General features: G+C 70.9%; 60 protein-coding genes and 1 pseudogene (1 of these 61 only partly in view). 26 read left to right on the top strand and 35 right to left on the bottom strand.

The window, feature by feature from the left end; all coding sequences use genetic code 11:
• The 3 genes from ACWEF6_RS29065 to ACWEF6_RS29055 form a co-directional block, all read left to right on the top strand.
• Positions 1-216: the end of an MFS transporter gene (locus ACWEF6_RS29065; RefSeq protein ID WP_449685843.1), read on the top strand. Its footprint begins 1,050 nt before the window's first position; 216 of the gene's 1,266 nt are visible here — the last part of the coding sequence; its start codon lies off the left edge, out of view; it ends in the stop codon at positions 214-216.
• 13 nt (positions 217-229) lie between these two features.
• Entirely contained in the window at positions 230-784 is a 555-nt protein-coding gene (locus ACWEF6_RS29060) for a DUF3558 family protein (RefSeq protein WP_449685842.1), read from the top strand.
• 114 nt (positions 785-898) lie between these two features.
• Positions 899-1,024 (top strand): hypothetical protein, encoded by a 126-nt coding sequence (locus ACWEF6_RS29055; RefSeq protein WP_449685841.1) that lies wholly within the window; start codon positions 899-901, stop codon positions 1,022-1,024.
• A 49-nt stretch (positions 1,025-1,073) separates the two neighbouring features.
• Here ACWEF6_RS29055 and ACWEF6_RS29050 read toward each other — a convergent pair whose 3' ends face one another.
• From ACWEF6_RS29050 to ACWEF6_RS29040, 3 genes are read right to left on the bottom strand one after another with little or no spacing between them, the layout of a single operon-like run.
• The gene (locus ACWEF6_RS29050) at positions 1,074-1,898 is read right to left on the bottom strand and encodes an MBL fold metallo-hydrolase (protein ID WP_449685840.1); all 825 of its coding nucleotides are present in this window, start codon (positions 1,896-1,898) and stop codon (positions 1,074-1,076) included.
• A complete protein-coding gene (locus ACWEF6_RS29045; RefSeq protein WP_449685839.1) occupies positions 1,895-2,725 on the bottom strand; it encodes an MBL fold metallo-hydrolase in 831 nt (276 codons plus the stop codon). Before ACWEF6_RS29045 ends, ACWEF6_RS29050 begins: the two co-directional genes overlap by 4 nt.
• A complete protein-coding gene (locus tag ACWEF6_RS29040) occupies positions 2,725-3,303 on the bottom strand; it encodes a TetR/AcrR family transcriptional regulator (protein ID WP_449685838.1) in 579 nt (192 codons plus the stop codon). Before ACWEF6_RS29040 ends, ACWEF6_RS29045 begins: the two co-directional genes overlap by 1 nt.
• A 66-nt stretch (positions 3,304-3,369) precedes the next feature.
• Between ACWEF6_RS29040 and ACWEF6_RS29035 the strand changes: the two genes are divergently transcribed.
• The 4 genes from ACWEF6_RS29035 (at position 3,370) to ACWEF6_RS29020 (ending at position 6,710) form a co-directional block, all read left to right on the top strand.
• Entirely contained in the window at positions 3,370-4,275 is a 906-nt protein-coding gene (locus ACWEF6_RS29035) for an aldose 1-epimerase family protein (protein WP_449685837.1), read from the top strand.
• Positions 4,242-4,727, top strand: a complete 486-nt coding sequence (locus tag ACWEF6_RS29030; protein ID WP_449685836.1) for a GNAT family N-acetyltransferase — start codon at positions 4,242-4,244, stop codon at positions 4,725-4,727. The genes ACWEF6_RS29035 and ACWEF6_RS29030 overlap by 34 nt, the downstream gene beginning before the upstream one ends.
• A gap of 91 nt (positions 4,728-4,818) precedes the next feature.
• A complete protein-coding gene (locus ACWEF6_RS29025) occupies positions 4,819-5,472 on the top strand; it encodes a TetR/AcrR family transcriptional regulator (protein WP_449685835.1) in 654 nt (217 codons plus the stop codon).
• Positions 5,473-5,492: 20 nt separating this feature from the next.
• Positions 5,493-6,710, top strand: a complete 1,218-nt coding sequence (locus tag ACWEF6_RS29020; protein WP_449685834.1) for an amidohydrolase — start codon at positions 5,493-5,495, stop codon at positions 6,708-6,710.
• Between the two features lie 48 nt (positions 6,711-6,758).
• Here the strand turns inward: ACWEF6_RS29020 and ACWEF6_RS29015 are convergent, their stop codons facing one another.
• The 3 genes from ACWEF6_RS29015 to ACWEF6_RS29005 form a co-directional block, all read right to left on the bottom strand.
• Positions 6,759-7,364, bottom strand: a complete 606-nt coding sequence (locus ACWEF6_RS29015; RefSeq protein WP_449685833.1) for a Uma2 family endonuclease — start codon at positions 7,362-7,364, stop codon at positions 6,759-6,761.
• Positions 7,365-7,475: 111 nt separating this feature from the next.
• Positions 7,476-8,009 carry a Uma2 family endonuclease gene (locus tag ACWEF6_RS29010; RefSeq protein ID WP_449685832.1) on the bottom strand — a complete coding sequence of 178 codons (534 nt, stop codon included), beginning with the start codon at positions 8,007-8,009 and terminating at the stop codon, positions 7,476-7,478.
• A 49-nt stretch (positions 8,010-8,058) separates the two neighbouring features.
• Entirely contained in the window at positions 8,059-9,195 is a 1,137-nt protein-coding gene (locus ACWEF6_RS29005; RefSeq protein ID WP_449685831.1) for an acyl-CoA dehydrogenase family protein, read from the bottom strand.
• Positions 9,196-9,296: 101 nt separating this feature from the next.
• On the opposite strand from ACWEF6_RS29005, the gene ACWEF6_RS29000 reads away from it, so the two are divergent.
• The 4 genes from ACWEF6_RS29000 (at position 9,297) to ACWEF6_RS28985 (ending at position 13,783) form a co-directional block, all read left to right on the top strand.
• Positions 9,297-9,878: a TetR/AcrR family transcriptional regulator gene (locus ACWEF6_RS29000; RefSeq protein ID WP_449685830.1), complete on the top strand. Its 582-nt coding sequence runs from the start codon at positions 9,297-9,299 to the stop codon at positions 9,876-9,878.
• Positions 9,879-9,919: 41 nt separating this feature from the next.
• Positions 9,920-10,861, top strand: coding sequence for a carbohydrate kinase family protein (locus ACWEF6_RS28995; protein ID WP_449685829.1), 942 nt, complete (start codon positions 9,920-9,922; stop codon positions 10,859-10,861).
• Positions 10,862-11,058: 197 nt separating this feature from the next.
• Complete coding sequence (locus tag ACWEF6_RS28990; protein WP_310968644.1) at positions 11,059-12,375, top strand: citrate synthase; 1,317 nt, start codon at positions 11,059-11,061, stop codon at positions 12,373-12,375.
• Between the two features lie 61 nt (positions 12,376-12,436).
• A complete protein-coding gene (locus tag ACWEF6_RS28985; RefSeq protein WP_449685828.1) occupies positions 12,437-13,783 on the top strand; it encodes a cryptochrome/photolyase family protein in 1,347 nt (448 codons plus the stop codon).
• Here the strand turns inward: ACWEF6_RS28985 and ACWEF6_RS28980 are convergent.
• The 6 genes and pseudogenes from ACWEF6_RS28980 to ACWEF6_RS28955 form a co-directional block, all read right to left on the bottom strand.
• Positions 13,784-14,975: pseudogene (locus ACWEF6_RS28980) on the bottom strand (ABC transporter permease). It lies immediately after the preceding gene.
• Positions 14,972-15,886, bottom strand: coding sequence for an ABC transporter ATP-binding protein (locus ACWEF6_RS28975; RefSeq protein ID WP_449685827.1), 915 nt, complete (start codon positions 15,884-15,886; stop codon positions 14,972-14,974). Before ACWEF6_RS28975 ends, ACWEF6_RS28980 begins: the two are co-directional and overlap by 4 nt.
• Positions 15,879-16,418 carry a hypothetical protein gene (locus ACWEF6_RS28970; RefSeq protein ID WP_449685826.1) on the bottom strand — a complete coding sequence of 180 codons (540 nt, stop codon included), beginning with the start codon at positions 16,416-16,418 and terminating at the stop codon, positions 15,879-15,881. Before ACWEF6_RS28970 ends, ACWEF6_RS28975 begins: the two co-directional genes overlap by 8 nt.
• Positions 16,415-16,684: a helix-turn-helix transcriptional regulator gene (locus tag ACWEF6_RS28965; RefSeq protein WP_449685825.1), complete on the bottom strand. Its 270-nt coding sequence runs from the start codon at positions 16,682-16,684 to the stop codon at positions 16,415-16,417. Before ACWEF6_RS28965 ends, ACWEF6_RS28970 begins: the two co-directional genes overlap by 4 nt.
• Positions 16,685-16,751: 67 nt before the next feature.
• Positions 16,752-18,293 carry a glycerol-3-phosphate dehydrogenase/oxidase gene (locus tag ACWEF6_RS28960; protein WP_449685824.1) on the bottom strand — a complete coding sequence of 514 codons (1,542 nt, stop codon included), beginning with the start codon at positions 18,291-18,293 and terminating at the stop codon, positions 16,752-16,754.
• Positions 18,290-18,853, bottom strand: a complete 564-nt coding sequence (locus tag ACWEF6_RS28955) for a TetR/AcrR family transcriptional regulator (protein ID WP_310969655.1) — start codon at positions 18,851-18,853, stop codon at positions 18,290-18,292. The genes ACWEF6_RS28960 and ACWEF6_RS28955 overlap by 4 nt, the downstream gene beginning before the upstream one ends.
• A 97-nt stretch (positions 18,854-18,950) precedes the next feature.
• Between ACWEF6_RS28955 and ACWEF6_RS28950 the strand changes: the two genes are divergently transcribed.
• A complete protein-coding gene (locus tag ACWEF6_RS28950; protein ID WP_449685823.1) occupies positions 18,951-20,570 on the top strand; it encodes an FAD-binding oxidoreductase in 1,620 nt (539 codons plus the stop codon).
• Here ACWEF6_RS28950 and ACWEF6_RS28945 read toward each other — a convergent pair.
• Positions 20,567-21,664 (bottom strand): S-(hydroxymethyl)mycothiol dehydrogenase, encoded by a 1,098-nt coding sequence (locus tag ACWEF6_RS28945; protein ID WP_449685822.1) that lies wholly within the window; start codon positions 21,662-21,664, stop codon positions 20,567-20,569. The genes ACWEF6_RS28950 and ACWEF6_RS28945 overlap by 4 nt on opposite strands.
• Before the next feature lie 623 nt (positions 21,665-22,287).
• Positions 22,288-23,142 (bottom strand): sigma-70 family RNA polymerase sigma factor, encoded by an 855-nt coding sequence (locus ACWEF6_RS28940; protein WP_449685821.1) that lies wholly within the window; start codon positions 23,140-23,142, stop codon positions 22,288-22,290.
• A 78-nt stretch (positions 23,143-23,220) separates the two neighbouring features.
• Here ACWEF6_RS28940 and ACWEF6_RS28935 point away from each other — a divergent pair, with 78 nt between their 5' ends.
• Positions 23,221-23,670 carry a carboxymuconolactone decarboxylase family protein gene (locus ACWEF6_RS28935; RefSeq protein WP_449685820.1) on the top strand — a complete coding sequence of 150 codons (450 nt, stop codon included), beginning with the start codon at positions 23,221-23,223 and terminating at the stop codon, positions 23,668-23,670.
• Positions 23,671-23,716: 46 nt separating this feature from the next.
• Here the strand turns inward: ACWEF6_RS28935 and ACWEF6_RS28930 are convergent, their stop codons facing one another.
• The 7 genes from ACWEF6_RS28930 to ACWEF6_RS28900 all read right to left on the bottom strand — a co-directional run bounded on the left by ACWEF6_RS28930 (position 23,717) and on the right by ACWEF6_RS28900 (position 32,064).
• Positions 23,717-24,979, bottom strand: a complete 1,263-nt coding sequence (locus ACWEF6_RS28930; RefSeq protein WP_449685819.1) for a peptidase C39 family protein — start codon at positions 24,977-24,979, stop codon at positions 23,717-23,719.
• 71 nt (positions 24,980-25,050) lie between these two features.
• Positions 25,051-25,452 (bottom strand): PaaI family thioesterase, encoded by a 402-nt coding sequence (locus ACWEF6_RS28925; protein WP_191306884.1) that lies wholly within the window; start codon positions 25,450-25,452, stop codon positions 25,051-25,053.
• 19 nt (positions 25,453-25,471) lie between these two features.
• Positions 25,472-27,196 carry a TIGR03767 family metallophosphoesterase gene (locus tag ACWEF6_RS28920; RefSeq protein ID WP_449685818.1) on the bottom strand — a complete coding sequence of 575 codons (1,725 nt, stop codon included), beginning with the start codon at positions 27,194-27,196 and terminating at the stop codon, positions 25,472-25,474.
• A 145-nt stretch (positions 27,197-27,341) separates the two neighbouring features.
• Positions 27,342-28,157 (bottom strand): carbohydrate ABC transporter permease, encoded by an 816-nt coding sequence (locus ACWEF6_RS28915; RefSeq protein ID WP_449685817.1) that lies wholly within the window; start codon positions 28,155-28,157, stop codon positions 27,342-27,344.
• On the bottom strand, positions 28,154-29,050 hold the full coding sequence (locus ACWEF6_RS28910; RefSeq protein WP_449685816.1) for a carbohydrate ABC transporter permease: 897 nt from the start codon (positions 29,048-29,050) through the stop codon (positions 28,154-28,156). Before ACWEF6_RS28910 ends, ACWEF6_RS28915 begins: the two co-directional genes overlap by 4 nt.
• Positions 29,047-30,336: an ABC transporter substrate-binding protein gene (locus ACWEF6_RS28905; protein WP_449685815.1), complete on the bottom strand. Its 1,290-nt coding sequence runs from the start codon at positions 30,334-30,336 to the stop codon at positions 29,047-29,049. The genes ACWEF6_RS28910 and ACWEF6_RS28905 overlap by 4 nt, the downstream gene beginning before the upstream one ends.
• Before the next feature lie 99 nt (positions 30,337-30,435).
• Positions 30,436-32,064: a long-chain fatty acid--CoA ligase gene (locus ACWEF6_RS28900; protein WP_449685814.1), complete on the bottom strand. Its 1,629-nt coding sequence runs from the start codon at positions 32,062-32,064 to the stop codon at positions 30,436-30,438.
• A 444-nt stretch (positions 32,065-32,508) separates the two neighbouring features.
• On the opposite strand from ACWEF6_RS28900, the gene mihF reads away from it, so the two are divergent.
• Together mihF and ACWEF6_RS28890 are read left to right on the top strand one after the other, a co-directional pair.
• Complete coding sequence (gene mihF, locus ACWEF6_RS28895) at positions 32,509-32,820, top strand: integration host factor, actinobacterial type (RefSeq protein WP_051767699.1); 312 nt, start codon at positions 32,509-32,511, stop codon at positions 32,818-32,820.
• An 84-nt stretch (positions 32,821-32,904) separates the two neighbouring features.
• Entirely contained in the window at positions 32,905-34,056 is a 1,152-nt protein-coding gene (locus tag ACWEF6_RS28890) for an isochorismate synthase (RefSeq protein ID WP_449685813.1), read from the top strand.
• A 141-nt stretch (positions 34,057-34,197) separates the two neighbouring features.
• On the opposite strand, the gene ACWEF6_RS28885 is transcribed toward ACWEF6_RS28890, so the two are convergent.
• From ACWEF6_RS28885 to ACWEF6_RS28875, 3 genes are all read right to left on the bottom strand, one after another.
• The gene (locus tag ACWEF6_RS28885) at positions 34,198-34,407 is read right to left on the bottom strand and encodes a DUF6247 family protein (protein ID WP_449685812.1); all 210 of its coding nucleotides are present in this window, start codon (positions 34,405-34,407) and stop codon (positions 34,198-34,200) included.
• Between the two features lie 29 nt (positions 34,408-34,436).
• Positions 34,437-35,129 (bottom strand): 4'-phosphopantetheinyl transferase family protein, encoded by a 693-nt coding sequence (locus ACWEF6_RS28880; protein ID WP_449685811.1) that lies wholly within the window; start codon positions 35,127-35,129, stop codon positions 34,437-34,439.
• Between the two features lie 63 nt (positions 35,130-35,192).
• Complete coding sequence (locus ACWEF6_RS28875; protein WP_449685810.1) at positions 35,193-36,113, bottom strand: M91 family zinc metallopeptidase; 921 nt, start codon at positions 36,111-36,113, stop codon at positions 35,193-35,195.
• A 166-nt stretch (positions 36,114-36,279) separates the two neighbouring features.
• On the opposite strand from ACWEF6_RS28875, the gene ACWEF6_RS28870 reads away from it, so the two are divergent.
• On the top strand, positions 36,280-37,449 hold the full coding sequence (locus tag ACWEF6_RS28870) for an acyl-CoA dehydrogenase family protein (protein ID WP_091318329.1): 1,170 nt from the start codon (positions 36,280-36,282) through the stop codon (positions 37,447-37,449).
• A gap of 57 nt (positions 37,450-37,506) precedes the next feature.
• On the opposite strand, the gene ACWEF6_RS28865 is transcribed toward ACWEF6_RS28870, so the two are convergent.
• The 4 genes from ACWEF6_RS28865 to ACWEF6_RS28850 are packed head-to-tail and all read right to left on the bottom strand — an operon-like array spanning position 37,507 to position 40,775.
• Positions 37,507-37,827 carry a hypothetical protein gene (locus ACWEF6_RS28865; protein WP_004561305.1) on the bottom strand — a complete coding sequence of 107 codons (321 nt, stop codon included), beginning with the start codon at positions 37,825-37,827 and terminating at the stop codon, positions 37,507-37,509.
• A gap of 58 nt (positions 37,828-37,885) precedes the next feature.
• Complete coding sequence (locus tag ACWEF6_RS28860) at positions 37,886-38,527, bottom strand: TetR/AcrR family transcriptional regulator (protein ID WP_242545469.1); 642 nt, start codon at positions 38,525-38,527, stop codon at positions 37,886-37,888.
• Entirely contained in the window at positions 38,518-40,041 is a 1,524-nt protein-coding gene (locus ACWEF6_RS28855; protein ID WP_449685809.1) for an ATP-dependent acyl-CoA ligase, read from the bottom strand. The genes ACWEF6_RS28860 and ACWEF6_RS28855 overlap by 10 nt, the downstream gene beginning before the upstream one ends.
• Positions 40,038-40,775 carry an enoyl-CoA hydratase/isomerase family protein gene (locus tag ACWEF6_RS28850; RefSeq protein WP_449685808.1) on the bottom strand — a complete coding sequence of 246 codons (738 nt, stop codon included), beginning with the start codon at positions 40,773-40,775 and terminating at the stop codon, positions 40,038-40,040. The genes ACWEF6_RS28855 and ACWEF6_RS28850 overlap by 4 nt, the downstream gene beginning before the upstream one ends.
• A gap of 47 nt (positions 40,776-40,822) precedes the next feature.
• Here ACWEF6_RS28850 and ACWEF6_RS28845 point away from each other — a divergent pair, with 47 nt between their 5' ends.
• Positions 40,823-42,409: an amidohydrolase gene (locus ACWEF6_RS28845; RefSeq protein WP_449685807.1), complete on the top strand. Its 1,587-nt coding sequence runs from the start codon at positions 40,823-40,825 to the stop codon at positions 42,407-42,409.
• A gap of 4 nt (positions 42,410-42,413) precedes the next feature.
• Here the strand turns inward: ACWEF6_RS28845 and ACWEF6_RS28840 are convergent, their stop codons facing one another.
• Complete coding sequence (locus tag ACWEF6_RS28840) at positions 42,414-42,734, bottom strand: hypothetical protein (RefSeq protein ID WP_310968621.1); 321 nt, start codon at positions 42,732-42,734, stop codon at positions 42,414-42,416.
• A gap of 64 nt (positions 42,735-42,798) precedes the next feature.
• Here ACWEF6_RS28840 and ACWEF6_RS28835 point away from each other — a divergent pair, with 64 nt between their 5' ends.
• The 6 genes from ACWEF6_RS28835 to ACWEF6_RS28810 all read left to right on the top strand — a co-directional run bounded on the left by ACWEF6_RS28835 (position 42,799) and on the right by ACWEF6_RS28810 (position 47,207).
• On the top strand, positions 42,799-43,239 hold the full coding sequence (locus ACWEF6_RS28835) for an N-acetyltransferase family protein (RefSeq protein WP_449685806.1): 441 nt from the start codon (positions 42,799-42,801) through the stop codon (positions 43,237-43,239).
• Positions 43,240-43,279: 40 nt separating this feature from the next.
• A complete protein-coding gene (locus ACWEF6_RS28830; RefSeq protein WP_086839591.1) occupies positions 43,280-43,963 on the top strand; it encodes a metal-dependent transcriptional regulator in 684 nt (227 codons plus the stop codon).
• A 68-nt stretch (positions 43,964-44,031) separates the two neighbouring features.
• Positions 44,032-44,850: an LLM class flavin-dependent oxidoreductase gene (locus ACWEF6_RS28825; RefSeq protein WP_449685805.1), complete on the top strand. Its 819-nt coding sequence runs from the start codon at positions 44,032-44,034 to the stop codon at positions 44,848-44,850.
• A gap of 73 nt (positions 44,851-44,923) precedes the next feature.
• Positions 44,924-45,256 carry a transcriptional regulator gene (locus tag ACWEF6_RS28820; protein WP_167384931.1) on the top strand — a complete coding sequence of 111 codons (333 nt, stop codon included), beginning with the start codon at positions 44,924-44,926 and terminating at the stop codon, positions 45,254-45,256.
• A gap of 20 nt (positions 45,257-45,276) precedes the next feature.
• Positions 45,277-46,335 carry a zinc-binding dehydrogenase gene (locus ACWEF6_RS28815; RefSeq protein WP_449685804.1) on the top strand — a complete coding sequence of 353 codons (1,059 nt, stop codon included), beginning with the start codon at positions 45,277-45,279 and terminating at the stop codon, positions 46,333-46,335.
• A 248-nt stretch (positions 46,336-46,583) separates the two neighbouring features.
• On the top strand, positions 46,584-47,207 hold the full coding sequence (locus ACWEF6_RS28810; RefSeq protein ID WP_449685803.1) for an alpha-ketoglutarate-dependent dioxygenase AlkB family protein: 624 nt from the start codon (positions 46,584-46,586) through the stop codon (positions 47,205-47,207).
• Here the strand turns inward: ACWEF6_RS28810 and ACWEF6_RS28805 are convergent.
• Positions 47,204-47,782: an ArsR/SmtB family transcription factor gene (locus tag ACWEF6_RS28805; RefSeq protein ID WP_449685802.1), complete on the bottom strand. Its 579-nt coding sequence runs from the start codon at positions 47,780-47,782 to the stop codon at positions 47,204-47,206. The two genes, ACWEF6_RS28810 and ACWEF6_RS28805, sit on opposite strands and share 4 nt — an antisense overlap.
• 81 nt (positions 47,783-47,863) lie before the next feature.
• On the opposite strand from ACWEF6_RS28805, the gene ACWEF6_RS28800 reads away from it, so the two are divergent.
• Together ACWEF6_RS28800 and ACWEF6_RS28795 are read left to right on the top strand one after the other, a co-directional pair.
• Positions 47,864-48,217 carry a hypothetical protein gene (locus tag ACWEF6_RS28800; protein WP_449685801.1) on the top strand — a complete coding sequence of 118 codons (354 nt, stop codon included), beginning with the start codon at positions 47,864-47,866 and terminating at the stop codon, positions 48,215-48,217.
• On the top strand, positions 48,210-48,449 hold the full coding sequence (locus ACWEF6_RS28795) for a hypothetical protein (protein ID WP_449685800.1): 240 nt from the start codon (positions 48,210-48,212) through the stop codon (positions 48,447-48,449). Before ACWEF6_RS28800 ends, ACWEF6_RS28795 begins: the two co-directional genes overlap by 8 nt.
• Positions 48,450-48,508: 59 nt before the next feature.
• Here ACWEF6_RS28795 and ACWEF6_RS28790 read toward each other — a convergent pair whose 3' ends face one another.
• From ACWEF6_RS28790 to ACWEF6_RS28770, 5 genes are read right to left on the bottom strand one after another with little or no spacing between them, the layout of a single operon-like run.
• A complete protein-coding gene (locus ACWEF6_RS28790; protein WP_449685799.1) occupies positions 48,509-49,342 on the bottom strand; it encodes a 5-oxoprolinase subunit C family protein in 834 nt (277 codons plus the stop codon).
• Positions 49,339-49,950 (bottom strand): 5-oxoprolinase subunit B family protein, encoded by a 612-nt coding sequence (locus ACWEF6_RS28785; protein WP_449685798.1) that lies wholly within the window; start codon positions 49,948-49,950, stop codon positions 49,339-49,341. The genes ACWEF6_RS28790 and ACWEF6_RS28785 overlap by 4 nt, the downstream gene beginning before the upstream one ends.
• A complete protein-coding gene (locus tag ACWEF6_RS28780) occupies positions 49,947-50,696 on the bottom strand; it encodes a LamB/YcsF family protein (protein WP_449685797.1) in 750 nt (249 codons plus the stop codon). Before ACWEF6_RS28780 ends, ACWEF6_RS28785 begins: the two co-directional genes overlap by 4 nt.
• Position 50,697: 1 nt before the next feature.
• Complete coding sequence (locus ACWEF6_RS28775) at positions 50,698-51,492, bottom strand: putative hydro-lyase (protein ID WP_449685796.1); 795 nt, start codon at positions 51,490-51,492, stop codon at positions 50,698-50,700.
• A gap of 10 nt (positions 51,493-51,502) precedes the next feature.
• The gene (locus tag ACWEF6_RS28770; RefSeq protein ID WP_449685795.1) at positions 51,503-52,744 is read right to left on the bottom strand and encodes an MFS transporter; all 1,242 of its coding nucleotides are present in this window, start codon (positions 52,742-52,744) and stop codon (positions 51,503-51,505) included.
• A 117-nt stretch (positions 52,745-52,861) separates the two neighbouring features.
• Here ACWEF6_RS28770 and ACWEF6_RS28765 point away from each other — a divergent pair, with 117 nt between their 5' ends.
• Positions 52,862-53,584 (top strand): GntR family transcriptional regulator, encoded by a 723-nt coding sequence (locus ACWEF6_RS28765; protein ID WP_310968610.1) that lies wholly within the window; start codon positions 52,862-52,864, stop codon positions 53,582-53,584.
• Positions 53,585-53,673 lie beyond the last annotated feature (89 nt).

Below are 53,673 nucleotides of genomic sequence, written 5' to 3'. Positions count from 1 at the left end.
GCGACCACCGACGAGATGCGCGGACGGCTCCAGGGCGTCTTCACGGTCGTCGTCGCCGGCGGGCCGCGGATCGCCGACCTCACCCACGGCTGGGGTGCGGCCGCGTTCGGCACTACGGCCGCGGCGACCGGCGGTGGGCTGCTGGTGATCGTGCTCGTCTGCGCGTCGATGCTCGTGCTCCCGGCCTTCTGGCGATACCGGGCGCCGACGGCCTAGGTAGGGTGCGAACATGCGTACCCTAGTTGTCGCTTTTGTCGCTTTGGCCGCCGCGTTGACCGCCTGCTCCTCCGGCGACGAACCGTCGAAGACGCCCTCGCCGTCCGCCGCCCCGAAGCCCGCGCCGAGCACGAACGCCGCCGCGGCGTCGCTCGACCCGTGCAAGCTGCTGCCCGCCGAGGCCGTCTCGAAGGCGCTGTTCCTCGACAACCTCAAGGCGGTGCCGGGCCCGGTCCGGGACAACGCGGCCAACGGCGGCAAGGCCCGCAGCTGCGAGTACCAGAACGGCGGCAAGGCCGCGGGCGCGCTCGCGGTGACCCGCTACGAGGGCAAAACGGGCAAGCCCGCCGAGATGCTCGCGGCGATCAAGAAGGCGAAGCCGGGCGCGCAGGACGTCCCGGGCTTCCCCGACGGCGCCGTCTACTACGTCGACGGCCAGCAGGCCGCGACGCTCGTCTCGGGCGAGCTGGTCGGGGGCACGCCGGTGCTGGTCAATTACACCGGCCCGGCGAAGATGACGCCGGAGCAGCTCACCCCGCTCGTCAAGCAGGCCCTGGCCGCCGGCTGATCACAACCGGCCGGCGAGCTGCCGCTCCGGCAACGTCTCGGCGGGCGGCAACTGCGGCAAGCGGGGCCGCGCGACCGCGCCCGGCGACGAGAACCACTCGCCCGGCGCGGTCTGGTGGCCCGGTCCGGCGCGGCGGACGCCCTGGCGATCCGCGGCTCGGACCGTTCCACGAGCTTGCCCGGCTGCGCGGCGTCCGCCGTCGGCACGGCCGCGCTCCACGACGTCTTCGCCACCATCTGACCTCCCGTCGCCGGAGGGTCGGATGGGGCGAAAAATCGTCCGGTGGGAATCATCGGCGCAGTGCGGCCAGCTCGATCGGGCTGTGGGCCGAGAACACCGTGACCTCGTCCTGGTGGGTCCGCGCCAGCTCGTGCAGCCTCGCCAGGTTCTCCAGCCGGGGACCGCGCAGCGTCTGGACGATCGTCTGGAACGCCGTCAACCCCGGCGGGCAGTGCGGGGCCACCGGGTCGAGCTGGCCGTGGAAGAAGTACGCGTCGCCCGCGTGCAGGAGCCACCCGGTGCCCGTGTCGACCGCCACGCCCGTGTGGCCGCGCGTATGGCCGGTCAGCGGGACCAGCAGGATCTCCTCCGGCAGGCCCTTCAGCGACCGGACCGCCTCGAAGCCGAACCAGGGCTCGCCCGTCTCGTCGTAGGTGCTCCACAGCGGGCGGTGCGCGAACTGCGCCGCGCGGTACCGGTTCTTCTCCGCCGCGTTCGCCGGGACCGTCGCCGCGCGGTGCTCCTCGGACCGGACGTGGACGACTGCGTTCGGGAAGTCCGCCAGCCCGCCCGCGTGGTCGACGTCGAGGTGGGTCATCACGAGGTGGCGGACGTCGGCCGGGTCGAGGCCGAGGGCCTTGATCTGCGCGACCGCCGTCTCGGCGGCCGCCGGCTTCGCGCCGACCATCGCCAGGAACGGGCGGCCCAGCCACTCGCCCGGGCGTGCCACGGCCTGGCTGCCGAAGCCGGTGTCGACCAGTACCAGGCCGTCACCGGTTTCGATGAGCAGGCAGTGCGCGACCAGCTCCGCCCGCCGGAGCAGGCCGGGCTCGCCGTCGAGCAGCTTGCCACCCGCCGGGCGCATCGTTCCGCAGTTCAGGTGGTGCACCTTCATACGCTGCTCCTGGTGCTCAGCCGGAGGAATTCGGTCTCGTCGTGCGCGGCGAAGACGCTCACCTCGTCGCCGTGCTCCTGAACAAGCTGGCGCAGGCGGCGGTGATTGTCCAGCCGGGCACCCCGCACCGTCTCCATGTGGCCTTCGAACCACTTCAGCCCCGGCGGGCAGTGCGGGCCGGCGGCGACCTGGCCGTGGAAGAAGTACGAGTCGCCCGCGTTGAGCAGCCAGCCGTGCCCGGTGTCGACGGCGACCCCGGCGTGCCCGCGCGTGTGCCCGGACAGCGGGACCAGCAGGATCTCCGGCGGCAACCCGTCGAGCTGCCGGACGGCACCGAAACCGAACCACGGCTCACCGGTGTCCGCATAGGACGTCCACTGTGGACCATGGGCGAACTGGATCCGGCGGTACCGGCCGCGCTCGTCGGCGCGCGGGTCGGTGAACGCCCGCAGCTCCTCGGCGTAGACGTGCACCCGCGCCCACGGGAAGTCGATGAGCCCGCCCGCGTGGTCGAGGTCGAGGTGGGTCAGGACGATGTCGCGGACGTCCACCGGGTCGAAGCCGAGCGCGCGGATCTGCGCGATCGCCGTCTGCGCCGGGTCGGCGACCGGGTTGGACTGGCGGACGAACCCCGTGCCCAGCCAGGCGTTCCGGTCGACGGCGGCCGGCGTGCCCATGCCGGTCTCGACGAGCACGAGACCCGTGTCCGTCGCCAGCAGCAGGCAGTGGCAGACCATGGTGGCCCGCCGCAGCAGGCCCGGCCGTCCGTCGATCAGCCGGCCGCCGAGCGGGCGCAGGGTGCCGCAGTTCAGGTGGTGGACGCGCATCAGGAGAACTCCCGGTCGAGGGTCGTGTGCAGGTGGGCGGCGACGGCGCGCAACGGCGCGAGGTCGCGTCGGGTGCGGGCCAGCAGCAGCCCGCCTTCGATCGCGGCGAGCACGATGGTGGCGAGCTCGTCGGCGCGCTCGGCGGAGAGGTTCTGTGCTGCGAAGTAGCCGCTGAGGATGCCGTGCCAAGACTCGTAGCCGTCCGTGCAGGCTTCCCGGATGGGTTCGCTCGTCGCGGCGGCATCGAGGGCGACTGTCGCAATCGGACAGCCACGCTGGAAATCCGATTCGGTGAGGAAGTTCGCGAGCGCCTCGACCGCGCGGTCGATCCCGGTCGCTGCGTTGGGGGCGTCGTTCAGGATGGCTTCGAGGAGAGCGCCGGTGCGCCCGCTCGACAGCCGGACGGCTTCGGCGGCGAGCTGCTCCTTGCCGCCGGGGAAGTGGAAGTAGAGCGACCCCTTCGGCGCGCCGCCGGCCGTCGTCAGCTGGGTGAGGCCGGTGGCGTGGTAGCCCTGCGTCTGGAACAGGTCGGCGGCGGTGTCGAGCATCCGCTGCCGCGTGTCGGTGCGGCGAACCATGACCGAACCGTAGCGCAAACTATGACGACCGGTCTAGTGACTTCGCGGATCGGTAAGGTCGTGCGCATGGGCAACCCGACCGGTCAGCAGTTCGAGATCACCCGCGGCAACGCCCGCGCCGTCGTCACCGAAATCGGTGCCGGGCTGCGCGCGTTCGAAGTCGCCGGCGTGCCGTACGTCGAGGAGTTCCCCGAAGACGCGAAGCCGCCGATGGGCGCCGGGCAGGTGCTGCTGCCCTGGCCGAACCGCACCAAGGGCGGCCTGTGGACGTTCCAGGGGGAAACCCAGCAGCTCGAGGTCACCGAAGAGGCGCGCGGCAACGCCATCCACGGCCTCACCCGGCACCTCGAGTGGGAGCTGCTGGAGCACGCCGAGTCGTCGGTCACCCTGGCCGTCGATGTCGAGGTGCAGCCCGGCTGGCCGGTGCCGCTGCGCGCGACGGTGACGTACGAAGTCGCGCCGCGCGAACTGACCGTCACCCACGAGATCCGCAACGAGGGCGAGCAGCCGATCGGCGTCGGCGTCGGCACGCACCCGTACTTCCGGATCGGCGACGTCCCGACCGACGAGCTGACGCTGACGCTTCCGGCGAGCCGCGTCCGCCCGTCGCTTCCCGAGGAGCAGATGCCGTACGCCGAAGAGCAGGACGTCGAAGGCACGGAGTACGACTTCCGCGCCGGCCGCGTACTGGCCGGCGTCAACCTCGACACGGCGTTCGGCGGCCTCGCGGCGGCCGAGGACGGCCGGCACCACATCGTCCTGAGCCACGACGGCACGCACCTGCTCGTCTGGACCGGCCCCGACTTCCGCTGGGCCCAGGTGTTCACCCCGGACGACCTGATCGGCCGCGGCCGCGCGGTCGCGATCGAGCCGATGACCTGCCCGGCCGACGCGCTCAACACGGGCACCGACCTGATCGAGCTGGAGCCGTCGGCGTCGTGGACGGGCAGCTGGGGCATCCGGGTCCCGTGACGCCGCTTCGCCTGGGCGTCGCCGACGCGGGCGAAGTCTTCACGCTGCAACGGGCCGCGTACGTCACCGAGGCCCGGGCGCACGGGGACCTGGACCTGCCGCCGCTGCTGGAGACCCTGGAGGAGACGCGGGCGGCCCTGGCCGGCTTGTCCTGGGGGCTACGCGAGTCGGGGCGTCTCGTGGCGTCGGTGCGGCTGACGGTGACCGGGCCGGTCGCGGTGATCGGCCGCCTGGTCGTGGCGCCGGACCGGCAGGGGTCCGGGCTGGGCGGGTCGCTGCTGCGGTTCGCGGAATCGGCGGCGCCCGCGGAGGTGACGCTGTTTCGGCTGTTCACAGGCTCGAAAAGTGTCGGACCGTTGCATCTTTACGCCAAGCATGGGTACCAGGAGACGCATCGGACGCCCGAGAACAACCACGAGCTGGTGCACCTGGAGAAGACCAGGACTAACTAGGTTCGTCGTAAATTTAGTATTAACGTAAGTTTAGTCCAGGTTCACTCAAAAGAGTGTCAACATAAACTTGCTACGAGCGTAAAATTGCGTGATGGCTATCGAGACCACCGGGCTACGCGAGGCGAAGAAGCGGGAGACCCGGCAGCTCATCTCCGAACATGCCACCAGGCTATTCATCGCCCAGGGGTACGAACAGACGACCATCGTCGAGATCGCCGACGCTGCCCGGGTCGCCAAGAAGACCGTCACCAACTACTTCGCGCGCAAGGAAGACCTCGCCCTGGGTGACCAAGAGGAGTTCGTCGGCTCCCTGGCCGAGACCGTCGCCACGCGCTCGCCGGGCGAGTCGGTGCCGGCTGCGCTGCGGCGCACGTTCGCCGACGCCGTCGCCACCCGCAGTCCGGTCGCGGGCTTCTGCGGGCCGGAACTCGCCCGCGTGATCGCCGACAGCCCGACCCTGACGACGTGCCTGCGTGGCCTCCACGACCAGCGCGAACAGCGACTGGCCCAGACGCTGGCCGAGGCCGCCCGGGTCCGGCCGGACGACGTCGCCGTCGAGACGGCCGCCGGGATGCTGGGCGCCGTCCATCGCGTGCTCTTCGAGCGCGTCCGGGCGCTCACCCTTGCCGGGCAGGCCGACGACCGGATTGCCGACACCATCGGCGCCGAGGCGGCCCGGGCCTTCGAGCTGCTGGAGACCGGACTGGCCGGCTGGCCCTACACCCGCGTGCAGACGCCGGGGTGAGTTCGTTAGCGTGGCGAACTATGGCGAAGGCAATTGTCGGGGGCTATGTCGTCCCCATCGACGGTGATCCCATCGACGGCGGCACGGTCCTGATCGACGGCGGGAGGATCGTCGCAGTCGGCACCGAGGCCGACGTCGACATCCCGGAGGACGCCGAACTGGTCGACGCGGCCGGCACCTGGGTGCTGCCCGGCTTCATCGACGCCCACGCCCACCTCGGCGTCCACGAGGACGGCGAAGGCTGGGCCGGCAACGACACCAACGAGATGACCGACCCGAACGGCGCCCGCTTCCGGGCCGTCGACGGCATCGACCCCTACGAGCCCGGCTTCGACGACGCGCTGGCCGGCGGCGTGACGAGCGTCGTCATCAAGCCCGGGTCCGGCAACCCGATCGGCGGCCAGACGATCGGCGTCAAGACCTGGGGCCGCAGCGTCCTGGACATGACGTTCGCCGAGCACGTCAGCGTGAAGAGCGCGCTCGGCGAAAACCCGAAGCGCGTGTACGGCGACAAGAAGCAGACGCCGTCGACGCGGCTGGGGGTCGCGGCGATCCTGCGCGAGGCGTTCACCAAGGCCCGCAACTACCAGGCGAAGCGCGCGCACGCGGAGTCCGAGAGCAAGCCGCACGAGGTGGACCTGACCCTGGAGACGCTGTCGAAGGTCCTCGACGGCGAGCTGTACTGGGACCAGCACGTCCACCGCGCGGACGACATCGTGACGGCGATCCGGCTGGCCGACGAGTTCGGCTACAAGCTGGTGATCAACCACGGCACCGAAGGCCACCTGATCGCGGACCTGCTGGCCGAGCGCGAGGTGCCGGTGATCCTGGGGCCGCTGTTCACCACGAAGTCCAAGGTCGAGCTGCGCAACCGCACCCTGCGCTCGGCCGGCATCCTGGCGCGGGCCGGCGTGCGGATCGCGATCACGACGGACCACCCGGTGATCCCGATCAACTTCCTGGTCTACCAGGCGGCCCTCGCGGTGAAGGACGGCCTCGACCCGGCGACGGCGCTGCGTGCGCTGACCGTCAACCCGGCGGCGATGCTGGGGCTGGACGGGCAGATCGGCTCCCTCGCGCCGGGCCTGGACGCGGACGTGGTGCTGTGGAGCGGCGACCCGCTGGATGTGATGAACCGCGCGCTGCGCGTGTTCGTCCGGGGCGACGAGGTGTACCACTTCGACGAGTCACTGGGTGAGGGCGTGTCGAAGGACCGCCGCTACCGGGAGACGCGCTGAGTTTCGGGTGGCACGCCGGTGACCGGGCGGTACCGGCGTGCTGCCCGATCAGCCGAGCAGTGCGGTCAGGTCCAGCTTGACCGGGAACGGGACGTCGGTGGCGAAGGTCCCGGTGACCGCGGCGGCGTCCATATAGCCGAATTCGCCGGCTTGGTGACACGCGACCAGCGAGATGGGCTCGCTCATGTCGATGATCCAGTAGTGCGGGATTCCCGCATCGGCGTACTCGTCGTGCTTCACGTGGTAATCGGTGCGCTTCGACCCCGGGGACACGATCTCGATGACGACGGCGACGTCCTCCGCTCGGAGCATGGCACTGTCCTGCCGCACGCGGGCAATGGCCGCTCTCTCGACGATGAGCAGGTCCGGGCGCCGGGAAAAACCAGGTTTGCCCGGAGGCGCCAAGCCGAGGTTCACATCGGTTTCGGGCAGAACACGGAGGTGGCTCGGCAACTGCGGGGCAAGTTGCTGCCCGAGTTCGAACACTGCGATGTTGTGATCGGCGACAGGGCTGGGGGACATCACGACGCGGCCTTCCACGAGTTCGGTGAAACCTGTGTCGGTTTCACCGAGCGCCGCGTACTCCTCGATCGTCAGCAGGTGATCCGGGATCTCCCACCGTCGAGCAGCGCCCGGCTTGGGAAGTGCAATCACAGCGGCTCCTCACGTCGCCTGGCATTGTCTCACGGGCTCAAGTGCAACCACGAGTGACCGTATCTGTACGGAGCGTGTGACACTGCTACCTCGACGCGGTGAACCACGCGTTCAAGGGGCCAAGGCGTCGAGGTCGAGCCGCGCGCGGAACGGGACCTCCGCGCTGAACACGCCGGTGACCGCGGCGGCGGCCAGGTGGCCGTCGCAGGCGACCAGCGATACCGGCCCCGTGATGTCGACGATCCAGTAGTGCGGGATGCCGGCGTCGGCGTACTCGTCGCGTTTCACCCGGTAGTCCGTGCGCTTCGAACCCGGCACCACCACCTCGGCCACCAGGACCACGTCCTCCGCGCGCAGCAGGCCTTCCGCACGGCCGAACGCGGCACGGTCGAGGACCAGCAGGTCCGGACGGCGGACGAAGCCGGGCTCGCCGTCCGGGGACAACCCCAGGTCCACGTCGTTGGCGACGACGAACGCCAGCCCGCACGGCAGCTGCCGCTCGAGGGCGGCGGCCAGGAGGCAGACCGCGAGGTCGTGCCGGCGGCCGGAGCCGGGCGAGGGCACCACGCGGCCCTCCACCAGCTCCGTGAAACCGGTGGCGTCGAGCGCCGCGTACTCCTCGATGGTCAGCAGATGGCCGGGCATGCGAAAACGCTAGCCGTCCCCGAACGGTGACACCGATCGCTGGATCGAGCTACGCGTTCTTCAGCTCTCGAGCGATGACGACCCGCTGGATCTGGTTCGTCCCCTCGAAGATCTGCGGCACCTTCGCCTCCCGCATGTACCGCTCCACCGGGAAGTCCCGCGTGTACCCGGCCCCGCCGAGCACCTGGACCGCGTCCGTCGTCACCTTCATCGCGCCGTCCGTCGCCACCAGTTTGGCGATCGACGCCTGGCGCTTGAACGGCATCCCGCGGTCACGCCGCCGGGCCGCGTCCAGGTACAGCGCGCGGGACGCCTCCACCGTCGCCGCCATGTCCGCCAGCATGAACTCGACGCCCTGGAAATCGATGATCGGACGGCCGAACTGCGACCGGCCCTTCGCGTACGCCACCGCTTCGTCCAGCGCCGCCTGCGCCAGGCCCACCGCGCAGGCCGCGATGCCGAGCCGCCCCGAGCTCAGCGACGACAGCGCGATGCGGAGCCCGTCGCCGCGCGAGCCCAGCAGCCGCGTGGCCGGTACGCGGGCGTCTTCGAAGATCATCTGGGCCGTCGGCGAGCCGGTCAGGCCCATCTTGCGCTCCCGCGGAGCCGCCGACAGCCCCTCGGTGGCCCCGTCGACCAGCAGGCACGAGATTTCGTCCGAGCCCGTGCGGACCATCGTCGTGTAGAAGTCCGCCACGCCCGCGTGGGTGATCCACGCCTTGGTGCCAGTGACGACGTAGTCCGCGCCGTCGAGACGCGCGCGCGTCGACAGCGCCGCGGCGTCCGAGCCCGCGTTCGTCTCCGACAGCGCGTACGCACCCAGCAGCGAGCCTTCGAGCATGTCCGGCAGCCACTGGTCACGCTGCTCGTCGGTGCCGTACTCCGCGAGCGCGTAGCAGGACATCGTGTGCACCGACAGCCCGACGCCGACCGTCATCCACGCCGCCGCGATCTCCTCCAGGACCTGCAGGTAGACCTCGTACGAAACTTCGCCGCCGCCCCACCGCTCGTGGTAGGGCAGGCCCAGCAGGCCGGACTTGCCGAGCAGGCGGAACTGCTCGCGCGGGAACTGCTCGGCTTCCTCCGCCGCTGCCGCGCGGGGCGCAAGCTCATCGCGCGCGATTTCCCTGGTCAGCGCGACCAGTTCCGCCGCTTCCGACGAGGGCAGCAAGCGTTCGGCGGGCATCGTTGTCCTCCAAAGCGGTACTGAAAACAGTACTGTGGGCTAGTGCAGAGTACCGTACGGCACGTCTGGGGTGGCCGGAAGACGTAGGAGATAGTGAGCCGATGCGCCCCGCACCACGCCGCCGGCCGACCGCCCGCCAGCTGGCGCTGCTCGGCGACCTCGAGGCGCTCTTCCTGGCCGAGGGCTTCGCCGCCTTCACGCTGGACGACCTCGCCGGCCGGCTGCGCTGCTCGAAATCGACGCTCTACGCGCTCGCGCCCAGCAAGGAACAGCTCGCCGTCAAGGTCGTCACCCGGTTCTTCCGCGGCGCCGCGGAGCGGATCGAGGAGCGCATCGCCGGGATCGACGACGCCCGCAAGCTGATCGGGGAGTACCTGGCCGGCGTCGCCGAGCACCTCAACCGGGCGTCGCCCGCCTTCATGCACGACCTCGCCGCGTTCGGCCCGGCCCGGGAGGCCTACCAGCTCAACAGCCGGTTCGCCGCGAAACGGCTTCGGCAGTTCATCGACAAGGGCGTCGCCGACGGGGTGTTCCGCGACGTCCACGCCCGGCTGCTGGCCGAGATGACCGGGCTGATCATCGAGGGCATCCAGACCGGCGTGCTCGCCCAGCGGACCGAGGTGTCCGACGCCGAGGCGTTCACCGCTTTGGGCGAACTGCTGCTCGGTGGCTTGAACAAATAGCGGACAGGAATTGTCAGGCCCGCGTCAATTAAACTCCCGGCGTGATCGTCGTAGGCGGAGAAGCTCTGGTCGACCTGGTTCCCGGCGACCCCCTGGATTCCACTGTGGACGGTGGGCTGCGTGCGCTGCTGCCCCGGCTGGGCGGCGGCCCGTACAACGTCGCGCTGGCCGCCGGGCGGCTCGGCGTGCCGGCGGCGTTCTTCTCCCGCGTCTCCACCGACCGGTTCGGCGAGGCGATGATCGAGCGGCTGCACGCCTCCGCCGTCGACACCTCGCTGCTGCAGCGCGGCGACGAGCCGACGACGCTGGCCGTCGTGGCGCTCGACGCGAAGGGCGCCGCGCGCTACACGTTCTACGTCGAGGGCACCGCCGACCGGCTGGTCGCGGATCCCGGCCCGCTGGCCGACGCTGTGACAGCGCTCTCACTCGGCACGCTCGGCATGGTCCTCGAACCCGGCGCCTCCGCGTACGAGGCGATGCTGCGGCGCGAAGCGGCCCGCGGCGTGCTGACCGTGCTCGACCCCAACATCCGCGAGGCGCTCATCACCGACCCGGCCGCCTACCGCGCCCGGTTCGCTTCCTGGCTGCCGGACGTCCGGCTGCTGAAGATCTCCGACGACGACGCCGCGTGGCTCACCGGAGGCGCCGATCCGGTCGCCGCCGCGAAGACGTGGATCGAGTCCGGTGTGGACGCCGTGGTGCTCACCCGGGGCGCCGACGGGCTTTCGGTGATCACCGCCGCAGGTGAGCTGGCCCACGTGCCGTCGCGAAAAGTCACCGTGGTGGACACCATCGGCGCGGGCGACACCGTGCACGGCGCGCTGCTGGCCTGGCTGCACACCCGCGAGGCCACCGACCTGGCCTCCCTCGACGCCGGCGCGTGGCGCGAGGCCCTCACCTTCGCGGCGAAAGCGGCGTCGATCACGGTGTCCCGCAGCGGCGCCGAGCCGCCCACGTCCGCCGACCTGGCGGCCACCGTGTGAACCTGGTCCCAAATGGGCCCCCACGGGCAACGTCACCGCTGCGCGAAGGCGGGTTTCTCGACTAACGTTGAGGGGCATTCTTCATACCCCAGCGGGGCGGTGTGCAGCGAGGCGCCAGTGTTTCCTCGCGTGAACACGTGGCTACCTGTGGAACGTACAGGCGCCGCCGGCCCGTGCCCAACGTGAGAGGGACTTGCATGTCCGACGCGACGACTGCGGGGCAGTCCGGCGGAGAAACCGCGAAGCTGACCCTGCCGAGTGGCGAGCACGAGTTCAAGATCGTCCACCCGGTCGAGGGCGCGCCCGGGATCGAGCTGGGCAAGCTGCTGGCGCAGACGGGGTACATCACCTACGACCCCGGTTTCGTCAACACCGGTGCCGCGTCGTCCGCCATCGCCTACATCGACGGTGACGCCGGCATCCTCCGCTACCGCGGGTACCCGATCGAGCAGCTGGCCGAGAAGTCGACCTTCATCGAGGTCTCCTACCTGCTCATCTACGGCGAGCTGCCGACGCAGGCCCAGCTGGCCGACTTCACCGAGAAGATCCAGCGGCACACGCTGCTCCACGAGGACCTGAAGGCGTTCTTCAGCGGCTTCCCGCGCGACGCCCACCCGATGCCGGTCCTGTCGAGCGCGGTCTCGGCGCTGTCGACCTTCTACCAGGATTCGCTCAACCCGTTCGACGAGCCGAACGTGGAGCTGTCGACCATCCGCCTGCTCGCCAAGGTTCCGACGCTGGCGGCGTACGCGTACAAGAAGTCCGTCGGCCAGCCGCTGCTGTACCCGGACAACTCGCTGGGCCTGGTCGAGAACTTCCTGCGGATGACGTTCGGCTTCCCGGCCGAGCCGTACGACGTCGACCCGGACGTCGTCAAGGCGCTCGACCTGCTGTTCATCCTGCACGCCGACCACGAGCAGAACTGCTCGACCTCGACCGTGCGCCTAGTCGGCTCGTCCGAAGCGAACCTCTTCGCCTCGATCTCGGCCGGCATCAACGCCCTGTTCGGCCCGCTGCACGGCGGCGCGAACGCGGCGGTGCTCGACATGCTGGAGGGCATCCAGCAGGACGGCGGCGACGTCGCCAAGTTCGTCGAGCGCGTGAAGAACAAGGAAAAGGGCGTGAAGCTGATGGGCTTCGGGCACCGGGTCTACAAGAACTACGACCCGCGCGCGAAGATCATCAAGAACACCGCCGACGAGATCCTCGGCAAGCTGAAGGGCGGCGACCAGCTGCTCGACATCGCCAAGAAGCTCGAGGAAACCGCGCTTTCCGACGACTACTTCGTCGAGCGGAAGCTGTACCCGAACGTGGACTTCTACACCGGCCTGATCTACCGGGCGCTGGGCTTCCCGACGAAGTTCTTCACGGTGCTGTTCGCGCTCGGCCGCCTGCCGGGCTGGATCGCGCACTGGCGCGAGATGATCAACGACCCGGCCACCAAGATCGGCCGCCCGCGGCAGATCTACACCGGCCACGCGACCCGGGACTACATCCCGATGTCCGAGCGCTGATCAATTCCGCGAAAACGCCCCGTCGTGCACCCGCACGGCGGGGCGTTTATCGTTTACCGTCGTGACCCGAGAAGCGCCGGTTGTCCTGTGGTTCCGTCGTGACCTGCGGCTGGGCGACCACGCTGCCCTGCTGGAGGCGTCGAAGCACAGCAAGCACGTGCTCGCGCTGTACGTCCTCGACGAGGCGCTGCTGAAGCCCGGTGGCGCGCCGCGGGAAGCGTTCTTGTACGGCTGTCTCGAAAAGCTGAACGAGCAACTCGGCGGCCGCCTGATGCTGGTCCGCGGCGACCCGGCGGCCGAGGTCGTCCGCGCGGCGCGCAAGATCGGCGCGGCCGCGGTGCACGTCAGCGCGGACACCGGTCCCTACGGCCGTCGCCGGGACGAAGCGGTGGCGAAAGCGTTGGCGGAGCACAACATCGAGTGGGTCGAGACGGGTTCGCCCTACGCGGTGACGCCGAGGCGCGTCACCAAGCCGGACGGCAGCCCGTACCGCGTCTTCACGCCGTTCTTCCGCGCCTGGACCGGCCGTGGCTGGCATTCGCCCGCGGACACCGGACCGGCCCTTGTGGACTGGATCGAACCGGTGAAGTCGCTGAAGATCCCGCGTCCGCCCAAGGTTTCCGCGGCGCTGCCCGAGCCGGGCGAGCAGGCGGCGCTGGACGTCTGGCACGCCTTCCTCGACGACGGCATCGAGACCTACGACGAGGATCGCGACCGCCCGGACCGCGAAGGCACCACGCGGCTTTCGCCGTACCTGCGCTGGGGCTGCATCCACCCGCGCACGATCCTGGCCGACCTGTCCGGCGACGACCGGGTGGGCGCGAAGTCGTTGCGCAGCGAGATCTGCTGGCGCGAGTTCCACGCCGACGTCCTGTGGCACCGCCCGGAAACGGCCCGCGAGAACTACGACAAGCGGTTCGACGGCATGAAGCACGACGACGACCCCGAGGCCTTCGCGCGGTGGTGCGAGGGCCGGACGGGCTACCCGATCGTGGACGCCGGGATGCGGCAGCTGCTCGCCGAGGGCTGGATGCACAACCGGGTGCGGATGGTCGTGGCGAGCTTCCTGGTGAAGGACCTGCACCTGCCGTGGTGGCTGGGCGCCCGCCACTTCATGAAGCACCTGGTGGACGGCGACCTGGCGTCGAACCAGCTGAACTGGCAGTGGGTGGCGGGCTGCGGCACCGACGCGGCCCCGTACTTCCGCATCTTCAACCCGACGACCCAGGGGGAGAAGTTCGACCCGCAGGGGGACTACGTGCGCAAGTACGTGCCGGAGCTGCGTTCGGTGCCGGGCAAGGCGGTCCACAAGCTGAAGGAGCGCCCCGAGGAGTACCCGGAACCCATGGTCGACCACGGCCACGAGCGCCAGGTTTCCTTGGAGCGGTACGGCAAGATCACGTCGTGATCAGCCACGCAGGGCTTCCGTCAGCTTGATTCCGGCTGCCGATCCGCAGCACGCTGTTGCCGTAGATCTTCCCGCCGATCCAGGTCAGCAGCGCGACCAGCGCGACCGTCAGCGTCAGCGACAGCCCGATCTCCCAGCCCGCCGCCGCGCCCGTCGCAATGCGGGCCGGCATCAGGATCGGGGAGAGCAGGGGGATCAGCGAGACGATCCGCGTCGCCGAGCCCGCCGGGTTCTGGACCAGCAGGTTGAACCCCGCGATGAACCCGACGACCAGGATGATGTTCAGCGGCCCGACCACCGACTGGGTGTCCTCCTGCCGGGAGACCAGCGAGCCCAGCGCGCCGTAGATGGTGGCGTACAACAGGAAACCCAGCAGGTACCAGAGCAGGCCCCACAGCACCGCGCCCGTCGCGAAGCCGGACAGCGTGAACACGCCGGTCGCCGACGCCGCACCGAGGCCGACCACCGCGAGGATGACCAGCTGGGTCAGGCCGACCAGGCCGAGCCCGATCACCTTGCCCAGCAGCAGCTGCCACGGCCGCACGCTGGCGAGCAGGATCTCCACGACCCGGCTCGACTTCTCCTCGACCACGCCCTGGGCGACCATCATCCCGTAGGTGATGATGCTCATGTACAGCAGGAACGCCACGACCAGCCCGACGACCAGCCGCTGCGTCTGGTCCGCCGGCTGCGGCGAAAGCGCGTCGTCCTGGACGTGGGTGCCGTTGACCCTGGCCATCACCTCGGCCGGCTCCAGCTGCGCCGAGGACAGCACGCCGTCGAGCACCTGCTGCTGGGCGACCTGGTCGAGCACCCGGCGCAGCTGGTCGTCCAAAGAGGACTTGTAGGTGGCGGTCAGCTGCGCCGCGCTGCCCGAGACGAGCGCGTCGAGGTCGCCGTCTTCGACCTTCTCCCGGCCCTCCGCCGGATCGGTGACGACGACCGTGCTGATCTCACGGCCCGAAAGCGCCGCTTCGGTCTGCAGCTGGCGGGCGATGCCGATCGCCTGGCCGGTCAGCCCGACCGTGTTCTTGTCCGACGAACTGGCCAGCGACGTCTGGAAGAAGACGTACCCCAGCAGCAGCACCAGCAGGACGCCGGTGCCGACCACGAACGACCGCGTGCGCAGCCGCGTGTTCAGCTCGCGCTTCAGCACGAGCCAGACGGCGCGCCGGCCACTCAACGTCCTCATCGCGCTTCCCCCTTCTCGGACACCGCGTCGCGGAACAGCTCGGTGAGCGAACGGCGACGGCGGCTGAACTCGGTGACCGGCCCGGTCGCCAGCGCGGCGGCCAGCACGGCCTGGTCGTCCGCGCCCGGTTCGAGGTCGAGCACGGTGGTCCCGCCGTTCTGCTCCAGGACCCCGACCCCCGGCAGGCCCGCGGCCCAGCCGGGGGACGCGGCGGGCGCGGTGACGACGAGCTTGCTGCGCGCCCCCGCGGTCAGCTCGTCGACCGTGCCGACGGCGACCATCCGGCCGCCGCGGATGATCCCGACCCGGTCGCACAGCCGCTCGACGAGGTCGAGCTGGTGGCTGGAGAACACCACCGGCACCCCCGCGGCGGCCTTCTCCCGCAGGACGCCGCTCATCACGTCGACGGCGAGCGGGTCGAGACCGGAGAACGGTTCGTCGAGCACCAGCACGGCCGGGTCGTGCACCAGCGCGGCAGCGAGCTGGACGCGCTGCTGGTTGCCGAGGGACAGCTTCTGCACCTCGTCCTTGCGGCGCTCGGCCAGGCCGAGCCGGGTGATCCAGGTTTCCGCGTTGCGGTGGGCCTCGTTGGCGTTCAGGCCGTGCAGCTCGGCCAGGTAGACGAGCTGGTCGAGCACCTTCATCTTCGGGTACAGCCCGCGTTCTTCGGGCATGTAGCCGATGTGGGTACGAGTCTCGTGCGTGACCGGTTTGCCGTCGAAGCGCACCTCACCGCCGTCGGAGGCCAGCACGCCCAGCGCGATCCGCATGGTGGTGGTCTTGCCGGCGCCGTTGCTGCCGACGAAGCCGAACAGCTCGCCGGCGCGGACGTCGAACGAGACGCCGTCCAGCGCGACCTTGGCGCCGTAGCGCTTGGAGATCCGGTCGATCTCCAGGGTCCCCTCAGGCATTTCCGATCCCCTCTTCGAAGTCTTCGGGGTCGTCGTCCGGCAGCGACCAGCCCAGCACGATGGCCGGGATGGTGGTGCCGGTGACCAGCAGCGCGGACAGCATCATGGCGCCGCGTTCCGGGGTGCCGGCGGCGAACAGGCCGTACAGCATGGCGATCAGCATCAGGTAGCTGAGCGCCTGGTAACCGATGTAGGTGACGCGGTGGCGCCACTCGCGCTCGCGTTCGTCGAGCAGCCGCGAGAAGCTGCCGCACATCCGGCCGGTCAGGATGCGCAGCGTGAGGAACGCGCACCCGCCGACGACCAGCCCGGTCAGCCAGAAGGCCGGGAAGGCCCACTTGGGCTGGCTTTCGAACTGCGAGGCCCCGGCGACCAGGGCCAGGTCGGCGAGCACCAGGACGACGACGAGCGTCCGGCGGTGCTTCCGGGTGCGCCAGCCCGGCAGCTTCCGCGCTCGGTTCTGTTCGGCTTCTTCGAGTTTGTCGAGCTGGCGTTCCCAGTAGGCCGCGAGACGGCCCGGTTGCTCGGTCATGCTCCCCCCTCGCGGTAGACCTGGGTGGAAAGAGGCGTGAACGGCGCGCGGCTGAAGACCGCCTCGACGGGCAGGTCGAACACCGCGCAGATCCGGAACGCCAGGTCCAGGCTCGGATAGTGGTCACCGCGTTCGAGCGCGCCGATGGTCTGTGGATTGACTTCGACGGCGCTCGCCAGCGCGGCTCGGGTCATCCCGCGCTCGGCCCGGAGCACGGGAAGCCGGTTGTAGATCGGCAGCTCTTTGCCGCGTTTGACCGGGCTCATGCAGCCAACTGTTGCAAAAACCCAACGACTCGTCAACCTAAGAGAACATCAAGAAGGGTTGACGTGCTCAGGTCAACCCCGCTAGCGATTTGTCGACAAGTTCCGCCACCCGTGCCCGCGCGGCTTCGGCGTCCGACGGGATCAGCGACAGCCGCGTCCGGCGTTCCAGGACGTCCTCGACGTCCAGTGCTCCCTCGTTCCGGACCGCCCACACCACCTCGGCCGCCGTGATCTCCGTTCCCGGGCCCACCGGGGCCGCGAACTCCGCGTCCAGCTCGCCCAGCGCCGCCACCCGGGGTGCTTCGGTGCCGTACCGCTCCACCAGCCGCGGCGCAGCGTCCACAAACGACAACTCGGGCCGCGGAGCCGCCCCCAGCAACGGCAATCGCGCGGTGCGGCAGGGCGAAACCGGCAAGCCCGCCAGGCGGACGGCCGCGTCGACGGCGTCCTCGGCCATCCGGCGGTACGTCGTGAGCTTGCCGCCGACCACTGTCAGCAGCCCGTCGGAACCGGCCAGGACCGCGTGCTTGCGGGACAGGTCCGCCGACCGGCCGCCTGTTCCCTCGACCAGCGGCCGCAGCCCCGCGTAGGACCCGGCGACGTCGGCGCGCGTGAGCGGCCGCGACAGAACGGACGAAGCCAGCGACAACAGAAAGTCCACATCGGACTCCGGAACCACGGGCACGGACGGAATCGGCCCGGCGACGGGTTCGTCGGTCAGTCCCAAGTAGACCCGCCCGTCCGGCTGCGGGAGCAGGAAGACGAACCGGTTCGTCTCGCCGGGCACGCCGATGTTCACCGATGTCGTCCCCATCGGCACCTTCCCCGGCGCCAGCACCAGGTGCGAACCGAGCGACGGCCGCAGCCGCACCGCGCCCGTCAGCGTTCCGGCCCACACCCCCGTCGCGTTGATCACCTGCCGGGCGTGGATGTCCACTGTGGAGCCCGAAAGGCCGTCGCGCGCCTGGACCCGGTCCGCCGAAACCGCAGTGGCCGAGAGCCGGGTCAGGATCCGGGCGCCGAACGACGCCGCCGTGCGGGCGAGGGTGACCACCAACCGCGCGTCGTCGACCAAAGCGCCGTCGTAGGCCAGCAGTGCGCCGCGCAGGCCGTGGGAAGAAAGCCCCGGAGCCAGGGACAAGGCGAGTGCGGCGGGAATCGAGCGCGGCCGGGGCAGTACCGGCGACGGCGTGCGCGCCGCCCGGCGGAGCGCGTCCCCCGCGCGCAGGCCCGCCGCGACCAGGGCCTGCTGCGCCCGGGAGGTGCTGGGGTACAACGGGAACAGCTGCGGCATCGCCCGGGTCAGGTGCGGGGCCGTGCGCGTCATCAGGATCCCGCGCTCCACCGCGCTCTCGTGCGCCAGCCCGAGTTCGCCGTGCGCCAGGTACCGCAGGCCGCCGTGGACCAGCTTCGACGACCAGCGGGACGTCCCGAACGCCAGGTCGTGCGCCTCCACGAGGGCCACCGACAGGCCGCGCGAAGCCGCGTCCAGCGCGATGCCCGTGCCGGTGACGCCGCCGCCGACCACCGCGATGTCCACGCGCTCGCCCGACGCCAGCCGCGCGAGCTCGCGTTCGCGGCGCCGCGCGTTGAGCGAGCCGGACGTCATGGCCGCAGTGCCGCGTCGAGCACGTGGGTGAACTCCGCCATCAGCGCCGCCTCGTCGACGTCCGCGGTGGCCGGGCGCAGCGAAAACGCGAACGACTGCACCACCAGCAGCACCGACCGCGACTGCACCGCGACCGGCGCGCGCCGGATCGAGCCGTCCCGGTGGCCGGCCTCCAGGAGCCCGTGCAGTGCCTGCTCGGCGAACTTCTGCGTCGCGCCGAGCCGCTCCACGATGTACGGGAGGACGAGCTCCGGGTCGACGTCGAGCAGCGTGCGGAACAGCGGGTCGGTCGACAGCGCGCGGACGCCGGCCGCCGCGATGAGCACCAGGCGGTCGCGGCTGGTCGCCGCGTCGGCGCCGCTTTCGCTCGCCGTGCGCAGCAGCCCGCTGAACTCGCGGGTCATCAGCGCCGCGAGCACGCTGCGGACGTCGGGGAACCGGCGGTAGACCGTCATCCGGCTGACGCGCGCGGTGCGGGCGATCTCGGCGAGTGTGGTGCGGCGCACACCGACGGCCAGCACGCACGAGCGCGCGGCGTCGAGCAGCACGTCATCGGCCACTCGCGTCGCCGTTTGGCGGTTGCGGGTGTCCGCGAGCGCGGACGAACCCGCCGTCTGCGTGGTGTGACGTTTTACGTCCATGTGTCACACTGTAGTCGTGAACGCTCTCATTGACCACCGCCTCCGCCGGTCCTGGACCGCGGAAGCCGCCGGCGCCGCCCCGCTGCCCGCGCGGGCGGCCAAGTGGCTTGAACAGCGTATCGGTCCGGTGGCCCCCGATGCCGCCCCAACCGGCGACTTGCCGGTAAAAATACCGTCAACGAAACTCGCGAAATCTGCCGCGGAGGCGCTGGCCAAGGTCGTCGGCACGGAAAACGTGCAGGTCGACGACCCGGCGCGGCTCGCGCGGGCGACCGGGCTGTCCTACCTCGACCTCCTGCGCCGCCGTTCGCCTTCGGCGGACTTTCCGGTACCCGACGCCGTCGTGCTCCCGGCCGGCCCCGACGAGGTCCAGGAGGTCCTCGACGTCTGCGTGCAGCACGACATCGGCGTCGTGCCCTTCGGCGGCGGGACGTCGGTGGTCGGCGGGGTCGCCGCGCTGAGCGGGGAGAAGACGTCGGTGATCGCGCTGGACCTCGTCCGGCTCGACGCGCTGGTGTCGGTGGACGCCGAGTCGCGCATCGCCGTCCTGCAGGCGGGCGTCCGCGGCCCCGAGGCGGAGCGGCTGCTCGCCGGGCACGGCCTGACGCTCGGGCACATCCCGCAGTCGTTCGAGCGCGCGACGATCGGCGGCTTCGCGGCGACGCGCTCGGCCGGCCAGGCGTCGTCGGGCTACGGGCGCTTCGAGGACATGGTGACCGGCGTGCGGCTGGCCACCCCGCGTGGCGCGTGGAAGCTCGGCGTCGCCCCGGCGTCGGCGGCCGGGCCGGACCTGCGCCAGCTGGCGATCGGCAGCGAGGGGACGCTCGGCGTGATCACCGAGGTCGCGCTGCGGGTGCGGCCGGCGCCGGCGGTCCGGCGCTACGAGGGTTATGCGCTGCCGGGCTGGGCGGCCGGCGCGGAAGCGGTGCGGGACCTCGCGCAGCACCACGCGCTCGCCGACGTCACCCGGCTGTCCGATGTGGACGAGACCGAAGTGTCCCTCGCGCTGAACGCGGGATTGAAGACGGCGGCGCTGCGCCGTTATCTGGCCGCGCGGGGCGTGCGCCGGCCGTGTTTCCTCATCGTGGGCTGGGAAGGCACCGCGCACGACGTGGCGCTGCGGCGCCGGGAGACGGCCCGGCGGCTGAAGGCTTCGGGTGCCGTGCGCGTCGGCAAGGCGCTCGGCGAGTCGTGGCGGCACGGCCGGTTCTCCGGGCCCCGGCAGCGGGACACGTTGCTGGACCTGGGTGTCTGCGTCGAGACGCTGGAGACCGCCGCCTACTGGTCCAATGTGGACGAGCTGCGTGACGACGTCCGCGCGGCGTTGACGGCGGCCCTGGGTCGCTCGATCGTCATGTGCCACATTTCGCACGCGTACGAAACGGGGGCGTCGCTGTACTTCACGGTGCTGACGGCCCGCGACGAAGCGGACCCGGTCGGGCAGTGGCAGCGCGCGAAAGCCGCGGCGTGCGAAGCGATCGCCGGGCTCGGCACGATCTCGCACCACCACGCCGTCGGCGTCGACCACGCGCCGTACCTCCACGCGGAAATCGGCGCGCTGGGCGTGGAGGTGCTGCGCGCGGCGAAATCCGCCGTGGACCCGACCGGGATCCTCAACCCCGGGAAGCTGGTTTAGAAGGTCACCACGCTGCGCAGGACGTCGCCGTGGTGCATGCGCTCGAAGGCCTGCTCGACGCCGTCGACGCCGATCCGCTCGGTGACGAACTTGTCGAGCGGCAGCCGGCCCTGCAAGTAGAGGTCGACGAGCATCGGGAAGTCGCGGCTGGGCAGGCAGTCGCCGTACCAGGAGGACTTGAGCGAGCCGCCGCGCGAGAAGAAGTCGATCAACGGCAGGTCGTTCAGCCGCATTTCCGGCGTCGGCACGCCGACCAGCACGACCGTGCCGGCCAGGTCGCGCCCGTAGAAGGCCTGCCGCCAGGTCTCGGGACGGCCGACGGCGTCGATCACGACGTCGGGGCCGAAGCCGCTGGTGGCGTCCTGCATGGCCTCGACGACCTGCGCCTCGGACAGGCCCTTGCTGTTGAGCGTGTGGGTGGCGCCGAAGTCCTTCGCCCAGGTGAGCTTCCGGTCGTCCATGTCGATCGCGACGATCGTGGTGGCCCCGGCCAGCTTCGCCCCGGCGATGGCGGCGTCCCCGACCCCACCGCACCCGATGACGGCGACCGAGTCCCCGCGCGTGACGGCGCCGGTGTTGATGGCCGCACCGAGCCCGGCCATCACCCCGCACCCGAGCAGCCCGGCGACGGCGGGCTCGGCGGCCCGGTCGACCTTCGTGCACTGTCCGCTGTGGACAAGCGTCTTCTCGAGGAAGGCCCCGACCCCGAGGGCGGGCGACAGCTTGGTGCCGTCCTGCAGGGTCATCGGCTGGGTGGCGTTGAAGGTGGCGAAGCAGTACCACGGCTTGCCGCGCTTGCAGGCCCGGCAGGTGCCGCAGACGGCGCGCCAGTTGAGGATGACGTAGTCGCCGGGCTCGAGATCGGTGACGCCCTCGCCGACGGCCTCGACGACCCCGGCGGCCTCGTGGCCGAGCAGGAACGGGAAGTCGTCGTTGATCCCGCCCTCGCGGTAGTGCAGGTCGGTGTGGCAGACCCCGCAGGCCTGGACGTTCACGACGGCTTCGCCGGGACCGGGATCGGGCACGAGGACGGTCTCCAGCGAGACGGGCTCGCCCTTCGCCCGCGAAACGACCCCCTGGACCTCGTACGGCATTCGAACCACCTTCCGGCTGCGCTGCTGGTCGACCGCAGCTAATCACGGATCATGCGGAGATGGCGACATCCGCTTGAGTGAGGTTTTGCGCAACATGTTGCGTGTTACGCAACTGTGCGTCGCCGGTCGGCGATGGCGGCGAGGTCTTGGCCGGTGAGGCCGATGGCGTGGTCGACGGTGAGCAGGAGGGCCGGGCCTGGTCGGCGTCGGTGGTCTCGTCGTCGACCCAGGCGAAGGGGTGCCTCGCCGCCCACTCGACGATCGCTTTGGTAACGCAGCCGCGCGCCCGGGACGTCTCACGCAGCAACGGCCCGCCACGCCCGGGCAGGCGACCTCGCATGCGACCCGTGCCAAACCGCTGAAACCATGCCCCGCCCGCTGCTGGGCCTGCCGCCGCTCCCGGCGCTGGACTTCCCGGACGACAGCCTCTCCACGCTGCACTGGAAGAACACTGCCGCGCAACAGCCCCGGCATGGCGGACGGCCTTTACCGCGTGGGAATTCCGGCGCGGCGGCCACTGCCCGGGTGGCCACTGTCGCGCAAGGCCGCCGCGCCGGTGGTCGGCGCCGGAAACCGCGGCTCAGCGCAGGTCGCGCGTGGGCCTCCGGCCCCCGGTATCCAGCTTACCGGGCACCACCGACAGTTTCCGGCGGCTCCGGGAGCACCATCGACGCCAGCTTCGCCGGGTCGGCCACCGCCGCGATGTTCGTGATGCGGCCGTCCGTCACCGTGAATGCCACCACCGACAGCGGCGTTCCGTCCGGGCGCCATGCCACCACGCCCGGCAAGCCGCCCACCAACACCGCGCGGCCCCCTGCCGCCGCTCCGAAGCGGGCTCCCGTTGCCACGTTCGTCGCCCCCAGGACCACCACCACTCCGTCCGGGGTGTCCACCGTCAAGCGGACCTCCGGGTCCAGTACGCGCAGCAACTGCTCGAAGTCGCCGTCGCGGGCTGCCGTCAGGAATGCCTGGACCACCTCGTGCTGGGAAGGCCCTGTCGGGGGCGAGGGCGTCCGGACCTTGCGGCGGGCCCGGCTGGCCAGCATCTTGGCCGCCGCCGTCGACTTGCCCAGGATGCGGGCGATCTCCTCGAACGGCACCGCGAACAGGTCGTGCAGCACGAACGCCAGCCGCTCGCTCGGGCCGAGGGACTCCAGGACCACCAGCAGCGCCAGGCCCACCGAGTCGGCCAGCTCCGCGTCCTCCTCCGGGGAGGCCGCCACCGTGACGACGACCTCCTCGTACAGCCCCTCGGGTCGCGCTCGGCGCGCCCGCAGCACGTCCAGGCTGATCCGGCCGACCACCGTCGTCAGCCAGCCCTCGAGGTTCTCGATCGTCGCCTCGTCCTGGCGGGACAGGCGCAGCCAGGCCTCCTGGACCACGTCCTCGGCGTCGGCGTGGGAGCCCAGGACGCGGTGGGCCACCGCGCGCAGGCGGTCTCGCTGCGCTTCGAACGTCGAAGCCAACCTGTCGGACATGGTCGTTACCTTCCTCGCTTCCGCTCCGTCGTGGACATGACGGGCCCGGAGGGGCACAGGTAACCGATGGAGGAACCGATGGAACCACGGCTGAAGACCCAGAGCGATCCCGACGTGACCGGCGCGGTCCAGCAGCTCTACAAATCAGTGCACCGCGCCGGGGTCGATCCGCTGCTGCTCGAGCTGGTCCACCTGCGGGCCAGCCAGATCAACGGCTGTGCCCCCTGCACCTACGCCGGCGTCCGATCGGCGAAGCGGCAGGGCGAGACCGACGACCGCCTGCACAGCGTCGTCACCTGGCGCGAAACGCCGTTCTTCACCGAGCCGGAACGGGCCGCGCTCGCGCTCACCGAAGCCGCCACGCGGATCGAAGACGGCCAGCCCGGCGTGACCGACGAGATCTGGGCGGCCGCCGCCGGGCACTTCGACGACACGCAGCTGTCCGCGATCGTCACGCACATCGCGCTCACCGGCTTCTTCAACCGGATCAACCGGGCGATCCGGGAGCAGGCCGGCAAGACCTGGTGAGCCCGGCGGGGCGCCGGGAAGGCGCCCCGCCGGACCCGGCCGGTGGTCAGGCCGGCGTGATGATGTACGCGACGCCGCCCGGGCCGCTCGCCACGGTGCCGTCCGCGCGGTACCGCTTCGTCCGCTGCCAGATCTTCTCGAACTGATCGCGCTGGTAGATGTTTCGGACGCGGTCGTTGCTGCTCGACGCCGGGTCGTTCGCGATCACGTCGCCGTCCTTCGTGAAGCCGACGACGACCATGATGTGCCCCGACGTGCCGTAGCCGGCGCCGTCGAGTTCCGACGACAGGAACGACTGCGACGTGATCACCGGGATGCCCCGCGCGATGTAGTTCTCCAGCTCGTTCAGGGAGTGCAGCCGCGTGATGTGGCCGCGCAGCCCGCGCGAAGCCGCGTACGCCGTGTTGAACGGCCAGTTGCCGGTGCCGTCGTAGGCGTGGTCGTAGGTATAGCGCGCGGCGAAGGCCACCTGCGGGTCGACGTAGTCCGCCGGGATCCACGACATCTCCGCCGCCGACGGCTTCTTGCCCCAGTACTCGGCCACCATCTCGGTCGACGTCGGGCTGCACCAGGCCTCTCCGCCCCCGCCGTACTCCGGGAACTGTCCTTTGTGGAGGTTCTGCGCGTAGGCGGGCACCTTCAGCTCGATCCCGGTGGCGCGCCCGGGCTTCGTCGGCTGGACCTCGAAGCGGTCCGGGACGGCCGAGGTCATCGCGCCCAGCAGGCTCACCGACGGCGTCGCGCCCGACCCGGCTTCGCGGTAGAGGCTGACCCGCAGGTGGTAGGACTTCAGCGTCACGCCGGTCTTCATCACCAGCGTGTCCACGTCGACCAGCGCGTTCGCGTCGTCCTGGCCGTCGACGCTGGTGCGCAGGACGTCGGCGTCGCCGCTGGCCCACCGGCCCATCACGTACCACGCCGTTTCGGCACCCGCCGACGTCCGGCCCTGCGCCTCGACCTGCAGCCAGGTCTTCGCGGGCGTCTTCGCGTTCCAGGACGCGACCAGCTGCGTCGCGCCGAAACCCTGCCGGTACTCCGGCGACGTCCACTGGCCGTACTCGTACGTCCTGGTCGTGCCGAGTTCCGGCTCGGTGTGCTGGACCGTGCCGGCCGGGTGCGTGATGCGCAGGCCGTCCCGGGTGAGCGCGACCCCGGCGAAACGGCCTTCGTGGAAGCGGCCGCCGGTCCACTCGTGGTAGTCGATCGCCTCGTCGTCGTGCGGCCGGACGGGCGTGGCCTCCGCGACTTGCGTGGTTACGGCAGATAACACGACCACTGACAATAAGGTGAACAACTCACGTGCGCGCATCGCGGCTCCCTGATAGACCCACCCAGTTGCCAGGGATTTTCGCCGTTCCGGCCGGGTCTGTAAACAGGTACCTACAGGACGGCCTGCGTCTGTGTCACTTTCGCGACCAGCTTGCCGTCGTCGTCGTGGATTTCGGTCTCCACCACGACGAACTTGCGGCCCGCGTGCAATGGTCTGGACGACGCAACGGCGTAGCCCGAACGCACCGCGCGCAGGAAGTTCGTCTTCGATTCGACGGTCGTGGTGCCCTGGCCGCCCTCGGGCAGGTTGAGGAACGCGCACACGGCGCCGGTCGAGTCGGCCAGCGCCATGAGCGCGCCCCCGTGCAGCGCGCCGCCGAGCGTGCAGAGGCTCTCGTCCCACTTCAGCCGGCTGCGGACGAGCTCCCGCCCGTGCTCCAGCACCTCCACGCCGAGGCGTTCGGAAAACGGCATGGAGCGGTGGAAGAGCTGCGTGCCTTCAAGATCGGTCATGCGACCACTGTGCCGTACCTCAGCTCAGCGGGTTGACGAGCAGCAGCTCCGTGTTGTGGTCTTCGGCCGCGCCGACGCGGCCCAGGTCGGTGTGGATGTCGTTGTAGGACAGCTCGCGGTACAGCGACGCAAGCGCTTGCGGCGTCCGGGCGTCGTAGTCCACGGCGTACGGCGCTTCGGCCTCGATCAGCGTCGTGAACAGCGACAACGTGCCGTCGGCGTTGTCCGCGACCTCGACGATCCGCGCGTGCTGCGGAAAGTCGACGTGCGACGCCGTGTTGATCTCCCAGAAGCCCTGCTGCGGCGTGTTCCCGGCGTGCGGCGTGATCTTGTTGAGGTGCGTGTGGCCGTTCACCCAGGCCAGCACGTTCGGGAACCGCTTGAGCAGCGCGACGAAGGCGTTGCCGTCCAGCCGCGGGTCGAGCAGGTGGCGCGAATCCGGCAGCAGGTTGCCCATCGAACCGCTGGTGTGGTGGCTGAACAGCAGGAACAGCTCGTCGGTGACGGAGTGGGTGACCTTGCGGCCGAAGAAGTCGTAGTAGGTCGAGCTGTTGCGCTTGAGCGTCGACTCGACCCAGGAGTACTGCGCGAGCCCGATCGACCCGTCGGCGAACCCGGCGTCGGTGGTGGTGTCGAGGCTGATCCCGGTGATGCCGGGCGCGATCCGGAAGGTGTAGTAGACGTTCTGGCCGTCGGCGTTGGCGCTGGTGAAGCCGTGCCCGACCGGGCCGGGGCCGGTGTTGGCGCTGTCGAGGTGGGCCCGGACGAACTCGCCGGTGCTGAACGGACGGCGCCGCGCGTCCGGCGTCACCTCGCGGATGGTGCCGCTGCCGCCGAACAGCTCCGCGACCGGCACGCCGGAGCCCTTCTTGATGGCGTCGGCGAGCTTCTTGGCCGTGGTCTCGTCCTTGCCGATCACCTTGTACTTCCCGGTGTACCAGGCGTCGATCCCGGGGATCTGCGCCGGCAGCGAGCCGACGATGCTGTCGTCGTGGTTGCCGAAGGTGCAGAACCACGGGACGTCGAGGCCGGGCGCGGTGAAGGTCCGCAGGCCGGCTTCGAGCAGGCCGGGCAGCTGCGGGAAGCCCTTCGCCGAGTACTTGTCGCCCACACCGGGGATCGAGGGGTTCCAGTACTCGTCGTTGCCGGAGCTCTGGACGCCTTCGTAGGCGTTCTTGTCGCCGGAGTTCGGGGTGACCGTGCCGCCGTTGAGGACCTTGAGGAACCAGTCGAGCTCGATCAGCTCGTGGTTGTCGGTGTTGTCGCCGGTGGTGACCATCAGGTCGAACGGCCGCCCGGTGAACGGCCCCTGCCGCACGCTGTTGACGCGCTCGACGAGCGCGCTGGTGGCGACGGTGCCGAGCGCCTCCTGCGGCCGGTGCGCCGAGCCGATGAAGGGGTGCAGGTACTCGAACCGCGCGGGGCTCTCGGCGTCGGTGATGTGCAGGTCGGTGAACTGGACGAAGGCGGACAGCGCCCGGCGCCGGTCGTCGCGCCCGCTCTTCGCGGTGGCGAGATCGCTCCGGACGACCAGCGGCCACCCGGGGCCCGCGGAGAGGCGCGAGTAGGTGCTGGTGCCGCCGCCGGTGGCGACCTGCTCGAGCGTGGTGCCGGCGGTGCTGACCGAGCGCGTGCTGGTGAGCCGCAGGGCGCGGTCGAGGGCGTTCGCGGCAGGCGTGCAGTGCAGCAGCCCGACACCGGCGGCGCCCGCGGTGGTGAAGGTGCGCCGGGTGAGTTCGGCCATGAGTTCGCTCCCCAGTCTTCTCGGTTGACCGGCACCGTGCCGGACGCCGGTGACCGGACGGTGAACGTGACATTTCGAGCTACCTTGTCACAGGTGTCGGGATGGCTGTACCGCCGAAGGTCGTGGTCATTTCGGCGGACCCGCTTCAGCCCTTCAACCCGGACTCCGCCACGCCGCGCACCAGGTACCGCTGCAGGAACGCGAACAGCAGCACGATCGGCAGGATCGACACCGCGGCCGCCAGGAACAGCAGGTTCAGCTGCGGGTTCTGGGCCGTCAGCAGCCCCGACAGCGCCACCTGGACCGTCCACGAATCCGGTGATTGCGCGATGATCAGCGGCCACAGGAACGCGTTCCAGCTGCCGATCACCGTGATCACCGCGATCGCCGCGAAGAAGCCCTTCGAATTGGGTACGACGATCCGCCAGAACACGCCCCAGCGGGACAGGCCGTCCACCCGGCCGGCCTCCTCCAGTTCGCGGGGGAAGTCCAGGAAGTACTGCCGGAAGAGGAAGACGCTGAACGCGCTGAACAGCCCGGGGATCACCAGGCCGCGGAAGTCCGACAGCCAGCCCAGCGACGAGACGACCACGAAGCTCGGCACGAACGTCACCGACGTAGGGATCATCAGCGTCGCCAGCACCGCGTAGAACACGATCTTGGCGTGCCGGTACGGGATCCGCGCCAGCCCGTAACCGGCCAGCGAACAGATCACCAGCAGGCCGACCGTCTGCAGGGTCGCGACCAGCGCCGAGTTCAGCAGGCTGCGGGCGAACGGGACGTCCGACAGCGAGAACAGCCGCGAGAAGTTCTCCCAGTGCACTGTGGACGGGAAGAACGTCCACTGTGGAGAGGTGATATCCGATCGCGAAGCCAGGCCGTTGCGCAGCAGCAGGTAGAACGGCAGCAGGAACAACACCGCCGCCACCACCAGGCAAATCCACCGCAGGAACGCCCTCATGAGGCACGCCCGAACCGCAGCACCCGGCCCTGCAACAGCGTCACCAGGGCGATGATCAGCGCCAGGATCACCGCGCCGGCACTGCCGCGGCCGAGGTCCTGGCCGCCCGACCCCAGGGACGTGTAGTACAGGTAGACCAGCGGCGGCCGGGCGAACGGCGGGTAGCCGCGGGCGTCGCCCATGATGTTGTAGAACTCGTCGAACGCCTGGTACGCGTTGATCAGGTTCAGCAGCAGCACCGCCACCGCCGTCGCGCGCAGCTGCGGCAGCGTGATGTACCGGAACACCTGCCAACCCGGTTTGGCGCCGTCGAGCCACGCCGCTTCGTACAGCTGGGCCGGGATGCGTTGCAGCGCCGCGATGAACAGGATCATGTAGAAGCCCAGCTGCAGCCACAGCCGCGCGGTCACCAGCACCACCCAGTACAGCGGCGGGTCGACCGTTCCGGTCCAGGCCACCGGGTCGGCGCCGAACAGGCCGAGCACGGTGTTCGCGAGGCCGTACCGGACCCCCGAGAACAGCGACGTCTTCCAGATCAGCGACGCCACCACGTACGAGCACGCGAACGGCAGGAAGAACACCGACCGGAAGAACGCCCGCGCGAACCGCAGCTGGTTGACGCCGAGCGCGAGGGCCAGCGACAACACGAACGTCAGCGGCACGATGAACACCGCGAACACGCTGAAAGTCCCCAGGCTCGACAGGAACGGCTCGTCGGTGAGCATGTGCCCGTAGTTGTCCAGCCCGACGAACTCGGTCGGCGTCACCGTGTTGCGCGCGTCGAAGAACGAGAGGTACGCGCTCCAGCCGATCGGCAGGTACGCGAAGATTGCCAGCCCGATCAGGAACGGCCCCACGAACAGCCAGAACGCGCGCGCATCGCGCTTCCTCATCCGAAGAGGCGCTTCAGCTCGGCCTTCGCCACCTCGACCGCGGTCTTGGTCTGCGCGACCGGGTCCGCGCCCTCCTTGGCGATCTTCGCGACCGCGTCGGACAGCGCCGTGTTCGACTGCTGCGTCCACACCGGGCCGCCGACGAGGTGGCTGTTCTCCTTGACGAACCGGGCCGCGTCGGCGGCCGGGCCGGACTTGAGGTTGTCCGCGCGGCCGATCAGGCTCTGGCGGGCCGGCACGTGGAAGCCGAACTTCGTCGCGAACTCCAGCTGGTTCTGCGTCTGGTCGATCCACAGCCACTTCACGAACGCCTTCGCCTCGGTGACGTGCGCGCTCTTGGCGTTCACCATCGCGCCGTACGCGCCGACCGGGACCGACGGCGCGCCGCTGCCGTCCAGCTTCGGGAAGGGCAGGACGCCGAAGTCGTCGTCGAACGCCTGGCGGATCTTCGGCACGTTCCACAGGCCGGTCCACTGCATCGCGGTCAGGCCGTCGACGAACGCGCCCGGGTCCGACCAGTCCGCCGGCGCGCCGAGCAACAGGGAACCGTTGGCGTTCAGCGTGTGCAGCTTCGCCAGCGCGGTCGCCGCGCGCGGGTCGTCGAAGCCGACCTCGCGGTTGCCGTTCTTCAGGAAGTCGAGCCCCGCCGACCACAGCAGCGGGCCGGTGAGCACGCCGACGCCGCCGTCGTTGCCCGCGAAGAAGCCCTTGACGCCGTCCTTCGTGAGCTTCCCGGCGGCGTCGATGAGCTCGTCGACCGTCTGCGGCGGCTGCACCCCCGCGGCCTGCAGCAGGCTCTTGCGGTAGAAGAGCACCTGCGTGTCGGTGGCCTGCGGGATGCCGTAGACCCGGCCGTCGACGGTCTGCGCGGCCAGCACGGCCGGGCTGAAGTCGTCCTTGACCGGCCCGATGACGTCGTCGAGCGGGACGACCTGCTTCTGCCGCACCCAGTCGATCTTGACCTGCGCCTCGAAGACGTCCGGCACCTTGCTGTTCTGCAGCGCGGTGACGATCTTCGAGTCGTAGTCGCCGGGGTTCCACTGCACGGTGACGGCGGCGCCGGGGTAGCTCGCCGCGTACCGCTTGACGGCGTCCTGGACGCCTTCCTCGCCGTACGCGTGGTACCACTGCTGGAGCGCGACCTTCGAAGCCTGGGACGGCGGCGGGCCCGCCGAGTACGCCGTCGAGGGCGGCGGGTCACCCTGCCGCCCGGTGTTCGACCCGCAGGCCGTCGCCAGCGCGCCCATTCCCGCCAGTGCGAGGAAATTCCGCCTGTTCCGCTGCATCCCCAGAACTCCTCCGACGTGCTCCGAAGGCCACCATAGGGGGGTCAGGGTCCCCTATGGTGACCGCCAGAGGCATGAGACTCGCCGGAGATTTACCCGTTAGAGCTGTGCGATGTCGAGCTTTCCCTCGGAGTAGGACGCGCGGATCCGCTTCTTGTCGAACTTGCCGACGCTGGTCTTGGGCACTTCGTCCACGAACGTCCAGTTCTCCGGCAGCTGCCACTTCGCGACCTTGTCGCTGAGGTAGTCGCGCAGCTCTTCCGGCGTGACGCTCTGGCCTTCCTTGAGCACGACGGCGACCAGCGGCCGCTCGTCCCACTTCTCGTCCGGGATGCCGACGACCGCGGCCTCGGCCACCGCGGGGTGGCCCATCACCTGGTTCTCCAGGTCGACCGAGGAGATCCACTCGCCGCCGGACTTGATGACGTCCTTGGCGCGGTCGGTCAGCGTCAGGTAGCCGTCGGCGCTGATCCTGCCGACGTCGCCGGTGCGCAGCCAGCCGTCGTGGAACTTGTCCGGGTCGACTTCCGTGCCGCCGTAGTACGAAGCCGCGATCCAGGGGCCCTGGACCTCGAGCTCGCCGACGGCGTCGTCGTCCCAGGGCAGCACCGCGCCGTCGTCGTCGATCAGCCGCGCGCGCACCGACGCCGGGAAGCGGCCCTGCGTGTAGCGGTACTTCCAGATGTCGTCGCCGGTCGCCGACGCCGGCGGCCGGGCGACGCTGCCCAGCGGTGACGTCTCGGTCATGCCCCAGGCGTGCAGGATCGACACGTGGTGCCGCTCCTGGAAGGCGTGCATCAGCGACGGCGGCACCGCGGACCCGCCGACGACGACCTCGCGCAGGTGCGAGATGTCCTGCGGGTGGGCTTCGAGGTGGGCGAGCAGGCCCTGCCAGACGGTCGGGACCGCGCCGGCGAAGGTCGGCTTCTCGGCGGCCAGCATCGCCGAGATCGGCGCCGGCTGGAGGAACCGGTCCGGCATCAGCAGCGACGCACCGACCATGAGCGCCGCGTACGGCAGGCCCCACGCCATCGCGTGGAACATCGGCACGATGGCCAGCGCCTTGTCGCTCTGCGCGAGGTTCATGCTGTCGCTCATGCAGACCTGCATCGAGTGCAGCCAGATCGACCGGTGTGAATAGGCGACGCCCTTGGGGTCACCGGTGGTGCCCGACGTGTAACACATCGCGGCGGCCGAGCGCTCGTCCACGTCCGGCCAGTCGAAGGTGTCCGGCTGGGCGGCCAGCAGCTCGGCGTAGGAGTGCACCTCGACGCCGTCGGGGGCTTCGAGGGACGCGGCGTCGCCGTTGGCCACGATGACGTGCCGGACCGTCTTGAACTGCGGCAGCTGCTTGGCCAGCAGGGGGACGAGGGTGCCGTCGACGATGACGACGTGGTCCTCGGCGTGGTTGGCGACGAACACGAGCTGCTCCGGGAACAGCCGGATGTTCAGCGTGTGCAGCACGGCGCCCATGGCCGGAACGGCCAGGTAGGCGGCCATGTGCTCGGCGTTGTTCCACATGAACGTGCCGACGCGCTGGTCGCCTGTCACGCCGAGGCCCCGGAGCGCGTTCGCGAGCCGGGCGGCGTGCCTGCCGAGGTCGCCGTAGGTCTCGCGGCGGGCTTCTGAACCGGTCCAGGTGATGACTTCGCTCGCCGAGTGCACCGACGTGCCGTGACGGAGCAGGTTCGCCAGCGACAGCTGGCCGTCCTGCATGGTGCTCAACATGGTCGCTCCCGGGGGTCGCTCGCCGGTGAACTGGGGTTGCGCCGACTCTAGTGCGGATCGGGTGAAGCGGGCATGGTCAACAACGGCTCCGTTCGGTCACGGTCGTCGCGCGATCGGGCGACGACCGGACGATGATCAAGATCATCTCTTTTTCGGCTTTTCCTTATGTGCAAGGAAATGTGCACGAGAACAGCGGGTAACGGAGGCTCCACTTCCGGGTGAGAAGGGCCACGTGAAGCGCTTCTTGGGAGCGTTTCCGCAGGCCGGAGCGGGTTGCCCGGTATCACCTCCGGGGGTAATAAGTGCGTGTCGGTTGCACGGCCAGGAAGCGGGTGGCGTTTACTGGGCCCGTGGCAAGAGACGGCTGAGCAGCGCTTGCAGGAGCAAGCACTCACAAAAGCTGTCGGCCGCGAAAGCGGAGACCTGAGAGGAAAGGACACTACGTTGGCTCTGCCTACGTTGACTCCGGAGCAGCGCGCCGAGGCCCTGGCCAAGGCCGCCGAGGCTCGCAAGGCGCGTTCGGAGCTGCTCGCGTCGATCAAGTCCGGCAAGGAGAGCATCGAAAAGGTGCTCAAGCAGGCCAAGGAGAACAAGACCATCGGGAAGACGAAGGTCACCCAGCTGCTGAAGGCCGTCCCCGGCCTCGGCGCGGTGAAGGTCGCCGCCCTGCTCGAGCAGGCCGGCATCGACCCGGACCGGCGTGCGGCCGGCCTGGGCGAGCGCCAGCGCGAGGCGCTCATCGACGCGCTCAAGTAGCTCGTCACCAGGAGCTGACCGCGAGGGGAGTGTCGCTGGCGACACTTCCCTCGCGGATCTCCCATCGCCTGGGAGGCTGGTCTTGTGAGTTCTCCTGATCCGGCGACCCCGGCTGACCTCGCCGCCCGCTACCAGCGAGGCGACTTCCTGTTCACGACGGCCGCGCGCGCACTCCTCGCGCAGGGCACGATCCGCACGGTCACCGAGACGGACCCGCGGCGGCTCGCCTCGGCGATCCCCGGTGTCCTGGCCGAGACGGGTGCCCCGCTGGCCGTCGGCGTCCTGCCGTTCGACACCGGGCCCGACACGAAGGTGCCGGGCCACCTCGTGGTGCCCCGGACCGTCCACCGGTCCTCGGGGGCGCCTTCACTGCCGCGAGAGGCTCTGCCGGCACCCGTGCGGGTCCGTGCGGTGCCGTCTCCGGCGTCGCACATGGCGGCCGTGCGTGCCGCCGTTTCCGCTCTTGAAGACCGTGACCTGCGCAAAGCAGTCCTGGCCCGGGCCCTGGACCTCGAGTTCGCCGCGCCAGTGCCCGCCGAGAGCATTGTGCGGAACCTGGCCGTGGGCAATCCCCGCCACTTCACGTACGCGGCTGAGCTGCCGGGCGGCCGGTCACTCGTGGGGGCGACGCCGGAGCTGCTGCTGCGTCGCACCGGCCGGACGGTGTTCTCGTCGCCGCACGCGGGGTCGATGCCGCGCTCGGCGGACCCGGTCGCCGATCGGGCCAACGGCGAGGCGCTGCGGACGTCCCGGAAGGACCAGCTCGAGCACGCGGTGGTGATCGACTACCTGGTCGAGGCGCTGCGGCCGTTCTGCCGGACCCTGGACGTCCCGGCCGGCCCGGAGCTGGTGACCACGCCGGCGATCTGGCACCTGCGCACCCCGATCACCGGCGAGCTGGCGGACCCGGACATCACGGCGCTGGACCTCGCGGCGGCCCTCCACCCGACCCCGGCGATCTGCGGCACCCCGACGGAGGGCGCGCGCGAGCTGGTCCAGGAGCTGGAGCCGTTCGACCGCGACTACTACGCGGGCGCGGTCGGCTGGGTCGACGCGGCGGGCGACGGCGAGTGGGCGGTGGCGATCCGCTGTGCGGAGATCGCCTCGACCTCGATGCGGCTGTACGCGGGCGGCGGGATCGTCGCGGCCTCGGACCCGCGCTCGGAGCTGGACGAGACGACGGCGAAGTTCCGGACGCTCCTGACGGCGATGGGGCTGGCGGACCTGCCGGTCTGAGCCCGGGCTCAGGTGGCCCAAAGGACGCGGAGCAGGTCGACCCGGTTCTGGTCCTCCAGGATCAGGTACGTGAGCAGCCCTTCCCCGTGTGGGCCGAACGCCAGGTTGCGCATCGAGCCGTCCGGGTTCGACCGGCCACCGCTACAGGCCGAGCTCCGTCTTGAGCGAGTTCCACGACCGGGAGCCGGCAGGCGGTTCCCCGGTGCGCTGGGTGTGCTCGGCTGCCCGCACCATGCGGCGGTGCGCCGCGGGGTCGGCCTGGGTGCTCCACGCTATCCGTCGCCACGACTCGAGCGTCTCGACGAGATCCGTGAGGCTCAGCGCTTCCCGGGCGATGTCGAGCTGGCTCACTCGTGCTCGCCGGTGTGGACATGCCGTAACTATAACTGCGGGCCCCAGTGTTCCTCGGTGACCGACAGCTCCTCGGTGGTCAGCACCGCGATGGCCGCCCGGTACCCGTCGGTGGCCTTCAGATCGACCAGGCGGGTCGTCGCCGGGTCCAGGGCCGGGTCGCCCGAGGCGATCAGGCTGGCCGGCTCGTCGTAACGCGAGAACGTGATGCTCTGCAGCGGGATGCGCAGGCCCTTGCCGGTGGCCTTCATCACCGCCTCCTTGCGGGTCCAGTAGACGAAGAACGCCGCCGCCTTCGCGGTCCCGTCGAGGCCGGCCAGGTGCTCGGCCTCCGCGGGGCTCAGCGCGTACTCGATCAGGCCGTCGTCCGCTCGGCGGGTGGCCGTCTCGACGTCGAGGCCCACCGGGACCGAGGGCGTCGCCGCGATGCCGATCAGGTCGCCCGAATGGGAGATCGACAGCGTCAGGTCCGCGCCCGGGATCCGGGGCCGCCCGTGGGGCTTGCCACAGTCTTCGCAGGTCGCGTCGAACTTCACCGTCTCGATGGCCAGGCCGAGCCGCTCGGCCGCGACCGTCTTCGCCAGGACGCGGCCGGTGAGGAACCGCCGCTTGTCCGCCTCCTGCCGGTACGCCTCGAACCGCCCCTGCTCGACGTCGTCGAGCAGGCGCAGGAAGCGATCTTCGGCGGGCAACGGCGACGACCAGCGGACCTCGATCTCCATCACCCCTCCGATCCTTCCGGGCCCGGCGGCCGTTGTCACGGGATCGGGCCCAGGACAGGGGGGTCACAGCCGGCGCGGCACGGACGGGAGGCTCGGCAGCGGGTCGAGGGACCGGCCGTAGCCGTGGTGGCCGTGGCGCCGCGGTGCCGGTTGCCCGGGCCGGGCGTCGACGTGGTGTTCCTCGCGCAGCTGGTTCTCGGTGAGGTCCCCGGTCTCGATGGTGTTCTCCTCCTCGCGGTTGTCGTAGGCGGGATCGGTGGCGGGCCGGGTGCTCGCGTTCGTGCCCGCGGTGTCGTGGCGGGCGTGGATCAATTCGTGGCCGACGCGCACGACGTCGGGGACGGTCAGCGCCGCGCCGTGCGCATCCAGGACGTGGACCGCGCTCCACGCCGGGTCGAGCCTGATCACCACGTCGGAGCCGGTGTGCGGATCGTGCGCGCCGGCCTGGTCGAGAGCCTGGGTTTCGCCGCCGTCCTGCAGCAGGGCGACGGCCTCGGACGGCTCGATCCGCACCCGGTGCGACCCGGCCACCAGTTCGACGACCAGCCGGCGGCCGTGGCGGCGGGACATCAGGGCGGCGAGCGCGGCGAGGACGCGTTCGCGGAAGCCGGGGTAGGTGCGGCCGAAGGTCTGGGTGTCCGAGATGGTCAGCGGCGACTGGCCGGAGGTGATCGCGGACCACGTCCGCGTGGCCGCGTCGAGCTCGGCGCGGGTGATCCGGTCGTCGCCCCGTGCGTCGCGATCGACGACCACGAACCGCCCGAACGGGGTCGTGACGCGGCGGCTGGCGGCCCGGGCGGGTGCGCTCTGGCGCTGCACCAGGAGCCCGGTCAGCGCGTGGTTGCCCGCCTGGCGCTGCAGGGCGAGGGCGGAGCCCGCGGTCAGCGCGCCCCGCGGGTCGGAGCGTGCGGCGATCGACGGCGTGGGCATCGCCCGGCTGGGAGCGCGCGGCTCCTGCTCGCCGGTGCGCGTCGCCTTTGTCACGCGGACACGGTAAGCCCGTCCGCGGCCGCCCGTCCTGCCCCCGGATGCCGCCTCCCGGGCTGCTCCGGCTGCCCCGGTGGGTCCCGCCGTCCTTGCGCCCGGGTGGCGCGTGCCGCACTATGGGAGTAAGCAAGCGCTTAGCCAGTGTCGGAGGAGCAGCCACCCCATGGACTTTTCACTCAGCACCGAAGAACGGGAAGTGCGCGACTGGGTCCGCACGTTCGTCCAGCGGGAGCTGGTCCCGCTCGAGCAGGAAGTCCTCCGGCGCGAGCGCGCCCACCAGCCCGGCCTCACCGGCGAGGAGCTCAAGGACCTCCAGCTCAAGGCGAAGGAGTCCGGCTTCTGGGGTGTCCTCACGCCCGAGGAGTACGGCGGCATGGGCCTGTCCGCCGTGATGGCCGCGCTGCTGGAAGCCGAGCTCGGCCGCACCTTCGTGCCGTTCCGCTTCGGGGGTGCCGCCGACAACATCCTGTTCCACGCCAACGAAGAGCAGAAGCAGACCTACTTGCTGCCGACCATCTCGGGCGAGCGCAAGTCGTGCTTCGCGATCACCGAGCCGGGCGCCGGGTCGGACGCCAAGGCCATCCGGACCACCGCCCGCAAGGACGGCAGCGACTGGATCATCAACGGCGAGAAGACCTTCATCACCGGCGGCAACGAGGCCGACTTCACCATGGTCTTCGCCATCACCGACCCCGAGAAGGGCGCGAACGGCGGTGTCACCTGCTTCCTCGTCGACCGCGAGGCCGGCTGGAAGTCCGAATACATCGACACGATGGGCGAGTGGGGCCCGGCGTCGCTGATCTTCCAGGACGTCCGCGTCCCGGAAACGCAGATCCTCGGCGAGGAGGGCCGCGGCTTCGAGCTCGCCATGCAGTGGATCGGCCAGGGCCGCTACCTGCTGCCCGCCCGCGCGATCGGCTCGTGCGAGCGGCTGATCTCGATGGCCATCGAGCACGCCAACACGCGCGAGACGTTCGGGCAGAAGATTGCCGAGCGGCAGGCCATCCAGTGGATGATCGCCGACTCCGGGGTCGAGCTGGAAGCGCTGCGGTGGCTGGTGCTGCACGCCGCCTGGCAGGTCGACCAGGGCCTCGATTCGCGGCACGCGCAGTCGATGGCGAAGCTGTACGGCGGCCAGAAGGCCAACGAGATCGTCGACCGCGTCCTGCAGATCCACGGCGGGATGGGCTACACGCGGGAGCTGCCGGTCGAGCGGTGGTACCGCGAGCTGCGGCTGCTGCGCATCTACGAAGGCACCGACGAGATCCAGCGCCGGACCATCGCGCGCAACCTGCTCAAGGGGCACGTCAAGGTCGGCGGCACGCTGGGCTGAGAACGCACGAAACCGTCAGGGCCGCCTTTCGGCGGCCCTGACGGCGCTTCAACCTGCTTACTTCTTGTTGCGAATGGCGATCGGAACGCCCGCTAGGTCCTCTTCGTTGCACAGGAGCTTCACGTCGTAGTACGGCGAACCCTGACGGTCGTCGTAGTCGAGGTGGATGGCCAGCACGTCGAGCGGCTCGCCGAGCCACTCCTGTGCCTGACGCAGCCACTTGGCGCAGCGCTCCAGAGCCGCGGGGAGATCGTCGTCACGGAACTCGACGGGGCGATAGGGGACATCCTGCACCTGATCGCGGGGGTGTGCCGGCGCCGGGAGGCCCGGCGCGAGACCCGAGTCGTCCAGTTCCAGTTGGATCGTTTCCTCAGTCACCCTTCGAGCGTCCCCCACCCGCGCCGTCTGGGCAAGGCGTACACAGGTAAAAGCGCCGCTAAACGGACACGCCCCACTCTTTCGCGACGATTTCCCGGCACCGTCGCAAGTCGGTCACGCCGGGCGCGGACGTGCAGCCCAGCGCCCTCGACGCCAGTTCCGCGTAGTGCTCCGCCAGCTCGTCCAGCGCCAGCGGGCCGCGTGGGGAATACCACCTCGCGACACCGCTGCACATCTCCAGCAGCGCGAGCCGGGTCACCGCCGGGTGCTCCACACGGAACACCCCGGCCGCCACGCCCTCGTCGATCGCGGCCGCCCACAGCCGTTCGTAGGCGTCCCGCAGGGCCACCACCGGCTCGCGCGCGGCCGGGGACAGCACGTCGACTTCGTTGTCCACCACCCGGGTTTCCGCCGGCCCGACGGCGTGGGCGAGGACGTGCAGCGCGACCAGCGTGCGCAGCCGGTGCACCGGGTCGCCGCCGCCCGCGGTCGCCTCGCGGGCGGCGTCGAGCAGCCGGTTGAGCGCGGTGTGCATGATCTCGGCGAGCAAATCCTCCTTGGTGCCCATGTAGTGGTACAGGCTCGCCGAGGAGAGTTCCGCCTCCTGCGCCAGATCCCGGATGCCGGTGCCGTGGAAGCCCTTGGTGGCGAACAGCTTCACCGCCGCCGCGCGCACCCGCTCCCGGCTGCTCACAGCCATGCTGCCGCCTTCGCGTCCCAGGACCCGGCGCGCGGGTCCGCGACCTTCCGCAGCTCGCCCTTGGCCACCCGCTCCGACGGCGTCATCGGGAGTGCTTCGGCGAAGGCCCAGAACCGCGGAACCTTGAAGTAGGCCAGTTTCCCGGCGCAGAAGGCGGCCAGCTCGGCGGGGTCCGGCCGGTCGCCGTCGCAGACGACGTACGCCTTGATCTCCTCGCCGCGCAGCTCGTCGGGCACCGCGACGACGGCCGCCAGCCGCACCGCCGGGTGCAGCAGCAGCGCGCGCTCGACCTCGTCGGCGGAGACGTTCTCGCCGCTGCGGCGGATCATGTCCTTCGTGCGGCCGACGTAGTAGACGCGGCCGGCGGCGTCCATCCGGGCGAGGTCGCCGGTGTGGAACCAGCCGTTTTCGAACGCCTTCGCCGTCGCGTCCGGATCGTCGTGGTAGCCGTGCATCAGGCCGATGCCGCGGATCAGCAGCTGCCCGGTTTCCCCGCGCGGCAGCGGCTTCCCGTCCTCGCCGGCGATCAGCACCTCGCGATCGCGGCTCGGCCGCCCGATGCAGCCGGTGCCGACGGTCTCGTCGTGGTCGGCGGCGGTCATCCGGATGTCGCCGCCGGTTTCGGTCATCCCGAACGCCTCGTACCACGGCACGCCCCAGCGCGCCTCCAGCTCGGCGTGCAGGTCGTGCGGGATAGCGGACGCGCAGATCGCGCGGACGCGGTGGTCGCGGTCGGCTTCGGACGGTTCCTGCCGCAGCAGCAGCGTCGGCATCAGGCCGAGGCAGTAGAACCAGGTGACGCCGTGCTCGCGCACCTTCGCCCAGAACGTGCTGGGGTGGAACCGGTCCAGCACGACGAGGGTGGCGCCGCCCGCGAGTCCCAACGCGACATTCCACTGTGGATCGATGTAGTGGAACGGCTGCGCGGTCAGGATGACGTCGTCCTCGCCGACGGCCGGGAAGTCGGTGGCCAGGCCCACCGCGAGGGTGGTCCAGTAGCGGTTCGGCAGGACGCAGCCCTTGGGCGCGCCGGTGGTGCCGGACGTGTACTGGATGTTGACCGGCAATTCGGGCACCGGGGTGAATTCCGGCGGTTCGGCGTCGGTGCGGAGTTCGTCCGGGGTGATGACCTCGGTCACCCCGATCCGGCCGAGCAGGCCGGTGAACTCCGCGGCGGCGACGACCAGCTTCGCGCCGGAGTGCCGGAGGATGTGGGCGCCGTCGAACTCCTGGTAGTTCGTGTTGACCGGCACCAGCTGCGCGCCGATCTTCGCCAGCGCGAGCCAGGTCAGCGGGAACGCGGGCACGTTCCGCAGCATCACCGCGACCCGGTCGCCGGAGCCGATGCCGCGCTCGGCCAGCGCCGCGGCGATCCGGGAGCTTTCGCGATCGACCTCGGCGAAGGTGAAGCGCCGGTCGTGCTCGTCGAAGAGCCAGGCAGTGCGCTCCGGCCACAGCGCGGCCGCCCGGGTGACGAGCTGCGCGAGGGTCCCGATCTCGGCCAGCGGCGTCACGCCCGGCTCCGGAAGGCTTCGGTGGACGCGGCGACCGCGGCCGAGTGCTCGGTGATCAGGGCGTGGCTGACCTCGAGTTCGAGGGCGGGCTCGACGTCGATCGGCGTGTCGAGGACCCGCTTCGCCATCGCCGCGGCGCCCGGGGGGTGCTCGGCGATCCGCTTGGCCCAGCTCAGCGCCTCGGCCTGCAGTTGCTCGGCGGGGACGGCCGCGTTGACCATGCCCAGCTCGGCCGCCTTCCGGCCGTCGAAGCGCTCGCCCAGCAGCAGGAGTTCCTTCGCCTTGAGCGGCCCGACCAGCAGCGGGAGCAGCCGCGACGCCGCGCCGGTGACGCTCAGCCCCAGCGAGACTTCGGGGAAGGCGAACACGGCGTCTTCGGCGGCCAGGATCAGGTCGCAGCCGAGCGCGAACTCCGCGCCGGCCCCGATCGCGTAGCCGTGGACCGCCGCGATCACCGGCTGGCGCAGCCCGCGCAGCCGCCGCGTGACGTCCTGGAGCCGGTCCAGCCGCGCCCGCGAATCACCCTCGGGGGTGGGTTCCTTGAGGTCGTGGCCGGCGCAGAAGGCGCGCCCGTTCCCGGACAGCACGACGACGCGCGCATCGCTGCGGGCGGCCGCATCGAGGGCGGTGAGGAAGTCGTCGACCAGGACGGCGGCGACCGCGTTCAGCCGCTCGGGCCGGTTCAGCCGGATGTGCGCGATGCCGTCCTCGACGGCGAACTCCACGGTGGGCATGAGGCCGATGCTAGACGTTCGATCGATCGATCGATAGCCTCCGAGCCATGAAGGTCGACGCGGTCTACGAGAACGCCACGGTGTGGACGGGCGCGGGCGTCACCAGCGCACTTGCCGTCCTGCACGGCCGGGTGGTCGCGCTGGGCGACGACGCCCGTGGGCTGTCCGCGCGCTCCCGGGTCGACCTCGCGGGCGGCTTCGTCGTCCCCGGCTTCCACGACGCCCACAACCACATGGCGTGGTTCGGCATGGGCCTCGACGACGTCCCGCTCGGCGACTGCCGCAGCGTCGAGGAGGTCTACGACGCCGTGGCCGCGCGCGCCGCGACGCTGCCGGCCGGGAGCTGGGTGGTCGGCAGCGGGTACGACCAGAACAAGCTGGCCGGCGGGCACCCGGACCGGCGCGGCCTCGACCGCGCCGCGCCGGGCATGCTCGTGCGGCTGAAGCACACGTCCGGGCACATGACCGTGGTCAACTCGGCCGTGCTCGACCAGCTCGACCTCGCGCACGTCCCGGTCGGCGGCGATGTCGTGCACGACGCCGACGGCTCGCCCACCGGCCTGCTGCGCGAGCAGGCCCAGCTCTTGCTGCGGCCGCTCACGTACCCGACGCCGGTCGACCGCGTCGTGCGCGGGCTCGCGCGCGCGTCCGAGCGGTACCTGGCCGAGGGCATCACCAGCGTCCAGGAGGCCGGGATCGGCGGCGGCCTGGTCGGCGAGACGCCCGCCGAGCTGGCCGCCTACCAGCAGGCGCGCGACACCGGCGTGCTGCGCGTGCGCAGCACGGTGATGGTCGCCGCGAGCGTGCTGCACGACCTGCCCGACGACGCCGGCTTCGGCCTCGACCTCGGCCTGCGCACCGGCCTCGGCGACGAGTGGCTGCGCGTCGGCCCGATGAAGTTGTTCGCCGACGGCTCCCTGGTCGGGCGCACCTGTGCGATGCACGAGCCCTTCGACGGCGAGCCGGACAACCGCGGCTACTTCCAGGTGCCCGAGGACGAGCTGGCCCGCACGATCCGCCGTGCCCACGAAGCGGGCTGGCAGATCGCGACGCACGCGATCGGCGACCGCGCGATCACCGTCGTCCTCGACGCCTACGAAGCCGCGTTGGCCGCTTCGCCGCGCACGGACCACCGGCACCGCATCGAGCACTGCGCGGTGCTTCAGCCCGCGGAGCTGCGCCGGCTCGCCTCGCTCGGCATCATCCCGTCGCCGCAGGGGCGGTTCGTCAACGAGCTCGGCGACGGCATGCGCGCCGCGCTCGGCGAGGCGCGCGTCCCGTGGTGCTACCGGCTGCGCAGCGTCCTCGACGCGGGTTGCGTGCTCCCTGCGTCTTCGGACCGGCCCGTCGTGAACGGCGCGCCCCTGCTCGCCCTCGCCGACATGGTGCGTCGGCGCACGGCGTCAGGCGCGCCCTTCGCACCCGAAGAGGCGCTGACGCCGGAGCAGGCGTTGCGCGCGTACACGTACGGCTCGGCGTACGCCACCTTCGCCGAGCGTGACCTGGGCACGCTCGAACCCGGGAAGCTCGCCGACTTCGCCGTGCTGTCCGGTTCGCCCCTGGACGAGTCCGGTTCGGACGGCCTCACCGTGCAAGGCACCGCCGTCGGCGGCGAACTGCGTTATCAAGCGTGATGACTCACTTCCTTCCCACGTGTTCGAGTGCCTCCTCGGCCAGCTCGGCCCAGGGGTGTGGCGACCCCGGGGCCAGCGCCAGCCATTCCTTCATCGGGGTGCCCTTGTTGGCGTCGAAGCGCACCCCGTGCCCGCCCTCCACCAGTTCGTCCACCCGGACCCGGGGCAGCTTGAGCACGAGCTGCCCGCGGACGAACATCGCGAAGATCCGGCCGTGCGCGCGCAGCGCCGTGCGCCCGAACCCGCCGGTCGTGCCGGGTGGCGTGATGCCCGGACGTCCGGTGAACTCGTCGACCAGGTCCTCGAACTTCTCCTCTGGTGACATCGACCACCTCCGTCTCTTCCATGCCCGACCGTAACGACCACCACCGACAAAACCGGGAGGCGAGATGCCCGTCCGCGACGCCGTCTTCGAAGACATCGAGGAAATCTGCACGCTCATCGAGGAGCACGCCGTCTACGAGGACAACCACGACCTGAAGCTGGACCGCGCCGAGATGAGCGGGCACCTGTTCGGGCCGGACCCGAAGGCGTGGGTGCTGATCGCGACCCCGCCCGGCGAGCCGGGGACGGTGGCCGGCTTCGCGTTCTGCAGCTGGAACTTCTCCACCTGGGAAGCGCGGCCGGGGATCTGGCTGGACGACCTGTTCGTCCGGCCCGCGCACCGCCGCCACGGGCTCGGCGGCGAGCTGCTGGACGAGCTGCGCAACCGCACGACCGGCCGCGTCGAGTGGGACATGCAGGCGGGCAACGAGAAAGGTGAGGCGTTCTACGCCCAGCTCGGCGCCGAACCGGTGCCGGGCTGGATCCGCTACCGCTGGCGGCCGTGAACTTTCACGAGAAAGTACGCGGCCCCGTATCGTATGCGGCATGGGAGATGGTTCGGTCCGGAGGTCCTCGTCGGTAGAGGACTACGTCCGGGTGATCTACGGCCTGGTCGAGCGGGGTGAGGCGGTCACCAACGCGTCGCTCGCCGGCCGGCTGGAGGTCAGCCCGTCCTCGGCGTCGGGGATGGTCACGAAGCTGTCCCAGCTCGGCCTGGTCACCCACGCCCCGTACCGCGGCATCGAGCTCACCGCCGACGGCCGGCTGCTGGCGCGGTCGGTGCTCCGGCGGCACCGGCTGATCGAGACGTACCTGGTGTCGGAGCTCGGCTACACGTGGGACGAGGTCCACGCGGAGGCGGACGCGCTGGAGCACGCGGTGTCGGACAGGCTGGTCGAGCGCATCGCGGCCAAGCTCGGCAACCCGGTCCGCGACCCGCACGGCGACCCGATCCCGGCCCCGGACGGCAGCGTGGAGGAGCTGCCGGTTCGCATCCTGGACGACCTGCCGCCGGGCGCGGTGGGCGAGATCGTCCGGGTCTGGGACACGGACCCGGAGCTGCTGAGGTACCTGACGGAACACGCGATCAACCTCGGCGAGCGCATCGAGGTCGTGGAGCGGCAGCCGTTCGGCGGCCCGATGGTGGTGAAGGTGGGCTCGCCCCCGGACGCGGCGACGCACGCGATCGGCAAGGAGATCGCGCAGGCGTTGTCGGTCACCCTGCGCTGAGGGGCGTACGCGCGGGTGACGTCGTGGAGCGGATGTGGTGACGACCGCCTCCGCAAGACCATGGCCGCATGAACTCCTTCCGCTTCGGCGTCGTCGCCGGTCATGCGCCTGATCTCACGTCCTGGACCGCCCAGGCCGAACGGGTCGAGAAGCTGGGCTTCGACACCCTGCTCGCCACCGATCCCGTCGGGACCGCCGATCCCTTCGTCCTGCTCGGGGCGGCCGCCGCGGTCACCATCGACCTCACCATCGGCACCTTCGTCCTCGCCGATCCGTTCCGCGACGCCCGGGCTCTCGACTGGCAGGCGAAAACCCTGCACCAGCAGACGGGCGGACGGTTCGAGCTCGGGCTCGGCGTCGGACGTCCGGGGGCCGACAGGCACGCGAACAGCCTCGGGCGGGAATTCCCCTCACCGGGTGAGCGGATCACTCGGATGGCCGCCACCGTCGCGCACCTCAAGCGGGACAGCGACCGGCCTCGGCTGATGCTCGCCGGCGGTGGGCCGAAAATGCTGGCGCTCGCCGCGCAAGAAGCCGACATCGTCACCTTCACCTGGATGCCGAGGACCACCGAAACCGAAGCGCAGTCCATTGTGGATCGATTCCGAGAACTCGCCGGGGCGCGCCTTCCCGACATCGAACTCGGCCTGAACCTGATGGCCGTCGGAACCGCGCCGTCGCCGGGAATCGCGCGGTGGGCCGGGGTCGACGTGCCCGAACTCGCCGCCGGGGGTGCCGTGACCGTCCTGCCCGAGGATCCCGGCGCGGCCGCGGAAACGCTTCTCCGGTGGCGGGACCGGTGGGGGATTTCCTACGTCACGATCAACTCCGGCTACGCGGAACCGTTTGCGGCGATCGCGGACGAGACGCGCAAGGCAGGTGGGTGAGGGCCCTTCCGATCTTGGGAAGCTGCGCCTACGCTCCAATGTTCTGTAATCGGGAGTGCTTCGGAGCGTTGTGATGACCGGTCAGCGAACACGCACCATCGACCGGGGGGAACAGGCGGAGCTGAGCCGGCTGCTGGCAGCCGGACCGTTCGACGTGGCCCTGCGGGCGGCGATCCGGGCCCGCGGCCTCGGCCTCGAGCGGATCCGCTATCGCTTGCGCGGCAGGGGAACCACGGTCAGCCTGGCCACCCTCAGCCACTGGCAGTCCGGACGGTGCCGGCCCGAGCGGCCGGAATCGTTGGAAGCCCTGCGGAATCTCGAGGACATCCTGAACGTGCCCGACGGCTCGCTCAGCAAACTCCTCGGCCCGCCGCGGGCGAGAACGAGGTTCCACGCGCTCAATTGAGCGACGGTTAGGCTCGCGGCATGCGAGCTGTCGTGATGGAGGAGTTCTGCGTCCCGCCCGTCGTGCGGGACGTGCCCGAGCCGGTGGCCGCGCCGGGCGGTGCGGTGATCGAGGTCGACGCCACCGGCGTCTGCCGCAGCGACTGGCACACCTGGCAGGGGCACGACGCCGCCGTCACGCTGCCGCACGTCGCCGGGCACGAGCTCGCCGGCCGGATCGTCGCGCTCGGCGCCGGCGTCCGCGGCTGGGAGCTCGGCGCGCGCGTCACCGTGCCGTTCGTCTGCGCCTGCGGCAGCTGCGCCCAGTGCGCCCGCGGCGACCAGCAGATCTGCGACCGAGAGTTCCAGCCCGGTGCCACGCACTGGGGGTCGTTCGCCGAGCGCGTCGCCATCGAGCACGCCGAAACGAACCTGGTCGCGCTGCCGGACACACTCGGCGCCGCCGAGGCCGCGGCGCTGGGCTGCCGGTTCGGGACGGCGTTCCGCGCGGTGCTGCGGCAGGGGCGCGTCACCGCGGGCCAGTGGGTCTCGGTGTACGGCTGCGGCGGCGTCGGGATCTCCGCGGTGTTGCTCGCTGTCGCGGCGGGCGCCAAGGTCGTCGCCGTCGACGTCTCGCCGGCCGCCCTGCAGCTCGCCGCGAAGTCGGGCGCCGCCAGGACCGTCGATTCCTCGGCGTTCGACGGCCCGGAAGCCGTCGCCGCGCACGTCCGCGAACTGACCGGTGGCGGTACGCACGTCTCGCTGGACTGCCTCGGCGCGCCGTCGACCTGCGCCGCGTCGGTCGGCAGCCTCCGCAAGCGCGGCCGGCACGTCCAGGCGGGCCTGATGCCGCCCGCGCAGGGGGTCGCGCCCATCCCGATGCACCGCGTCATCGGCGGCGAGCTGGAGCTGGTCGGCATCCACGGGCTCCAGGCGCACGAGTACCCGGAGCTGCTGCGCGTCGTCGAGACGGCGGACATCGACCTCGCCGCGCTGATCGGCCGGCGCATCGGGCTCGACGACGTCCCCGCCGCGCTGGCCGCGATGAACGACCCGGTTCCGGCGCAGGCGGGCGTCACCGTTGTGACGTTCCGTGACTGATCGGCGGCGCCGCGGTCAAGAGACGCGTTCGTAGCTGATCCACGCTGGTTTGTGACATTCAGGTGTGGGAACGTCGAGGCCATGGTGGCCCAGAGCGAGGGGATGCGGTCGCAGGGTCGTCCCGTCGGTCCGATCGGGCGGCTTCTGCGACTGTTCGCCACCGCCGATGTCACGTTCCGCGGTCATCGCGTGGTGCCTTCTTCGATCACCGAACGTGTGCGGCGGGAGTCTCCGGCACAATCGAAGTGATGGACGCCCTCCTGCCGCGCCCCCGCGCCGAGCTCGCGCCCGGGGCGGTGCACCTGCCCGACTGGCTCGGCTTCGACGAACAACGTGCGCTGGTCGCGGCCTGCCGCGGCTGGTCCGGCTACCGGCACACCCGGCTGCCCAACGGCGGGGTGATGTCGGTGAAGTCGGTCTGCCTCGGCTGGCACTGGTACCCGTACGGCTACTCGCGCACGACCGGCGAAGGCAAGCCGGTGCTGCCGTTCCCGGACTGGCTCGGCGACCTCGGCCGCCGCGCGCTGGCGGCCGCGTACGGCGAGGCCCGGCCTTACGAGCCGGACATCGCGCTGGTCAACTTCTACGACGCCGCCGCGAAGATGGGGCTGCACCAGGACAAGGACGAGCGCAGCCTCGAGCCGGTGGTGTCGTTCAGCCTCGGCGACGCGTGCGTGTTCCGCTTCGGCAACACCGAAACCCGCGGCCGGCCGTACACCGACGTCGAGCTGCGATCGGGTGACGTGTTCGTGTTCGGCGGCCCGTCCCGGCTCGCCTACCACGGCGTCCCGAAGACGCTGCCCGGCACGGCGGACCCGGCGCTGGGCCTCGACGGCCGGCTGAACATCACGCTCCGGGTGTCCGGGCTCTAGTCCTTTGTGGACTCTTCCTCCGGCACCACGATGAACCGGACGGCCACCGCTCGCGAGCCTGCGGGGTGCTGCCCCGGCTCGGTGGCGTACTTCCACACGAGGTTCTGGTACTCCTCGACGAACGACGTGACCTGCTCCTTCGTCAGGTGCAGCCCGGCGCGGAAGATGTGGTTCCACCCTTCGGAGTTCTCGTAGCCCGCGTACGCCCGCGTGACCAGACCCAGGTCGTGGCTCATCTTGAGCGCGCCGAGCTGGAGCATCGCTTCGCGCTCGTCCGGCGCCAGGTCGAGGTCCGGCGGGGTGTAGAGGTCCTTCGACCGCGACTTCCACCAGCGCTCGCGGCCGTCCCCGCGGTCGGTCAGCTCCTCGATCAGCTCCAGGTCGGCGAGCTTGCGGAGGTGGTAGCTGGTCGTCCCGGTGCTCTCGCCGAGCGCCTTCGCGACGCTCGTCGAGTTCGCTTCGCCGTGTTTGCCCAGGTAGGACAGGATGTCGCGGCGCACCGGGTTGGCCAGTGCCTTGTAGAAGGCCTTGAGGTCCGCGCCGGTGAGGACGCGCTTTTCGGGACGTTCGACCACGCCCGAAGGATACTACAGAGATTGTTTGCAAAGAACCTCTGCAATCGCTACCTTGGGTCGGGAGAGAACTCGGGGGTTCGCATGAAGAAGCTCTTCTGGGCCGCAGGACTGTGCCTGCTGCCGTGGATCGTGGTACTGGGGACGACGCTGCCGGAGGTCGCGGCGGCACAGCACTGGCGGCTGGCCTGGACGGGCTTCGACGCGGCCGAGGCGGCCGGCTTGCTGCTCACGGCCTGGCTGCTCGGCCGCGGCGACCCGTGGACGCCGCTGGTCGCCACGGCCACGGCGACGCTGCTGCTGGCCGACGCCTGGTTCGACGTAATCACGGCCGGCGACGACGTGGTGTTTTCGCTGCTCATGGCCGCGCTGGAGGTGCCGCTGGCGCTGGCCTGCCTGTCGGTGGCCGCCCCGCGGCCGGTGCCGGCGCATGTCTGAACTGGACGCGCGGCTGCGCGACGAGATCGACGACCAAGTCGTCGAGGCCCTGGACGCCTACCTCGCCGAGCGGCTCCCGCGGCGGTCCCGGCGCGCGTGGCCGGTGGTGGTGACGGTGGCACTGGGGGTCGTCACCACCTGGCTGGTCCCGGGCGCGGCTTGGGCGGCGTGGCTCGCGATCGCGGCCACGAACGTCGCCTGGCTGGTGGTCGTGAGTGGCAGTCGGGGCTGACCGCCTGCCACTCACGACGCGGGACGGAAGCTTCGACGCTTTCACGTGAAAGCTGCAGCTCAGGCCCGAGCGAAGCGCACGGTCTGGCCGGGCCGGAGCTGGGCAGCCACGTCGAGGTCCTCCTCCTCGACGACCGCGATCACCGGGTAGCCGCCCGTCGTGGGGTGGTCGGCGTGGAACAGGATCGGCCGGCCCGAGGGTGGGACCTGCAACGATCCCGGCACGCACGCCTCCGACGGCAGCTCGTCGTGGCGCGTCCGGGACAACGGTGGGCCGGTCAGGCGGATGCCGACGCGGTCCGAGTCCGGCGACACCGTGTACACAGTGGACAACAACTTCTCCGGCTCCGCGAACCAGTCGCGGCGTGGGCCCGGCGTCACGCGCAGCACCGGTTCCGCCGGCAGCGACGGCCGGGGTGCGAGGTCCACCACCGGGAACTCCCGGGGTGCCGGGCCGATCGGCAGCAGCATCCCGGCCGTCACCGGGGGCGGGCCGAGCTTGCCGAGCGTGTCCGTCGCCCGGGAACCCAGCACCGGCGGCACGTCGATCCCGCCGCGCACCGCGACGTAACACCGCAGCCCCGACACCGCCGTGCCCACCGTCAGCTCTTCCCCCGGCCACAACGTGATCGGCCCGTTCAGCCCACCCTTCGACAGCGGGCACGAAGCGCCGGTGACCGCCACCGTCGTCACGGCCGACGCCCGCAGCACCAGCCCGCCGAGCGTGACCTCCAGGGCCGCCGCCCCGACCGGGTTCCCGACGAGCCGGTTGGCCAGCCGGAACGAGCCGCGGTCGGCTGCGCCGGAGCGGCCGACGCCGAGGGCCGCGTGGCCCGGGCGGCCGAGGTCCTGCACCGTCGTCGTGAAGCCGGGCCGGACGACTTCGAGCTTCACGACCGCACCGCCGTGAACCGGACGCGGGTGCCCGGCGGCAGCAGGTTCGGCGGGTCACGCTCGACGTCCCACACCGGCACGTCCGTCCGGCCCAGCAACCGCCAGCCGCCCGGGGAGGCGCTCGGGTAGACCGCGCTGTACTCGCCGGCGATCGCCACCGAACCCGGCGGGATGCGGGTGCGCGGCGAAGACCGGCGGGACACGTGCAGGGCGGGGTCCGATCCGGTGAGGTAGGCGAACCCCGGCGCGAAGCCGCAGAACGCCGAGACATACGTCCCCGCGGTGTGCCGGGAGACCAGCGCCGGCACGCTCATCCCCGTCTCCGCGGCGACGTCGGCCAGGTCTTCGCCGTCGTACACCACCGGGATCACCACCTCTCCCGCGTCCGCCGCCACACGGTCCACAGGGGACACCTCGCGCAGCAGCTCACCCAGCCTTTCCGCGTTCGTCACCGACGGGTCGAAGCGGACCAGCAGGGTCCGCGCCGCCGGGACCAGCTCTTCGACGCCGTCCGGCGCCAGGCCGGCCAACGCCGTCTGGTAGCCCAGCACGTCGGCGGTCTCCACCAGCACCGCGCGCCGCCCGCACGGCAGCAGCCGGACGGTCATCCGGTGAACGCGCCGAGCTGGATGCCCGCCCCGGTCAGCGCCGCCTCGATCCGCCGGGCCAGCTCGACCGCGCCCGGCGTGTCCCCGTGCACGCACAGGGAATCCGGGCGCACCTCGAGCTTGGTGCCGTTCTCCGTCACGACGCCGCCGGTCGCCATGCCGACTGCGCGTTCGGCGACCACGTCGGCGTCGTGGATGACCGCACCCGGCTGCTTGCGCGACACGAGCTTGCCCTCCGCGGTGTAGGCGCGGTCCGCGAACGCCTCCGCGTACGCCACCACGCCCGTCGCCTCCGCCTGTCGCTGCATTTCCGAATTCGGCAGGCAGAGCAGCGCCAGCGCGGGGTCGTAGCGGCGCAGGCCGTCGACGATCGCCGCGGCCTGCTCGGCGTCCACCGCCGCGGTGTTGTACAACGCACCATGCGGCTTCACGTACGTCACGCGGCTGCCGGCCGCGCGGGCGAACGCGTCCAGCGCGCCGATCTGGTAGAGCACTTCGTTCGCCAGGTCGTCCGGCGCGATGTCGAGGGCGCGCCGGCCGAAGCCGGCTAGGTCGTGGTACCCGACGTGCGCGCCGATCGCGACGCCGCGCTCGGCCGCCAGTTCGCACACCCGCCGCATCACCGACGGGTCTCCGGCGTGGAAGCCGCACGCGATGTTCGCGCTGGTCACGATGTCGAGCATGGCTTCGTCGTCGCCCATCTTCCAGGCGCCGAAGCCTTCGCCGAGATCGCTGTTCAGATCCATTTCACCCCACCCGGTATTCGCTGTCGTACCGATCGGTGATGAACATGTACCCCGGTGCGTGGGTGATCGCAAAGGGGGGCCGGGACGCCATCAGCGCCGCCTGCGGGGTGACCCCGCAGGCCCAGAACACCGGGACGTCGCCGGGTTCGGCGTCCACCGGATCGCCGAAGTCCGGCCGCGAAAGGTCGTCGATGCCCAGCGCGCCCGGGTCGCCGATGTGCACCGGGCCGCCGTGCACGGCGGGCATCGCGCGGGTGATCCGGATCGCGTCGGCGACCCGGTCCTCCGGGATCTGCCGCATCGACACGACCATCGGGCCGAACAGCCGCCCGGCGGGCTCGCACGGCCGGTTCGTCACGTACATCGCGACGTTGCGGCCCTGGTCGACGTGCCGCAGCGGGACGCCCTCGGCGGCCAGCGCCGTCTCGAACGTGAAGCTGCAGCCGATCGAGAACGCGACCATGTCGCTGCGCCACAGGCCGGTCGCGTCCGAGACCTCGCCGGCGAGGACGCCGTTCTGCCAGATCCGGTAGCGCGGCAGGTCGGTGCGCAGGTCCGCGCCCTCGGCGAGCCGGGTTTCCGGATCGCCGGGGTCGGTGACGTCGAGCAGCGGGCACGCCTGCGGGTTGCGGGTGCAGAACAGCAGGACGTCGTAGGCCCAGTCCTCGGGCACGGCGATCAGGTTGGTCTGGGTGAAGCCGTTGGCCCAGCCCGTGGTCGGGTGGGCGGTGCCGGTGCGGAACGCCGCCCGGGCCTGCGCCGGCGTGTAGGTGGCCGGTTCGTCAAAGGTCGTCATGAGTTCCCCCTCAGTCGACGAGTTCGATACCCCTGGTTTCGGGAAGGCCGAGCAGGGCCAGCACCGCGATGCCGTACCCGGCCGCGCCGATCACGATCGCGCCGCCCGCACCGAGGAAGCCCACGATGGTCGGGAAGATCGCCCCGACCGCGCGGCCGAAGTTGTAGGTGAAGCCCTGCCCGGTGCCGCGCAGCGCGGTCGGGTACAGCTCGGCGAGGAACGCGCCGAAGCCGCTGAAGATCGCGGACATCGAGAAGCCGAGCGGGAAGCCGAGCACCAGCACGAGGCCGTTGGCGCCCTTCGGGATTTGCGTGTAGGCGACGATGAGCACGGCCGAGAGCAGCGCGAACGTCAGGAAGGTCTTCTTGCGGCCCAGCAGATCGGTGAGGTAGCCGCCGCAGACGTACCCGACGAAGGCGCCGGTGATGAGGAAGACGAGGTAGCCGCCGGTGCCGATCACGGTCAGCTCACGCGTCTTCTTCAGGTAGGCGGGCAGCCAGGTGTTGATCGCGTAGTAGCCGCCCTGGACGCCGGTGGCCAGCAGCGAGGCGAAGAACGTAGTCCGCAGCAGGTCGGCCCGGAAGATCCGGCCCAGTGAACCGCGGGTCCGCACGGCGACGCGGTGCTCCTCCGCGCGCGGGGCGTCCTGCACGCTGCGGCGGACCCACAGCACGAGCAGCGCCGGGATGACGCCGGTCCAGAACATGATCCGCCAGGCCACGTCGTCGCTCGCGAAGCTGAAGACGATCGTGTAGACGATCACCGAGAGGCCCCAGCCGACGGCCCACGCGCTCTGCACGAACGCCACGGTCCGGCCGCGGTACTTGGCCTGCGAGTACTCGGCGACCAGGGCCGCGCCCGCCGCCCACTCGCCGCCGAAGCCCAGGCCCTGCAGCGCGCGGAAGACCAGCAGCGTCTCGAAGTTCGGCGCGAAGCCGCAGAGCACGGTGAAGATCGTGTACATCGCGATGGTGATCTGCAGCGTCCGGACGCGGCCGATGCGGTCGGCGAGGATACCGGCGCCGACGCCGCCGACGGCCGACACGACCAGGGTCGTCGTGCTGAGCAGGCCGGCTTCGCCGCTCGAAATGCCGAAGAACGCGGTGATCGCGGCGAGCCCGAGCGGCAGGGTCTGGTAGTCGAACGAGTCCAGGCCGTACCCGCCGAACGCGCCGAGGAAGGCGCGGCGTCCGCGTTTTCCGAGTGTGCGGAACCAGTCGAACGGCCGGGCCTCGGTAGCTGTGGCAGTCATGGGGCACCTCCTGGCCAGTGTCTCTCATCGTGGCGTGCCTCACACGGTAGAGATTGTTGAACAATTCCACAAGATGCCGATTGGATCGTCCCCCGAGTGGCGGGTAGCCTTGTCCTCGTGGTCATCGAAGACGGCGTGGTCCCGGGCCTGGAGGCCGACCGCGGCCTGGTCACGCGCAAGAGCACGGCTGAGCGGGTCGCCGGCGTCCTCCGCAAGCGCATCGCGGAGGGGTTCTTCCTGCCCGGCGGGCGGCTCTCGGAGCAGGACATCGGCAACGCGCTCGGCGTCTCCCGCAACACCCTGCGCGAGGCGTTCCGGCTGCTCACGCACGAGCGGCTGCTCGCCCACGAGCTCAACCGCGGGGTCTTCGTCCGCATCCCGAGCGTCGAGGACGTCGTCGACATCTACCGGGTGCGCAAGATCATCGAGTGCGCCGCGGTCCGCGGGCTGAAGGCCAAGCCGGCGTCCTTCGCGCGGATCAAGGAGAAGGTCGAGATCGGCGACGAGGCCGCGCGCACCGGCAACTGGAAGGACCTCGGCACCGCGAACGTCTGGTTCCACCAGGAGCTCGCCGCGCTGTCGGGCAGCGAGCGGGTGAACGAACTGGTCGGGCGGCTGACCGCCGAGCTGCGGCTGGTGTTCCACATCATGGCCGAGCCGCGGCGCTTCCACGAGCGCTACCTGCCCCGCAACCACGAGATCCTCGACCGCATCGAGGCCGGCGACGGCCCGGGCGCGGAACAGCTGCTGCTGAAGTACCTCGACGACGCCGAAGAACAGCTGGTGGGCGCGTACGCCGACCGCGCCGAGGCAGCCCGCGCGGCCATCGCGGCGGAGTGACCAAAGCGCCCCAATGTGGCGTTGGGGGGGGGGGGGGGCCCCCCCCCACCCAAAAGTGGTCGTGGTGGGAAACAACGACACAAGGGTGG

It is taken from the genome of Amycolatopsis sp. NPDC004772, assembly GCF_053601215.1.
The sequence above is the reverse complement of the archived record's forward strand: the minus strand, read 5'-3'. Positions and strand labels throughout refer to the sequence as shown.

Bases quoted from the DNA above. Each gene is read 5' to 3' on its own strand.
- ACWEF6_RS28775 (WP_449685796.1), bottom strand. From the start codon at position 51,492: ATGACGACCTTTGACGAACCGGCCACCTACACGCCGGCGCAGGCCCGG.
- ACWEF6_RS28880 (WP_449685811.1), bottom strand. From the start codon at position 35,129: ATGGAGATCGAGGTCCGCTGGTCGTCGCCGTTGCCCGCCGAAGATCGC.
- ACWEF6_RS28940 (WP_449685821.1), bottom strand. From the start codon at position 23,142: ATGTCCGACAGGTTGGCTTCGACGTTCGAAGCGCAGCGAGACCGCCTG.
- ACWEF6_RS28770 (WP_449685795.1), bottom strand. From the start codon at position 52,744: ATGACTGCCACAGCTACCGAGGCCCGGCCGTTCGACTGGTTCCGCACA.
- ACWEF6_RS28970 (WP_449685826.1), bottom strand. From the start codon at position 16,418: ATGACCGAGCAACCGGGCCGTCTCGCGGCCTACTGGGAACGCCAGCTC.
- ACWEF6_RS28830 (WP_086839591.1), top strand. From the start codon at position 43,280: ATGGGAGATGGTTCGGTCCGGAGGTCCTCGTCGGTAGAGGACTACGTC.
- ACWEF6_RS28925 (WP_191306884.1), bottom strand. From the start codon at position 25,452: ATGACCGATCTTGAAGGCACGCAGCTCTTCCACCGCTCCATGCCGTTT.
- ACWEF6_RS28780 (WP_449685797.1), bottom strand. From the start codon at position 50,696: ATGGATCTGAACAGCGATCTCGGCGAAGGCTTCGGCGCCTGGAAGATG.
- ACWEF6_RS28915 (WP_449685817.1), bottom strand. From the start codon at position 28,157: ATGAGGGCGTTCCTGCGGTGGATTTGCCTGGTGGTGGCGGCGGTGTTG.
- ACWEF6_RS28975 (WP_449685827.1), bottom strand. From the start codon at position 15,886: ATGCCTGAGGGGACCCTGGAGATCGACCGGATCTCCAAGCGCTACGGC.
- ACWEF6_RS28990 (WP_310968644.1), top strand. From the start codon at position 11,059: ATGTCCGACGCGACGACTGCGGGGCAGTCCGGCGGAGAAACCGCGAAG.
- ACWEF6_RS29050 (WP_449685840.1), bottom strand. From the start codon at position 1,898: ATGAAGGTGCACCACCTGAACTGCGGAACGATGCGCCCGGCGGGTGGC.
- ACWEF6_RS28930 (WP_449685819.1), bottom strand. From the start codon at position 24,979: ATGCGCGCACGTGAGTTGTTCACCTTATTGTCAGTGGTCGTGTTATCT.
- ACWEF6_RS29000 (WP_449685830.1), top strand. From the start codon at position 9,297: ATGCGCCCCGCACCACGCCGCCGGCCGACCGCCCGCCAGCTGGCGCTG.
- ACWEF6_RS28900 (WP_449685814.1), bottom strand. From the start codon at position 32,064: ATGTTGAGCACCATGCAGGACGGCCAGCTGTCGCTGGCGAACCTGCTC.
- ACWEF6_RS28795 (WP_449685800.1), top strand. From the start codon at position 48,210: ATGTCTGAACTGGACGCGCGGCTGCGCGACGAGATCGACGACCAAGTC.
- ACWEF6_RS28800 (WP_449685801.1), top strand. From the start codon at position 47,864: ATGAAGAAGCTCTTCTGGGCCGCAGGACTGTGCCTGCTGCCGTGGATC.
- ACWEF6_RS29035 (WP_449685837.1), top strand. From the start codon at position 3,370: ATGGGCAACCCGACCGGTCAGCAGTTCGAGATCACCCGCGGCAACGCC.
- ACWEF6_RS28860 (WP_242545469.1), bottom strand. From the start codon at position 38,527: ATGGCTGTGAGCAGCCGGGAGCGGGTGCGCGCGGCGGCGGTGAAGCTG.
- ACWEF6_RS29045 (WP_449685839.1), bottom strand. From the start codon at position 2,725: ATGCGCGTCCACCACCTGAACTGCGGCACCCTGCGCCCGCTCGGCGGC.
- ACWEF6_RS28910 (WP_449685816.1), bottom strand. From the start codon at position 29,050: ATGAGGAAGCGCGATGCGCGCGCGTTCTGGCTGTTCGTGGGGCCGTTC.
- ACWEF6_RS28840 (WP_310968621.1), bottom strand. From the start codon at position 42,734: ATGTCACCAGAGGAGAAGTTCGAGGACCTGGTCGACGAGTTCACCGGA.
- ACWEF6_RS28935 (WP_449685820.1), top strand. From the start codon at position 23,221: ATGGAACCACGGCTGAAGACCCAGAGCGATCCCGACGTGACCGGCGCG.
- ACWEF6_RS29060 (WP_449685842.1), top strand. From the start codon at position 230: ATGCGTACCCTAGTTGTCGCTTTTGTCGCTTTGGCCGCCGCGTTGACC.
- ACWEF6_RS28905 (WP_449685815.1), bottom strand. From the start codon at position 30,336: ATGCAGCGGAACAGGCGGAATTTCCTCGCACTGGCGGGAATGGGCGCG.
- ACWEF6_RS28835 (WP_449685806.1), top strand. From the start codon at position 42,799: ATGCCCGTCCGCGACGCCGTCTTCGAAGACATCGAGGAAATCTGCACG.
- ACWEF6_RS28965 (WP_449685825.1), bottom strand. From the start codon at position 16,684: ATGAGCCCGGTCAAACGCGGCAAAGAGCTGCCGATCTACAACCGGCTT.
- ACWEF6_RS28825 (WP_449685805.1), top strand. From the start codon at position 44,032: ATGAACTCCTTCCGCTTCGGCGTCGTCGCCGGTCATGCGCCTGATCTC.
- ACWEF6_RS28815 (WP_449685804.1), top strand. From the start codon at position 45,277: ATGCGAGCTGTCGTGATGGAGGAGTTCTGCGTCCCGCCCGTCGTGCGG.
- ACWEF6_RS28870 (WP_091318329.1), top strand. From the start codon at position 36,280: ATGGACTTTTCACTCAGCACCGAAGAACGGGAAGTGCGCGACTGGGTC.
- ACWEF6_RS28820 (WP_167384931.1), top strand. From the start codon at position 44,924: ATGACCGGTCAGCGAACACGCACCATCGACCGGGGGGAACAGGCGGAG.
- ACWEF6_RS29005 (WP_449685831.1), bottom strand. From the start codon at position 9,195: ATGCCCGCCGAACGCTTGCTGCCCTCGTCGGAAGCGGCGGAACTGGTC.
- ACWEF6_RS28845 (WP_449685807.1), top strand. From the start codon at position 40,823: ATGAAGGTCGACGCGGTCTACGAGAACGCCACGGTGTGGACGGGCGCG.
- ACWEF6_RS29010 (WP_449685832.1), bottom strand. From the start codon at position 8,009: ATGCCCGGCCATCTGCTGACCATCGAGGAGTACGCGGCGCTCGACGCC.
- ACWEF6_RS28945 (WP_449685822.1), bottom strand. From the start codon at position 21,664: ATGCCGTACGAGGTCCAGGGGGTCGTTTCGCGGGCGAAGGGCGAGCCC.
- ACWEF6_RS29025 (WP_449685835.1), top strand. From the start codon at position 4,819: ATGGCTATCGAGACCACCGGGCTACGCGAGGCGAAGAAGCGGGAGACC.
- ACWEF6_RS29040 (WP_449685838.1), bottom strand. From the start codon at position 3,303: ATGGTTCGCCGCACCGACACGCGGCAGCGGATGCTCGACACCGCCGCC.
- ACWEF6_RS28810 (WP_449685803.1), top strand. From the start codon at position 46,584: ATGGACGCCCTCCTGCCGCGCCCCCGCGCCGAGCTCGCGCCCGGGGCG.
- ACWEF6_RS28920 (WP_449685818.1), bottom strand. From the start codon at position 27,196: ATGGCCGAACTCACCCGGCGCACCTTCACCACCGCGGGCGCCGCCGGT.
- ACWEF6_RS28850 (WP_449685808.1), bottom strand. From the start codon at position 40,775: ATGCCCACCGTGGAGTTCGCCGTCGAGGACGGCATCGCGCACATCCGG.
- ACWEF6_RS28960 (WP_449685824.1), bottom strand. From the start codon at position 18,293: ATGACGTCCGGCTCGCTCAACGCGCGGCGCCGCGAACGCGAGCTCGCG.
- ACWEF6_RS28785 (WP_449685798.1), bottom strand. From the start codon at position 49,950: ATGACCGTCCGGCTGCTGCCGTGCGGGCGGCGCGCGGTGCTGGTGGAG.
- ACWEF6_RS29020 (WP_449685834.1), top strand. From the start codon at position 5,493: ATGGCGAAGGCAATTGTCGGGGGCTATGTCGTCCCCATCGACGGTGAT.